General features: G+C 73.0%; 50 protein-coding genes (1 of these 50 only partly in view). 22 read left to right on the top strand and 28 right to left on the bottom strand.

The features are described 5' to 3' along the window. From GNZ18_RS39935 to GNZ18_RS39910, 6 genes are all read right to left on the bottom strand, one after another. Positions 1-45: the 5' portion of a sirohydrochlorin chelatase family protein gene (locus GNZ18_RS39935; RefSeq protein ID WP_156222669.1), read on the bottom strand. Its footprint begins 693 nt before the window's first position; only the first 45 of its 738 coding nucleotides appear in the window; it begins with the start codon at positions 43-45; its stop codon lies off the left edge, out of view. Next, a complete protein-coding gene (locus GNZ18_RS39930) occupies positions 42-353 on the bottom strand; it encodes an urease subunit gamma (protein WP_156222667.1) in 312 nt (103 codons plus the stop codon). Before GNZ18_RS39930 ends, GNZ18_RS39935 begins: the two co-directional genes overlap by 4 nt. A gap of 24 nt (positions 354-377) precedes the next feature. Then, positions 378-1,340 carry an urea transporter gene (locus GNZ18_RS39925; RefSeq protein WP_312875015.1) on the bottom strand — a complete coding sequence of 321 codons (963 nt, stop codon included), beginning with the start codon at positions 1,338-1,340 and terminating at the stop codon, positions 378-380. Positions 1,341-1,530: 190 nt separating this feature from the next. Further along, positions 1,531-3,411 (bottom strand): APC family permease, encoded by a 1,881-nt coding sequence (locus GNZ18_RS39920; RefSeq protein ID WP_312875014.1) that lies wholly within the window; start codon positions 3,409-3,411, stop codon positions 1,531-1,533. Positions 3,412-3,425: 14 nt separating this feature from the next. After that, positions 3,426-4,637 carry an ammonium transporter gene (locus GNZ18_RS39915; protein WP_156222665.1) on the bottom strand — a complete coding sequence of 404 codons (1,212 nt, stop codon included), beginning with the start codon at positions 4,635-4,637 and terminating at the stop codon, positions 3,426-3,428. Positions 4,638-4,817: 180 nt separating this feature from the next. After that, on the bottom strand, positions 4,818-6,857 hold the full coding sequence (locus tag GNZ18_RS39910) for a DNA/RNA non-specific endonuclease (RefSeq protein WP_156222663.1): 2,040 nt from the start codon (positions 6,855-6,857) through the stop codon (positions 4,818-4,820). 177 nt (positions 6,858-7,034) lie between these two features. On the opposite strand from GNZ18_RS39910, the gene GNZ18_RS39905 reads away from it, so the two are divergent. Continuing rightward, a complete protein-coding gene (locus GNZ18_RS39905) occupies positions 7,035-7,589 on the top strand; it encodes a GNAT family N-acetyltransferase (protein WP_173391032.1) in 555 nt (184 codons plus the stop codon). On the opposite strand, the gene GNZ18_RS39900 is transcribed toward GNZ18_RS39905, so the two are convergent. Further along, the gene (locus GNZ18_RS39900; protein WP_156222659.1) at positions 7,579-8,199 is read right to left on the bottom strand and encodes a dihydrofolate reductase family protein; all 621 of its coding nucleotides are present in this window, start codon (positions 8,197-8,199) and stop codon (positions 7,579-7,581) included. The two genes, GNZ18_RS39905 and GNZ18_RS39900, sit on opposite strands and share 11 nt — an antisense overlap. A 38-nt stretch (positions 8,200-8,237) precedes the next feature. Beyond that, positions 8,238-9,263: a LysR family transcriptional regulator gene (locus GNZ18_RS39895; protein ID WP_173391031.1), complete on the bottom strand. Its 1,026-nt coding sequence runs from the start codon at positions 9,261-9,263 to the stop codon at positions 8,238-8,240. Between the two features lie 207 nt (positions 9,264-9,470). Here GNZ18_RS39895 and GNZ18_RS39890 point away from each other — a divergent pair, with 207 nt between their 5' ends. Both GNZ18_RS39890 and GNZ18_RS39885 read left to right on the top strand, forming a co-directional pair. Then, positions 9,471-13,160, top strand: a complete 3,690-nt coding sequence (locus GNZ18_RS39890) for a M28 family peptidase (protein WP_173391030.1) — start codon at positions 9,471-9,473, stop codon at positions 13,158-13,160. Between the two features lie 181 nt (positions 13,161-13,341). After that, positions 13,342-14,073 carry a DUF7873 family protein gene (locus tag GNZ18_RS39885; protein WP_156222653.1) on the top strand — a complete coding sequence of 244 codons (732 nt, stop codon included), beginning with the start codon at positions 13,342-13,344 and terminating at the stop codon, positions 14,071-14,073. Positions 14,074-14,507: 434 nt separating this feature from the next. Here the strand turns inward: GNZ18_RS39885 and GNZ18_RS39880 are convergent, their stop codons facing one another. Together GNZ18_RS39880 and GNZ18_RS41045 are read right to left on the bottom strand one after the other, a co-directional pair. Continuing rightward, the gene (locus tag GNZ18_RS39880; RefSeq protein WP_156222651.1) at positions 14,508-15,572 is read right to left on the bottom strand and encodes an RNA ligase (ATP); all 1,065 of its coding nucleotides are present in this window, start codon (positions 15,570-15,572) and stop codon (positions 14,508-14,510) included. Between the two features lie 60 nt (positions 15,573-15,632). Then, positions 15,633-16,757 carry an SEL1-like repeat protein gene (locus tag GNZ18_RS41045; RefSeq protein WP_173391029.1) on the bottom strand — a complete coding sequence of 375 codons (1,125 nt, stop codon included), beginning with the start codon at positions 16,755-16,757 and terminating at the stop codon, positions 15,633-15,635. A 380-nt stretch (positions 16,758-17,137) separates the two neighbouring features. On the opposite strand from GNZ18_RS41045, the gene GNZ18_RS39870 reads away from it, so the two are divergent. The 3 genes from GNZ18_RS39870 to GNZ18_RS39860 all read left to right on the top strand — a co-directional run bounded on the left by GNZ18_RS39870 (position 17,138) and on the right by GNZ18_RS39860 (position 19,353). Continuing rightward, entirely contained in the window at positions 17,138-17,380 is a 243-nt protein-coding gene (locus GNZ18_RS39870) for a hypothetical protein (protein WP_156222649.1), read from the top strand. Further along, the gene (locus tag GNZ18_RS39865) at positions 17,377-18,036 is read left to right on the top strand and encodes a hypothetical protein (protein ID WP_156222647.1); all 660 of its coding nucleotides are present in this window, start codon (positions 17,377-17,379) and stop codon (positions 18,034-18,036) included. The genes GNZ18_RS39870 and GNZ18_RS39865 overlap by 4 nt, the downstream gene beginning before the upstream one ends. Positions 18,037-18,291: 255 nt before the next feature. Next, a complete protein-coding gene (locus tag GNZ18_RS39860; RefSeq protein WP_156222645.1) occupies positions 18,292-19,353 on the top strand; it encodes a S1 family peptidase in 1,062 nt (353 codons plus the stop codon). Positions 19,354-19,410: 57 nt separating this feature from the next. On the opposite strand, the gene GNZ18_RS39855 is transcribed toward GNZ18_RS39860, so the two are convergent. After that, positions 19,411-20,274 (bottom strand): polysaccharide deacetylase family protein, encoded by an 864-nt coding sequence (locus GNZ18_RS39855; protein ID WP_156222643.1) that lies wholly within the window; start codon positions 20,272-20,274, stop codon positions 19,411-19,413. A 66-nt stretch (positions 20,275-20,340) separates the two neighbouring features. Between GNZ18_RS39855 and GNZ18_RS39850 the strand changes: the two genes are divergently transcribed. Both GNZ18_RS39850 and GNZ18_RS39845 read left to right on the top strand, forming a co-directional pair. Beyond that, positions 20,341-20,709: a MerR family transcriptional regulator gene (locus GNZ18_RS39850; RefSeq protein WP_156222641.1), complete on the top strand. Its 369-nt coding sequence runs from the start codon at positions 20,341-20,343 to the stop codon at positions 20,707-20,709. 105 nt (positions 20,710-20,814) lie between these two features. Beyond that, on the top strand, positions 20,815-21,336 hold the full coding sequence (locus GNZ18_RS39845; protein ID WP_246251313.1) for a DUF4396 domain-containing protein: 522 nt from the start codon (positions 20,815-20,817) through the stop codon (positions 21,334-21,336). Positions 21,337-21,606: 270 nt separating this feature from the next. On the opposite strand, the gene GNZ18_RS39840 is transcribed toward GNZ18_RS39845, so the two are convergent. Beyond that, positions 21,607-22,074, bottom strand: a complete 468-nt coding sequence (locus GNZ18_RS39840) for a VOC family protein (protein ID WP_156222639.1) — start codon at positions 22,072-22,074, stop codon at positions 21,607-21,609. 639 nt (positions 22,075-22,713) lie between these two features. Here GNZ18_RS39840 and phnD point away from each other — a divergent pair. The 4 genes from phnD to GNZ18_RS39820 all read left to right on the top strand — a co-directional run bounded on the left by phnD (position 22,714) and on the right by GNZ18_RS39820 (position 25,827). Continuing rightward, complete coding sequence (gene phnD / locus GNZ18_RS39835; protein WP_156222637.1) at positions 22,714-23,631, top strand: phosphate/phosphite/phosphonate ABC transporter substrate-binding protein; 918 nt, start codon at positions 22,714-22,716, stop codon at positions 23,629-23,631. A 44-nt stretch (positions 23,632-23,675) separates the two neighbouring features. Beyond that, complete coding sequence (locus GNZ18_RS39830; protein ID WP_156222635.1) at positions 23,676-24,365, top strand: ATP-binding cassette domain-containing protein; 690 nt, start codon at positions 23,676-23,678, stop codon at positions 24,363-24,365. Then, positions 24,362-25,186 (top strand): PhnE/PtxC family ABC transporter permease, encoded by an 825-nt coding sequence (locus GNZ18_RS39825; protein ID WP_156222633.1) that lies wholly within the window; start codon positions 24,362-24,364, stop codon positions 25,184-25,186. Before GNZ18_RS39830 ends, GNZ18_RS39825 begins: the two co-directional genes overlap by 4 nt. A 158-nt stretch (positions 25,187-25,344) precedes the next feature. Beyond that, the gene (locus GNZ18_RS39820; RefSeq protein ID WP_156222631.1) at positions 25,345-25,827 is read left to right on the top strand and encodes an SRPBCC family protein; all 483 of its coding nucleotides are present in this window, start codon (positions 25,345-25,347) and stop codon (positions 25,825-25,827) included. 81 nt (positions 25,828-25,908) lie between these two features. Here the strand turns inward: GNZ18_RS39820 and GNZ18_RS39815 are convergent, their stop codons facing one another. The 6 genes from GNZ18_RS39815 to GNZ18_RS39790 form a co-directional block, all read right to left on the bottom strand. Next, positions 25,909-26,568, bottom strand: coding sequence for an ArsR/SmtB family transcription factor (locus GNZ18_RS39815; RefSeq protein WP_156222629.1), 660 nt, complete (start codon positions 26,566-26,568; stop codon positions 25,909-25,911). Between the two features lie 263 nt (positions 26,569-26,831). Further along, entirely contained in the window at positions 26,832-28,265 is a 1,434-nt protein-coding gene (locus tag GNZ18_RS39810; protein ID WP_156222627.1) for a DHA2 family efflux MFS transporter permease subunit, read from the bottom strand. A 270-nt stretch (positions 28,266-28,535) separates the two neighbouring features. Further along, the gene (locus GNZ18_RS39805; protein ID WP_156222625.1) at positions 28,536-29,270 is read right to left on the bottom strand and encodes a DUF6073 family protein; all 735 of its coding nucleotides are present in this window, start codon (positions 29,268-29,270) and stop codon (positions 28,536-28,538) included. 46 nt (positions 29,271-29,316) lie between these two features. Then, on the bottom strand, positions 29,317-29,757 hold the full coding sequence (locus GNZ18_RS39800) for a hypothetical protein (RefSeq protein WP_156222623.1): 441 nt from the start codon (positions 29,755-29,757) through the stop codon (positions 29,317-29,319). Between the two features lie 188 nt (positions 29,758-29,945). Beyond that, the gene (locus tag GNZ18_RS39795; RefSeq protein WP_156222621.1) at positions 29,946-30,434 is read right to left on the bottom strand and encodes an SRPBCC domain-containing protein; all 489 of its coding nucleotides are present in this window, start codon (positions 30,432-30,434) and stop codon (positions 29,946-29,948) included. 139 nt (positions 30,435-30,573) lie between these two features. Continuing rightward, the gene (locus GNZ18_RS39790; RefSeq protein ID WP_156222618.1) at positions 30,574-30,924 is read right to left on the bottom strand and encodes an ArsR/SmtB family transcription factor; all 351 of its coding nucleotides are present in this window, start codon (positions 30,922-30,924) and stop codon (positions 30,574-30,576) included. A 317-nt stretch (positions 30,925-31,241) separates the two neighbouring features. Between GNZ18_RS39790 and GNZ18_RS39785 the strand changes: the two genes are divergently transcribed. From GNZ18_RS39785 to GNZ18_RS39770, 4 genes are all read left to right on the top strand, one after another. Next, entirely contained in the window at positions 31,242-32,360 is a 1,119-nt protein-coding gene (locus GNZ18_RS39785) for an acyl-CoA dehydrogenase family protein (protein WP_156222616.1), read from the top strand. 23 nt (positions 32,361-32,383) lie between these two features. Then, positions 32,384-33,232, top strand: a complete 849-nt coding sequence (locus GNZ18_RS39780; protein ID WP_156222614.1) for a phosphate/phosphite/phosphonate ABC transporter substrate-binding protein — start codon at positions 32,384-32,386, stop codon at positions 33,230-33,232. Further along, a complete protein-coding gene (locus GNZ18_RS39775; protein WP_216651591.1) occupies positions 33,229-34,428 on the top strand; it encodes a hypothetical protein in 1,200 nt (399 codons plus the stop codon). Before GNZ18_RS39780 ends, GNZ18_RS39775 begins: the two co-directional genes overlap by 4 nt. An 89-nt stretch (positions 34,429-34,517) precedes the next feature. After that, on the top strand, positions 34,518-35,744 hold the full coding sequence (locus GNZ18_RS39770) for an acyl-CoA dehydrogenase family protein (RefSeq protein WP_156222612.1): 1,227 nt from the start codon (positions 34,518-34,520) through the stop codon (positions 35,742-35,744). Here GNZ18_RS39770 and senB read toward each other — a convergent pair. Continuing rightward, positions 35,735-36,703, bottom strand: a complete 969-nt coding sequence (gene senB / locus GNZ18_RS39765; RefSeq protein ID WP_156222610.1) for a selenoneine biosynthesis selenosugar synthase SenB — start codon at positions 36,701-36,703, stop codon at positions 35,735-35,737. The two genes, GNZ18_RS39770 and senB, sit on opposite strands and share 10 nt — an antisense overlap. A gap of 4 nt (positions 36,704-36,707) precedes the next feature. Continuing rightward, complete coding sequence (gene senA, locus GNZ18_RS39760; RefSeq protein ID WP_216651590.1) at positions 36,708-38,003, bottom strand: selenoneine synthase SenA; 1,296 nt, start codon at positions 38,001-38,003, stop codon at positions 36,708-36,710. Between the two features lie 164 nt (positions 38,004-38,167). On the opposite strand from senA, the gene selD reads away from it, so the two are divergent. From selD to GNZ18_RS39740, 4 genes are all read left to right on the top strand, one after another. Then, positions 38,168-39,202, top strand: coding sequence for a selenide, water dikinase SelD (gene selD, locus GNZ18_RS39755; RefSeq protein ID WP_156222608.1), 1,035 nt, complete (start codon positions 38,168-38,170; stop codon positions 39,200-39,202). Between the two features lie 85 nt (positions 39,203-39,287). After that, positions 39,288-39,941 (top strand): winged helix-turn-helix transcriptional regulator, encoded by a 654-nt coding sequence (locus tag GNZ18_RS39750; protein ID WP_214620025.1) that lies wholly within the window; start codon positions 39,288-39,290, stop codon positions 39,939-39,941. 212 nt (positions 39,942-40,153) lie between these two features. Further along, positions 40,154-41,635: a vanadium-dependent haloperoxidase gene (locus GNZ18_RS39745; RefSeq protein WP_156222606.1), complete on the top strand. Its 1,482-nt coding sequence runs from the start codon at positions 40,154-40,156 to the stop codon at positions 41,633-41,635. Positions 41,636-41,672: 37 nt separating this feature from the next. Then, positions 41,673-43,916: a CRTAC1 family protein gene (locus GNZ18_RS39740; RefSeq protein ID WP_173391028.1), complete on the top strand. Its 2,244-nt coding sequence runs from the start codon at positions 41,673-41,675 to the stop codon at positions 43,914-43,916. Positions 43,917-43,982: 66 nt separating this feature from the next. Here GNZ18_RS39740 and GNZ18_RS39735 read toward each other — a convergent pair whose 3' ends face one another. Next, positions 43,983-44,795, bottom strand: coding sequence for a class I SAM-dependent methyltransferase (locus GNZ18_RS39735; RefSeq protein WP_156222602.1), 813 nt, complete (start codon positions 44,793-44,795; stop codon positions 43,983-43,985). An 85-nt stretch (positions 44,796-44,880) separates the two neighbouring features. Between GNZ18_RS39735 and GNZ18_RS39730 the strand changes: the two genes are divergently transcribed. Further along, positions 44,881-45,249: a helix-turn-helix domain-containing protein gene (locus GNZ18_RS39730; protein ID WP_173391027.1), complete on the top strand. Its 369-nt coding sequence runs from the start codon at positions 44,881-44,883 to the stop codon at positions 45,247-45,249. 7 nt (positions 45,250-45,256) lie between these two features. Here GNZ18_RS39730 and GNZ18_RS39725 read toward each other — a convergent pair whose 3' ends face one another. The 7 genes from GNZ18_RS39725 to GNZ18_RS39695 all read right to left on the bottom strand — a co-directional run bounded on the left by GNZ18_RS39725 (position 45,257) and on the right by GNZ18_RS39695 (position 56,557). After that, positions 45,257-45,793, bottom strand: coding sequence for a flavin reductase family protein (locus GNZ18_RS39725; protein ID WP_156222598.1), 537 nt, complete (start codon positions 45,791-45,793; stop codon positions 45,257-45,259). Next, positions 45,790-46,248, bottom strand: coding sequence for an acyl-CoA thioesterase (locus tag GNZ18_RS39720; RefSeq protein ID WP_156222596.1), 459 nt, complete (start codon positions 46,246-46,248; stop codon positions 45,790-45,792). The genes GNZ18_RS39725 and GNZ18_RS39720 overlap by 4 nt, the downstream gene beginning before the upstream one ends. A 3-nt stretch (positions 46,249-46,251) precedes the next feature. Continuing rightward, on the bottom strand, positions 46,252-52,050 hold the full coding sequence (locus GNZ18_RS39715; RefSeq protein WP_156222594.1) for a type I polyketide synthase: 5,799 nt from the start codon (positions 52,048-52,050) through the stop codon (positions 46,252-46,254). Continuing rightward, a complete protein-coding gene (locus tag GNZ18_RS39710; RefSeq protein WP_216651589.1) occupies positions 52,047-53,030 on the bottom strand; it encodes an RnfABCDGE type electron transport complex subunit D in 984 nt (327 codons plus the stop codon). Before GNZ18_RS39710 ends, GNZ18_RS39715 begins: the two co-directional genes overlap by 4 nt. A 5-nt stretch (positions 53,031-53,035) precedes the next feature. Beyond that, positions 53,036-54,964 (bottom strand): ASPIC/UnbV domain-containing protein, encoded by a 1,929-nt coding sequence (locus tag GNZ18_RS39705; protein ID WP_156222592.1) that lies wholly within the window; start codon positions 54,962-54,964, stop codon positions 53,036-53,038. 3 nt (positions 54,965-54,967) lie between these two features. Next, on the bottom strand, positions 54,968-55,945 hold the full coding sequence (locus GNZ18_RS39700; RefSeq protein ID WP_156222590.1) for a DUF1702 family protein: 978 nt from the start codon (positions 55,943-55,945) through the stop codon (positions 54,968-54,970). Between the two features lie 201 nt (positions 55,946-56,146). After that, entirely contained in the window at positions 56,147-56,557 is a 411-nt protein-coding gene (locus GNZ18_RS39695; RefSeq protein ID WP_156222588.1) for a rhodanese-like domain-containing protein, read from the bottom strand. 170 nt (positions 56,558-56,727) lie between these two features. On the opposite strand from GNZ18_RS39695, the gene GNZ18_RS39690 reads away from it, so the two are divergent. Next, a complete protein-coding gene (locus GNZ18_RS39690; protein ID WP_156222586.1) occupies positions 56,728-57,279 on the top strand; it encodes a carboxymuconolactone decarboxylase family protein in 552 nt (183 codons plus the stop codon). The last annotated feature ends 73 nt before the right edge of the window (positions 57,280-57,352 follow it).

Raw genomic sequence — 57,352 nt, 5'->3', positions numbered from 1 at the left:
GTGCCCGCCCACCCGCAGGACCACGCGGCCGAGCGGTGCGGTCATTTGCCGCCGCCGACGGGATCGTGGCAGGACACCAGCTTGGTCCCGTCGTCGAAGGTGGCCTCGACCTGGATCAGCTTCAGCATCCCGCGCACGCCGGGCAGCACGTCGTCCGGTCCGACGACCTTCTTGCCCAGCTCCATGCAGTCCGCGACGGACTTGCCGTCGCGGGCGGCCTCCACGATGGCGTCGCTGATCAGCGCCACGGTCTCGCCGTAGTTGAGCTTCAGCCCGCGCTGGCGGCGCCGTTCGGCGAGCCGCGAGACGGTGAAGACGAGCAGCTTGTCGATCTCTCGCGGTGACAGGTTCATCGGGATCCTCTCTGCGGCCGGCCCTCAACCGGCGCGCGCAAGCCTGGACAGGTGCGGGACGGCCGCCGTGAACACCCACATGACCAGCACGAACGGCCAGGTCAGGGTGTGGCCGCCGACCACGGTGAACAGATTGGTGAGCCCGGCGGTCAGCGCGGCCGACGTCGCCGCCCCGATCACCGCGTAGAGCGCGCCGACCGGGCTCAGCGCGATGTAGGTGCCGGTCAGCGCGATCCCGGTCAGCACGGCGTTGTAGCCGTACAGGCCGGCGCCGATGTCGGCCGCCTGCGCGCCCAGCCACCAGCCGGTGAGCAGCCCGACCAGGCTCCCCGCCAGCGCCGTCGCGGCGACGAGGCGGCTCGCCACCGCCAACCCGGCGAGGAAGATCAGCCCGACGTACCACTCGTCCTGGAAGAACACCTGGCCGATCCCGCTGAACAGGCCGTGCCAGAAGTCGTGCCAGGTCATCGCCGTGCCCGGGTCGGACGCCGAGGGCGGCGCGCTGTTCGGGTGGTGCGCCCAGACACGGTCGAAGGAGGGCGCGCCCAGCACCATCACCAGCGTGACGACGCAGAACGGCGCGGTGGAGGCGGGCAGCCGGTAGGGCGCGAGGACGGTGACCATCGCGGCGGTGAGCACGCTCACCGCGACCGCGGAGCCGATGACCAGCGCCACCGTCATCCAGTGCACGCCCAGGTAGAGCACCAGGGCCACGCCGACGAGCGTCCCGCAGAACCCTTCGAGCCCGGCCGCCACGCGGTCCCGCGCGGCGCCGAGCAGGTACGCGGTCGCGGTCGCGGTGACGGTGCCGACAAGCCCGAAGACGCCGAACCGCCAGCCGCCGACGAAAAGCGCGGCCAGGAAAATGAGGCCGGTCCAGTGATTGGGCTGGAAATCGACCTGGGCGATGCCTCGGAGAATCGCCGTGACGGCGTCCTGCGGGCGGTCATGGGCCGCGGGACTCCGCGGGTCGGGTGCGTCAGCCACCGATGACGACACGGCCCACCCTCCTCGGTCGAAAGCCCATTCCGGCGCGAACGGTCAACATGAACGGCGGTCCGGCTGTGATCTCGGATTCCCTGGAATCCGCGTCACTAAGGCGATGCCCGGTCAACAGTTCACCGGGCACCGGGAAAACGTCGTTTGCCTGGCGGCGTGTCGTGGCGCGGGCAAGGCGTCAGGCCCTGATCCGGTACGGCAGGACGCACACCAGCGCGTCGGGGGCGTGCTCGCGCAGCGCCTCCGCCAGGAGCAGGCCCCACTGGTCGTAGAGGAAGCGGTAGCGCGGGCGGCTCGACTCGACCATGGGGATCAGCACGATGACCGACCGGCCGCCCCCGGCCAGGGAGCGCCTGGTGTACTCGACGATCGGGCCGATCCGCGCGTCCCGGGGGCTGTCGAGGACCTCCAGCCGCACGCCCGGGTCCCAGCGGTCCCACCGCTCCCTGAGGTCGCGGGCGCGGCCGTCGTCCCCCGCGACGGTCACGGCGACGACCTCCCCGTCCAGGCTCAGCGCGATGCCCAGCGCCCGGCCGACCATGGCCCCGACGTCCTCCATCGGCACGATCAGCAGGCGCGGTGCGCGGTCGGGCCGGGGACGCTCGGCGGGGACGGTGCCGAGCCGCAGTTCCCGCGCGACCCGGTCGTAGTAGCGCCGGACGCGTGTGAACAGCAGGATCAGCAGCGGGACCACGACGACGACCACCCAGGCGCCCTCGTCGAACTTGGTGATCAGGAGCACCAGCGTCGCGAGCGCGGTGAGCGCCGCCCCGGTGCCGTTGAGCAGCGCGGTACCGACCCAGCCCGGCGGCCGCTCCCGCGCCCAGTGCAGGACGAGCCCGGCCTGGCTGATCGTGAACCCGGTGAAGACGCCGACGGCGAACAGCGGGAGCAGGCGGTGCGTGCGCGCGTCCACCGCGACCAGCAGCAGCGCGGCGGCGGCCGCGACCGCGAGCACGCCGTACCGGTGGACGGGGCGCTCCCCGCGCAGCGCGAACAGGTGCGGCAGCCGGTGGTCCTTGGCGAGCAGGCTGAGCAGCACGGGCAGCCCGCCGAAGCTGGTGTTCGCGGCGAGCGCCAGCGCGAAGGCGACCACGATGCTCGCGGCCTTGAACGGCCATCCCGTGCCGTAGGCGCCCGCCGTCAGCTGGGCGAGGATCGTCACGCCCTCCTTCGGCACGACGGCGTCGCGCCGGATGAGCAGCGCCAGCCCGATCAGCATGACGGCGAGCAGCGCGCCCAGCATCAACTCGGTCCGCTGGGCCCGCGCGACGCGGGGCCTGCGGAACATGGGCACGCCGTTGGCGATGGCCTCCACCCCGGTCAGCGCGGCGCACCCGGCGGAGAACGCCTTGAGGATGAGCATCACGCCGAGGGCCTCGTGGGCGTGCGGGGCCACCACCGTCCCGACGGCGGCGGCGGGATGCGACCGCGCCAGCCCGGCGACGACGATGCCGAGGACCGTCGCCACGAACAGCAGCGTCGGCAGCATGAGCACGCGGGCGCTGTCGGCGATCCCGTACAGGTTCACGGCGGTCAGCACGGCCAGCACGACCAGCGACGTCTCCAGCAGGTACGGCAGCAGCGAGGGGAAGGCGGAGGCGAGGGTCGCGGCGCCCGCCGCGAGGCTGACCGCCACGGTGAGGACGTAGTCGACGACGAGCGCGGCGGCGGCCAGCGTGCTCGCGCGGGGCCCGATGTCGTCGCGCGCGACCGCGTAGGACCCGCCGCCGTCCGGGTGGACGGCGATGACCTGCCGGTAGGACACCACCAGCACGGCGAGCAGCCCGGCGATCGCGAGCGTGACCGGCAGCGTGAGCCGCACCCGGGACACCCCGGCGGTGACCAGGACCAGCGCGATCGCCTCGGGACCGTAGGCGACCGAGCTCAGCGCGTCCAGCGAGAGCGCGACCAGCCCCTGGAGGCTGGTCAGGCGGCTCCTGTCGCCCTCGCCGTGCCGCAGCGGAAGGCGCGGCCCGCGCCGCGCCCCCAGCAGGCCGCGCGAGGGGACGACACCGCGGCGCGGCGCCGCCGTCCCGTCCTCGCTCGGTTCGCGCACCGGGGTCCGCCCGGTCAGCCGTCGGCGAAGGCCGCGTCGGTGCCCCTGGCCTGTTCCTCGTCGGTCATGCGCATCCTGGTGAGGCGGTCGACGGCGGTGCCGACGAGGTAGGTGGCGGCGAACGCGTAGGCGCCGACGGCGAGCACCGCGACGACCTGCTTGCCGAGCACCGAGACCGACCCGCCGTAGAACAGCCCGGCCGAGCCCGCGTCCCAGCCGGTGGCCAGGAAGCCGAGGGACACGACCCCGACGATCCCGCCCGCGCCGTGGATGCCCGTCACGTCCAGGGTGTCGTCGTAGCCCGCGACCAGCTTCAACTCGACCGCGTAGGTGCACACCGCCGCCGCGACGGCACCGATCACGAAGGCGCCCTCGACTCCGACGTACGCGCAGGACGGGGTGATGGCCACAAGTCCGGCGAGCGCGCCGCTGGCCGAGCCCAGCCGCGTCAGGTGCCGGACGCGCAGCCACTCGATGAGCCGCCAGGTCAGCATCCCCGCGCAGCCCGCGATCATCGTGCTGACGAACGCGCGCGTGGCGAGCGCGCCGTCGCTCAGCGCCGAGCCCGCGTTGAACCCGAACCAGCCGAACCACAGCAGCCCGAGCCCCAGCAGGACGAACGGGACGTTGCCCGGACGCGGCCCCTCACCGCGCCGGAACGCGACGCCGCGCCCGAGCACCAGCGCGAGCGCGAGCCCGGAGACGCCCGAGTTCAACTCGACGACCAGGCCGCCGGCGAAGTCCATGACGCCCCACTTGTTGATCCACCCGGACGAGGCGAACACCCAGTGCGCGACCGGCAGGTAGACCAGCGTCACCCAGGCCACCACGAACAGCAGCCACGGCCCGAACCTCGCCCGGCCCGCGACCGACCCGCTGATCAGCGCGACCGTGATGATGGCGAAGGTGAGCTGGAAGCAGACGTAGATCTGCTCGGGGATCCTGCCCTGCAGCGCGTTCACCGAGACGTTCCCGAGCCGCCAGTCGCCCCAGCCGATCAGCCCGGCGCCGCCGGCGTCGTCGCCGAACGCGATCCCGTATCCGTAGAGGAACCAGAGGATCGTCACCAGGCCGATGCAGATGAAGCTCATGTAGAGCATCGTCAGCATGTTCTTCGAGCGGACCATTCCGCCGTAGAAGAACGCGAGGCCCGGCGTCATGAGCAGGACCATCGCGGTCGCCGTCATCAGCCATGCCGAGTCGCCGGTGTTCAGCCCCGCGGACATCGCAGCCCCGAATACATTTCAGACCTTCCGGCCGTCTCCCCCGCACCCCGCCGGTTTCCGTGCCGGTTTCCGCGCAGGCATTTCCCGGGCTATGTTCACTCCCCGGCGGGGCAGCAAACCCGGGGTGACGCATTCTTGGCCGACGCTTGGACGCGAGGCCGGGTCAATACCACGCGCCCTTCACAGGACCAGATCGTCCGGCCGCACGATCTCGCGGGGCACCGCTGTGGCCTCCGTCCGTTCGAGCGGGTCGGCCTTGACGAACGGGTCGAGGCCGAGCCCGGTGAGCTCGGCGATACGGCGGACGGGGAGCTGGAACGTCCGGTAGGCGCCGTAGGAGAACGCCTCCTCGGTGGGCAGGTCGGCGATGAGGGCGGCCTGGCTGAGCAGGTAGCCGGTCACCGACAGCGCGCCCGACTCCCCGACCATCGCGACGATCTTCCAGAACTGGCGCGGGAGCCGGACGCCCCGGTAGGCGTCGTCGTCGGCGGCGAGGACCGGCCCGGCGAACACGCTGACGGCGAGGTCGAGGTTGTCGGCGTTGTCGAGCACGTAGTCCTCCAGCCCGAGCCACAGCGTCCCGCCGGCGTTGAAGGCGTGGTGCTGCGGGGTGGAGTTCGTGAAGTGGAAGGTGTCGTCGACGGCCGCCTTGACCTCCGCCTCACCGGCGCCCCAGGCGGGGTCGAGCCGGCGCACGAGGTGCCCCCGGTCGAGGTCGTTGTCGGCGTAGACCCGCTCGCCGGTCTGCTCGTCCACCGGCAGCCGCGGGTCGAGGATCCACCGGTCGTCCCGCCGCTTCGGCCGCTGCGCCTGCTTGCCGTCGATGTTGCAGGCGGTGAACAGCGCGAGCCTGCGGCGCCGGTGCATGACGACGCTGAAGTGGTGGTAGCGCAGCTCGGCGGACGCGTCGGCCGCCAGTTCGGGCGGCAGGGCCGGCAGCGGGAGCGGCCGCGCGAGGAACGCGGGGTCGTACCCGCCGCGGCTCGCGTAGTCGGGGTCGATCGCGGTGGCCTCCCGCGACTCCGGGGGACCCCCGCCCGGCGGCCCGCCGTCCGGGGCGTGCCCGTCCGCGAGCCGGACTGTGACCTCCAGCGGCACCGAGACCGTGACCGCCCGGTCCAGCACCGACGCCGGGACCGCCGCGAACGACACCTCCGGCGCCGCCCTAACGGGAGCCGGGGCCTGGGCCGGGGCCGCGGACGCCGAGGCCGAGGAGGCTGCCGAGGCCGCGAGCAGCACCGGCGCGGGCGCGGCGGCGGCGGGTGCGAGGAGCGCCGGGGGCGCGTCCGGCGCGGCGGCGAAGAGCTGGTCGACGAGCGCGCGCTGCTCCTCGGGAAGTTCCGCCTCGCGCAGCGCGTGGCAGACGCGGCTGACGCGGACGCCCTCGTTGACGAACCCGCCGAGCTCGTCCTGCTCGGGCGCGGGCACGCCCGCGTGGTGCAGTGCGACGACCTCCCACTGGTCGTTGAACACCGGCGAGCCGGAGGATCCCGGCTCGGTGTCGGTGGCGTAGTGCAGGAACCGGTCGGCGACATCGACGATCCGGTTCTCGCGCAGCGCCACCTGCTTCCGGCCGCCGCGCGGGTGCTGGACGATCGTGACGAACTCCCCGATGATCGCCTTGCCCTCGGCCTCGATCAGCGGGTTGTGCCCGAACACCGCCAGCTCGGCGGGCGAGGCGCGGACGGCGACGAGCGCGAAGTCGAGTTCGGGGTCGGCGAGGAAGAACCGGTCCGGGTCCAGCCGGTGGACCACCGACGGCAGCGGGCGCCCGTCGATCCCGTCCTGGTAGTCGAACTCGGCGACGCTGGTGCGGGCCGTCCCGGCGTCCGGGAGGACGTGGTGGTTGGTCAGCAGCAGCGCCGGCGACACCAGCGAGCCGGTGCCGTAGCCGGCGGGCGTACCGCGTTCGTCCCGGATGTCGACCCGCGCGACGGCGCGGGCGGCGGCCACCCCGGCGTCCAGGTACCGGACGCCCAGGTAGTCGACCGTGTTGATGATCTTTTCCAGGTGCGCGGCGGGGTCGGGCGCGTCGCCCTCGCGGTAGAACCGGCCGAGCCGTCCCACCCGCTTCGCGATCCGCTCGGGGCTGTCGGCGGAGGCGATCCCGCCCGGCGACGCCAGCGCCGCCTCGTGCCCGCGCCGCGCGGGCGCCCGCTCGCTCACCCGCCGCGCCGCCGCGTCCCGCTGCTGCTCCCGCCCGCTCTCGTAGAACTTCATCATTCGTCCCGGTCACGCTGTCAGGCCACCGGATCCCCTTTGAAAAGGGCCGTACCCCACCCGGAGAACCGTCCCCGGCCCTTGACGAAGGCCATTTGAAACGAGGAGCGGATTTTACTTCCGGGACGAATGGAGTTGGCATGTCACCGGCGCCCTCAAGGACCTAGGATCGGCCGTATGGACGTGCTGACGACGGAACGGCTGCGCCTCGTCCGCTGGCGGGAGGAGTTCAGGGCGGACGTGGCGAGGCTCACCTCCGACCCCCGCGTGTACCGGACGCTCGGCCTCGGCACCCGGTGGACGCCCGAATACGTCGATGAAAGGCACCGCGCCTATCTGGAACATTGGCGGTCGCACGGTTTCGGATGGCGGGGCGTCCTCGCCGCCGACGGCGAGGAGTTCCTCGGGATCGCCGCCCTGAACTACGCCGGCACCCGCGTTCCCGGCGTCGAGGGTTCCGCCTTCGAGGTGGGCTGGTGGCTCGATCCCCGGTACCAGGGCCGCGGCATCGCGACCGAGGCGGCGCGAGCCACCCGCGACGACGCGTTCGGGCGGCTCGGCGCCCCCCGGCTCGCGGCCCGGGTGCGGATCGGGAACGACGCGTCCGCCCGCGTCGCGACCCGGCTCGGCATGCGCCTGCACGGCGAGGCCGTCGCCGCCCGGGGCGAGGCGGTCAAGGTCTTCACGCTGGACCGCCGCGCCTGGCCGGGCCCCGGGCGCGCTACCGCGTGACGCGGTAGGTCAGGTGCGCGACGGAGCCGATGCCCGCCACGCTCACCGGTTCGAGGGCGAGGTCGCCGACGCCCTCCAGCAGCCGCTCCCCCGCCCCGAGGACGACCGGCGCGACGTGCAGCCGCAACTCGTCGATCAGCCCGGCGGCCAGATACTGGTTCACCGTGTGCGCGCCGCCCGCGATCGCGACGTTCCGCCCGCCCGCCGCCGCGCGGGCCCGCACCAGCGCCTCCTCGATCCCCTCGGTGACGAACGTGAACGTGGTGCCGCCCCGCATCGTCACCGTCTCGCGCGGGTGGTGGGTGAGGACGAACACCGGCGCGTGGTAGGGCGGCTCGTCGCCCCACCAGCCGGTCCAGTCCAGGTCCCAGTCGCCGCGTCCCGGGCTGAACATGTTGCGGCCCATGATGAAGGCGCCCGCGTCCGTGATGCCCTCGATGACCTCGGCGTTGGCCTCGGCCTCCTCGATCATCCAGCGGGTCAGCCGGCCGTCCTCGCCCTCGCCGAACGGCTTGTCGAGGCTCTGGTTCGGCCCCGCGGTGTACCCGTCGAGGGAGACCGCCATGTCGCACGTGACCTTGCCCGTCGTCCGCCCCGTCGTCTGCCCCATCGTCCGCTCCTTCGATCACCGGCGCCCTGCGGCGCCTCTCACCTGGTGATCGGAGCCGCCGGATCGTCCTCGACATCCCCCGCGGAAGAATTTTCCAACGGCGCCCGGGCCAGCCGGGGACGGGCGTCGGGGTTGTCGGCGAGCCAGCGGAGTTCGGCGGTGTGGCGGCGCACCAGCGGCTCGTACAGCGCGGTGAAGCTGCGGTGCAGGATGTCGATCTCCTCGACGGTCATCCCCGAGTTGCGCCAGCGCAGGACGCGGTGCGCGTCGGTGGCGCGGCCGGCGAGCGCGACGACCGTGACGCCCTCGGACGGGCGCCAGGTGGGCGCGACGAGCGCGATCGCGAACCCGGCGGCGACGAAGCCCGCCATGCCGCTGAGGTCGACGTCGTGATAGCGGAAGCGGGGGGTGAACCCGGCGGCCTCGCACGCCGAGCGGAGCATCGCGGTGCCGCCGTCGTCGCCGCCCTGCGGCGGGATCCAGATCTCGTCCGCGAGGTCGGCGAGTTCGACGCGGCCGCGGGAGGCGAGCCGGTGCCCGGAGGGGAGCGCGACACCGCAGGGTTCGACGCAGACCACGCGCTCGCCCGTGCCGGGCGGGCAGGGCGGGGCGTGGTGGTCGGCGACCCGTCCCATGAACACGACGTCGACCTGGTCGTTGGCGAGGAGCTGGTTGAGGACGCCGCCGGAGTAGTCGAGGCTGGTGCTGACCGTCCGGCGCAGCGGACCGCCCTCCAGGCGCCGTAACCACTCCCCCAGCAGGATGCTCGGGTGCGTCCCGAGCCGGATGACGGAGCGCTCGCCGTTCTTGCGGGCGGTGGCGAGCAGGTCGTCGACGTCCGAGAGCACGCCCCGGGCGCGGGCGAGGACGTGGCGGCCGAGCGCGGTGGGCGTGATGCCGTCCGGGCTCCGGTCGAACAGCGGTCCGCCGAACGCCTGCTCGATACGGCGGAGCTGGGCGCTGAGCGTCGGCTGGGAGACGCCCAGGTCGGCGGCGGCGCGCGTGATACTGCCCGCCTCGGCGATTCGGCTGAGCACGCGCAGATGGCGCAGTTCAACCTGCATAGCCGCGAAGCTATGCCTAAATGCGAGGCCCCGCAAGCGTTGATCAGGTGTCAATCTCATCTTCGCAGGACACGACGGCCGCTCCCGCGCGAAACCCACCCCCATTCCCCGCTCGCTCGGCCAACGCCGGTGCCGCCGCCGTGTCGGCCGCCGCCCCGTTCCCCTGCGGGGCGGCCTCTCCCCCCGCACCAATGGAGGCATGCGGCTGTGAAACGCAAACCCCTTCTGGCGGCCCTGGCGGCCGTCGCGCTCCCGGTCACCGGCTTGGCGACAATCGCCATGTCGGCGCCGCCGAGCGGCCCGAGATCCAGCGCCGATCCGAAGGTCGCCGCAATGGCGTCCGCGGACCGGATCGTCACCGGACGCGTCGCCGAACTGCACGCGGGCAAGGACGAGAAATTCGTCCGCACGCAGGTCGTCGGCACGCCATGGAACCAGTACTACGTCGCCTATGAGCGCACGTACCGCGACCTTCCCGTGGTCGGCGGCGACTTCGTCGTCGCGACCGACGCGAAGGGCCATGTGCGCACGCTCTCGGTGGCGCAGAAGCAGCAGATCAAGGTGGCGACGGCCCCCGAGGTCGGCGCGGACGCCGCCGCGCGCGCCTCGCGCGCCGCTGTGTCGAAACCTGACAAGAGCCAGCTCAAGCCCCACCTGGTGGTGCACGCGCTGGGCAAGCCCCGCCTCGCCTGGGAGACGACCGTCTCAGGCCGCGACGGCAAGCAGCTGAGCCGCAAGAAGGTCTATGTCGACGCGCTGACCGGAAAGCGGTTCGACGCGAAGGAGACCGTTTACGCGGGCACGGGCACCGGAATCTGGGAAGGCCCGAACCTCAATATTGGAACGACCCAGTCGGGTGGTTCCTACACGATGCGTGACCCGAAGCGGCCAGGGCTCACGTGCGCCGACTACAGCGGCGGCATCTTCTCCGGGCCGGACGACGTCTGGGGCAGCACGTCCAAGACGAGCAAGGAAGCCGGCTGTGTCGACGTCATGTACGCCGCGGGCGGGTTCTGGGACCTGCTGAAGACGTACGGGCGCGACGGGCTGCGCAACGGCCAGTGGGCCCCCGCGCGGGTCGGCCTCAACGAGGTCAACGCCTACTGGAACGGCACCGACGCGCAGTTCGGCCACAACCAGTCCAACCAGTGGATCACCTCGACGGACGTGGTGGACCACGAATTCGGGCACGGGCTGGACAACTTCACCCCCGGTGGAATGTCCGGCGGCGGCACACAGGAATTCGTCGGTGACGTGTGGGGGGCCGCATCCGAGGCCTTCCTCAACAACCCGGAGGACACTCCCGACTACACCGTCGGCGAGGAGATCAACCTGGTCGGGCAGGGCCCGATCCGCAACATGTACAACCCGTCGCTCGTCAACGGCGACCCGAACTGCTACTCCAGTTCCGTTCCGAACATGGAGGTGCACAAGGCGGCGGGACCGGGCAACCACTGGTTCTACCTGCTCGCCGAGGGCTCCAACCCCGGCGGCGGCAAGCCGAACAGCCCGATCTGCTCGGGCGGGCCGTCCTCGGTGACGGGGATCGGCGTGCTGAACGCCGCGAAGATCTTCTACAACGCGATGATGCTGAAGACGTCCAGCACCAGCTACCCCCGGTACCGGACGCTGACGCTCACCGCCGCGAAGAACCTCGACCCCTCCTGCGCCTGGTACAACCGGGTCAAGGACGCCTGGAACGCCGTCCAGATGGGCGCGCAGTCCGGCGAGCCGAGCTGCGTCCCGAGCGGCAACGACTTCTCCCTGTCGGTGGCGCCGAACAGCGGGACGGTCAAGGCCGGCGAGTCCGTGCAGGCGACGGTCAACACCACCGTCACCAGCGGCTCCTCCCAGCCGGTGAACCTGTCGGCGACCGTGTCCCCCGCCAACCCCGGCCTGACCGCGACCTTCAACCCCGCCCAGGTCCAGTCCGGGAACACCGCCACGCTCACCCTCGCGGCGAGCGACACCGCCAAGACCGGCCCGTTCACGGTCACCGTGAACGGAACCGGGACGAGCGGCTCCCACACCGCCACCTACAGCGTCAACGTCAGCGGAGGGTCCGACACGGGCAACCCGCCTGACATCAGCGTCGAGAACGTCAAGGCACACCTCCAGCAGCTCCAGACCATCGCCACGCAGAACGGGGGCACCCGCCGTTCCACGGGCGCCGGGTACACCGCGTCGGTGTCCTACCTGGAGCAGGCGCTGAAGAACGCCGGGTTCACGACGTCCCGCCAGACGTGCACGTCCGGCTGCTCGGCCGGCGCCGGGCCCAACCTCATCGCGGACTGGCCGGGAGGGGACGAGAACAACATCTACATGTTCGGCGCCCACCTCGACAGCGTCGCGGCGGGTCCGGGCATCAACGACAACGGCTCCGGCTCGGCGGCGCTGCTGGAGGTCGCGCTGAAGCTGGCGCAGACCAAGCCGACGATGCTGAAGCACGTCCGGTTCGGCTGGTGGACGGACGAGGAGCAGGGCCTGCGCGGCTCGCAGAACTACGTCTCCCGCCTGTCGGCCACCGACCGCACGAAGATCAAGGGCTACTTCAACTTCGACATGGTCGGCTCGCCCAACCCCGGCTACTTCATCGACGGCGTCAACTCGGCGCTGTCGCAGTACCTGAAGGGATACTTCGACTCGATCAGGCTGGTGCCGGACGAGATGTCGGAGTGCTGCAGCGACGACGGGCCGTTCCGCGACGCCGGGATCCCGACGACGTTCCTGTCCACCGGCGCGTCCGCGACGAAGACCTCGGCGCAGGCGCAGAAGTGGGGCGGCACCGCCGGGCAGGCGTTCGACCGGTGCTACCACCAGTCCTGCGACAGCTACCCGGGCAACATCGACACGACCGGGCTGGACCGCAGCTCGGACGCGATCGCGTGGGCGCTGTGGAAGGTCGCGGTCGGCGACTCGACGCCCGCCAACGACTTCTCCATCAGCTCCGATCCCCCGACGGGGAGCGTCAAGCCCGGGGAGTCGGCCACCGCCACCGTCAGGACGGCGGTGACCAAGGGCAGCGCCCAGCAGGTCGACCTGACGGCGACCGTGTCGCCGGGCGGCCCGACCGTGACCCTCGATCCCACGTCGGTCACCGCGGGCGGGTCGTCCAAGCTGACGGTCGCGACCACGGCGCAGACCGCCGCGGGCAGCTACGCCGTCAAGGTCACCGGCACCGGCGCCGGTGGAGCGGTCAAGCACACCACCACCTTCACCCTCAACGTGGAGGGCGACGGCACCAACGACTTCTCGGTGTCGGTCGACCCGGCGACAGGGAGCGTGGACGCCGGCAAGTCGGCGACGGCCACCGTGAGGACGGCCGTGACCGCCGGTGTCGCGCAGGAGGTCAACCTGTCCGCGACGGTGTCCCCGGCGGGGCCGACGGCCACCGTCAGCCCGTCCACGGTGAAGACCGGGAGCACGGCGACGCTGACGGTGGCGACCACCGCCGACACGCAGCCGGGCGACTACACGGTGACGGTCAGCGGGCAGGGGTCGGTCGCGAGGACCGCCACCTACACGCTGACGGTCAAGAAGGCCGACAACCGGACCTCCACCAGCACGACCCGGTACCCGATCAACGACTACCAGCGGATCAGCAGTCCCCTCCAGGTCACCACGCAGGGGCAGGCGTCGAGCACGGTGACGCTCAGCGTCGACATCCAGCACACCTGCACGGAGGACATGGCCATCGGCCTGGTCTCCCCGTCCGGCCGGACCTACACGGTCAAGCCGATGGGGCAGGGCCAGTACGAGTGCACACCGTGGGACGGTCCGATGACCTTCACCGTCCCCGGCGTCAGCTCGCAGGCCGCCGGAAACTGGCAACTGACCGTCTACGACCAGGGCCCCGGTGACACCGGGACCCTCAACGGCTGGAGCATCACGCTCTAGCACGACCCGAGAACGTGCCCGGTCCGGCCGGCCTCCGCAGGGGTGGGAGGCCGGGCCGGGCACACCCTTGTCCGGCCACTGATATCCCCGTTCTCGGCAATTGTCAGGGTAAATCCGGGTGCACGAATGGCCTGGAATCAGTAGCGTTGCGCCGGTCACGTCACGGGGAGGGGTGCCGCACATGACGAAGCTGAACCAGATCATCGCGGTGGAGAAGGGCACGAAATCCCGCGCGCAGCGGGAGCTGACCGACATTCACCACCGCATCCAGAAGACGCCGCTGCTGTCCGGGATCTCGCGGACCTACCAGCCGCTGGACGACGAGGGCGAGCAGCTCCCGCCCGAGTCGACCCGGGTGCAGGTGAAGGCGGAGGAGGCGCTGGCGGACGCCGCCAGGGCGCTGACCCGCCTGTTCGACGTCACCGCCACCAAGGACTGGGCGAACTGCGAGGCGCGCGCCGACGTCGTCGTGGACGGGCGGACGATCGTCGCCGACGTCCCCGTGTCGCACCTGCTGTTCCTGGAGAAGCAGCTCACCGACCTGCACACCTTCGTCGACAAGCTGCCCGTCCTGGACGCGGCCGAGTCGTGGAGCTTCGACGAGTCCGCCGACGTGTGGCGCACCGAGCCGGTGAAGACGACGCGCACCAAGAAGATCCCGCGCGCCCACGTGCTGTACGAGGCCACCACCGAGCACCCCGCGCAGGTGGAGACCTACACCGAGGACGTGATCGTGGGCACCTGGACGAAGACGGCGTTCTCCGGGGCGCTGCCCGCCCGGCGCGTGAACGAGCTGCGCGAACGCGTGACCAAGCTCCAGGCGGCGGTCAAGTTCGCGCGCGAGGAGGCCAACGGCGCCGAGGTGACCGACCGGAAGGTCGGCGACGCGGTGTTCGGCTACCTGTTCGCCTGACCCGGCACGGAAACGGCACGGAAACGGCATGAACACAAAAGGCTCCCCCGCAGGAGCGCGGGGGCGGGACCGGACCAGGTCCCGAAGCTGAGGATGAGGCTCAGTCTGAACCACGGTGACAGTGGAGGTTCGACTCCTCCCCGGGGCACCCGAGTCCCGGTAGCCCAAGATGGTAGAGGCAGCCGTTCAATCTCAGGCTCTCGCTCCAGAATCAGCATTTTCCGCTCATCGCCGGATCGACCGGAGGCAGGCGTCAATCACCGAGATGCCAGTTCGAATCTGGCCCGCGCCTCTCGCGGCGCGGTAGTTCAATGGAAGAACGCGGTGACCTGAGAACTGACCTGCCCCCTTAAAAGCCGCCGGCGTGCCGTGCGAGCGGAATCACCAGGGCCCCGGAACATGGGCATGTTCCGGGGCCCGCCGCTGTTCGCGGCCTACTCGTATTCGGTGCCGCCCTTGCGGGTGAGATAGGCCGGGGAGACGAACTTGGCGATCGCGCGCCCGCCGGTGACCTCGCTGTAGCGTTCGACGGCCGGACGGACGACCAGGCCCTCGCGCAGGTGCGCGGCCTCGCCCGACACGGCCTCGCGCCCGCTCGCCGACTCCGTGAGCACGGCCTCGTCGTAGGGCCCCTCGTACAGGCGCGGGACGGAGGGGAGGCCCGTCTCGTCCAGGACCTCGGCCAGCGTGGCGGGGTCGAGCCAGCGCACCGGCCCCTCGCCCTCGGCGACCGCCACGTCGAAGACGGCGTAGCCGATCTCCTGGCGGCCGTAGTGCAGGTCCTGGACGCCGCGCCCGTAGACCTCGCCGAACACCCCGACGCGGTCGGCGCCGAACCGCGCCGCGATCGCGGCGGCGGCGGCCGGGACGCCGTGCGCCTCCACGGCGCGCCAGTAGAGGTTCTTGTCGTCGCGGACCAGAGCGAGCCGTTTGTGGCCGAAGCCCTTGGACGACACGAACGCCTCGTCCCCGACCAGGGAGAACAGGCACGCCGAGCCGTGGATCTTCTCGGTCGCCACGACCGCCTCGCCGGGCTCGAAGACCGCCGGATACCTCTTGACGTCCTCGATCTCGATCCACGGGAGCAGGTCGGGCGCGGGCACGACCTCGCCGTTCATGTGGACGGGCACGGGCGGCACCCACTTGGTGACGCCGAGCAGGCCGGCGAGGTCGCGGGACTCCGCGCGCGCCGCCGCGAGGTCGGTCCCGGCCAGGGCGCGGGGCAGGCAGACGATCCCCTGCGACAGCTCCCCGCGCAGCCGGACGGCCTTCACGCGGTTCTTCGCCGATCCGGCGAGTTTCCCCTCCAGCCCGAGTTCGCCGATCAGCTCGGCGGGCAGCAGCGCGCCCTCGGGAATGTAGACGGCGAGGTCCCCGGTCTGGAACCGCCCCTTCCCGACGACCGCGCGGTAAAGGCCGACCTGGGCCAGTTCGAGAGCGTCGGCGTTTCCGTGCGGATGGATCGTCAGCTCTTCGGCGGTCACACGCAGCGTCGACATGGGCATTCCCCCTCGGATGGGTTTTCCCAAGCGTGGCAATGGCCGCGGGCGGGGGGCAACTCAATAAGGTCCGTAGGGGCTGAGGCCCTCCTGCGATTCGCCGTGGTAGTGGGGCAGCAGGCCGTCCAGCTCGCGCTGCGCGGGCCGGTGCCCGGCCTCGGCGGCGCGGTTGAACAGCAGCATCGCCTCCCACGTCTGCCCGTACTGCATGCGGTGCAGGCCGGAGCGGTAGGCGGCCTCCTGGACGCCGTTGTCGGCGGCGCGCTCGAAGAAGACGGCGGCGGCGTGCGGGTACCCGTTGGCCTCGTAGTCCATCCCGACCTCGAAGGCGGCGTCGCCCCGCTTCCAGTAGTGCGGCGGCCACGGGTCGGTGTGCGGGTCCCACTCGACGGCGAGCCGGCGGGCGAGCCGGTGCCCGACGCGCGCCGCGCGCTGGAGCCAGTACAGCGCCTCGTGCGGACGGTTGTCGCAGGCCAGCAGCGTCGCCAGCCGGTAGGCGGGAACGCCGCGGTCCTGCCCGTCGTCGGCCTCGGCGTGGCGCAGCAGCCGCATGCCGGTGCGCCCGTAGGCGTCGGCGTAGCGGCGCATCATGGTCGTGTGCCCGGCCGGCGGCGTGAGGGACGGCGGCTCGGGCTCCTCCTCCGGAGGCTCCGGGGCGGCGGCCGTGGCGGTGGCATAGGCAGTGGGGCGCGCCTCGGCGAGCGGGACGAGGACGGGGACGGGCGCGGCCAGCGGGGGCCGCTGCGCGTCGAGGATGGCCGAGCGCGCCGCGAGGTAGCGGGCGTGCCAGTCGCGGGTGGAGCCGATCTCCTCGGGATCGAGCCCGTTCTCCCACGCGGCGATCCGGAGCACGTGCAGGAAGGACGACACCCACGGCCAGGGCGGGAGCCTGCCGCGCTTTCCCGCGAGGATGTCGTGGGTGGTCGAATGGGGCAGGACGCGGACCCGCTGACCGCCCGGGGCCCCCGTCTCGCGCGGGCCGCCGGGCCCACCGGGGCCGCCCGGCCCACCGGTGTCGCGCGGGCCGCCGGGCTCGCGCGGGCGCGCGGCCGGGCCCGGTTCGCGGCAGCGTTCGGACAGGGTCTCCAGGCGCGCGAAGGTGGGCGGCCCCGCGCGCTCGAACGCGGCGCGCAGGTCGCCGATGAAGGTGTGCAGCGCCGCGCCGGCGCGGGTGTCATCAGGCATCTGTGCGGACCGGCCACTTCCTGTGGATGACGATCAACCGGTAAGGGGCGACATGCTCCCACCGCGCGACACGCCGTTCTGTCAGGTTTGCCACATCTCGGAGTGCTTACGGCGGTCAGGAGCGCTTCGCCACTCCGAATTCCATCGCGACTCGCGGCCCGGAGCATGAATACTCGCCCGTACCCGCGAAAACCCGGACCGCGGTGGATCGGTCCGGACGTCGCCGGATCGATCCGGATGAATCCGGATGGGACGGGACGCCGCGTCCGGTTGCGCTGGAACATCCGCCGCCATCCGGATTCCTCCGGGGGTCTCCGCGCGGTTCCGGGTAGCCGGAAACCAGCGCCGCGGCGGGCGCCGGAGCGTCCATATTCGGCGCCATGGACACCTCGACCAGACCGCGACCGGGCCCCGCCGCCTCCGGCGCGCCGGCGGCGGGACACGGGCCCGGCGCGCACCGTCCCCGCTCCGACGACGAGCTCATCGCCCGCACGCTGATCACACTGTGGGCGCTCGCCACCGGCCGCGCCCTGCCGGACGGCGTGCCGCCGGCGCGGCTGGCCGAGCACGAGCTGATCGCCTTCTGGGCCGATCCCGTCTTCGAGGAGGCTCCCCGGCCATGACCGCGTCCCCGACCGGGCTGCGCGCCGCCGACCCGCCGCTCGCCGGACGTCCGCCGCACGCCGTGCACGTCGCGCACTCCGACCGCGAACTGCCGCTGCTGGCCGTGGACATCGCCGCGTTCGGCGACCCGCGCCGCGACGACGAGGTCCAACTGCACCTGCGAAGCGCGCTGTACGCGCGGCTGGAGGAGGCGTTCACCATGACCGGGCTGCCCTGGCCCGGCTGCTACCGCGAGGACCGCGGCGACGGCGCGCTGGTCGTCGTCCCGCCGCAGGTGGACCCCGGGAACCTGCTGGCACCGCTCGGCCACCACCTGAACGCCGTCCTGCGGCGCTCGAACAGAATGGCCAGCGAGGCCGCCCACCTGCGGGTGCGGGTGGCGGCGCACATCGGCCGCGTGCACGGCGACGACAACGGGGTGGCGGGGACGTCGCTGGTGCACCTGTTCCGGCTGCTGGAGGCGCCCGCGTTCAAGCGGGCGCTGGCCGCCTCGGGCGCCGACGTCGGCCTGCTCGCCTCCGACCACCTGCACGGGGTCGCGCGGGCGTGCGGCGGGTTCTTCGACCCCGCCGCCTACGAGCCGCTGGCGGTGCGCTGCAAGGAGACGCGCGCCCGCGCCTGGCTGTGGCTCCCCGGCCCGGGCGCCCGCCGGTAGCCGGCCCGTTACCGGAGCGGATCCATCGCCCGCGGCCCCGGGAGTGATGAATGTGAAGAGGAACGGAACGTACTGAAATTTCAATGACGTCCCGAAATCTGGTTGCGGACAGTTCCTCGCAGTACGTTGCTCCCACGCGACACCCGGTCACGAGACCCCCACCCCGGGTCGACGTGATCAGGTGTTCGTCCCCCGCCAACCCCCGGAAAAGCCGCCGCCACCCGACCGGTGACCGGCGGCGGAAGGTGGACGACAGTGAACCGTGGATCGCACCTCAAACGCGTGGTGCCCCCGCTGTTGAGCGCCGCGGCGCTGATCACGCTCCCGGCGTTCGGAACCGCTCCCGCGTCCGCGCAGACGCATTCCGCCGGGACCGTCAGGCTCGCCCATTTCCCCCAGCAGACCCTGGCCGACCAGATCACCCACCGGCTCGGCGCCCGGCACGCGGGCTCCTACCTCGACGGCGCCGGGAACCTCGTCGTCAACGTCACGGACCAGGCCGCCGCGCGCCAGGTCGAGGCGTCGGGCGCGAAGGCCCGCGTGGTCGAGCACGGCATCCGGCCGCTCGACGACGCCAAGGCCCGGCTCGACCGGCTCGCCGGCACGCGCGGCACCGTCGGGCTGTCGTGGGGCGTGGACGTGGTCTCCAACGCCGTCGTCGTCCGCGTGCCCCAGAACGCCAAGGACGCCGCGACCCGCGCGTTCCTCGCCCGCGCCCGCGCGCTCGGCGACACCGTCCAGATCAAGCGCGCCGGGGCGGCGGCCCGCGTGGTGCTCGCGCCGGGCGAGGCGATCCTGACCGGCGGCTCGCGCTGCTCGGTGTCGGCGATCGCCGTCGGCGGCGGCACCACCTACGTCGTCACCGCGGGCCACTGCACCAACGCCGGCGCCAGCTGGAAGACCTCCGGCGGGCAGACCGTCGGCACCCGGCAGGCCAGCAGCTTCCCCGGCAACGACTACGGCACGATCCGGGTGACCAACAGCTCGCTCCAGACCAGCAACGCCCAGCTCACCCAGGTCGGCCGCCCGCCGGTCGGCTCCCAGATCCAGAAGAAGGGCTCCACCACCGGCACGACGTCCGGGACCATCCGCGCCTACGACCAGACGGTCAACTACCCGCAGGGCGCGGTCACCGGCCTGGTCTCGACCAGCGCGTGCGCGCAGCCCGGCGACAGCGGCGGCTCCCTCCAGAGCGGCAGCACCGCCGTCGGCATCACGTCCGGCATCAGCAGCAACTCCTGCGGAGGCAGCGGCTTCGAGTCCTACTTCCAGCCCCTGGACGAGGCGCTCCAGTCCCAGAACCTCACCCTGAAGTAACCCGGTCGTGACGGGGTTCCCGCCCACCCCCGGGAGCCCCGTCACCGGCTCCGGTCCTCACAGGGACCGGTAGTGGGCGGCGATCTCGTCGCTGGTGGTCAGCCAGATGTCGGGCTGGGCCGCCAGGAATTCGAGCGCGAGGTCCAGGTACTTGGCGCGGAACGGCTGCCCGGTCACGAAGGGGTGCAGGGCCAGGGCCATGACGCGGCCGCCGTGCTCGGAGTCGGCGTGCAGCTGCTCGTACTGGTCCTTGACCATCCGCACGAACTCCGGGCCCGTGGTGCCGTTCGAGAAGAGCAGCAGGTCGTTGAGTTCGAGCGTGTAGGGGACGCTGAGCATCCCGGGGACGTTCAGCGGGAAGGGCTGGTCGTCGCTCGTCCAGTCCAGGACGTACTCCAGGCCGAGTTCGGCGAGCAGGGCCGGGGTGTTGTGCGTCTCCGTCAGCCCGGGGCCCATCCAGCCGCGCGGCCGCCGACCGGTGGCCCCGGCGATGGTGTCGACGATGTCGGCCAGAACGGCGCGCTCCTCGTCGACGCCCATGCCGGTGTGGAGGACGGAGTTGGTGCGCCCGTGCGCGAGCCACGCCCAGTCCCGCTCCATCCCCGCCTCGATGATCTGCGGATAGTGGCGGACCGCGTCGGAGTTCAGCAGCGCGCTCGCCCGGAAGCCGTGCCGGTCGAGGCTCGCGATCGTGCGCCAGATCCCGACGCGCGTCCCGTAGTCGCGCCAGCCGTGGTTGAGCGCGTCGGGGTCCAGGTGCGAGGTGCCGGACCAGATGCTCGTGGACGGCCGTCCGACCAGGAAATGCTCGATGTTGAGCCCCACGTAGGCGGCGACCCTGGCGCCGCCGGGCCAGTCGAGCGGCGGGCGCTCGGTGATCGGGCTGTAGTCGTAGAGCCGGTTCTCGCCTGTGTTCGTCATGACGACACGGTAGAAGTTAACATTGGTGTCAGATTCAACCGCACGCCGCGAACACGAGGGGGCCGGATGCGGATCGGTGAACTCGCCCGGCGCACCGGGGTGAGCGAGCGGTCGCTGCGCTACTACGAGCAGCGGGGCCTGCTGGCGTCCACGCGCACGCCCGGCGGGCATCGCGACTACCCCGAGCGGGCGGTCGACCGCGTCATCCGGATCCAGGAGATGTTCGCGGCGGGCCTGAGCAGCGCGAAGATCGCCCGGCTGCTCCCCTGCATGCGGGACGCCGACGGCGGCCCGTCGGAGATCGCGACCCCGCGCCTGGCCACCGAACTCGCCTCCGAGCGGGACCGCATCGACCGGATGATCACCGAGCTGGTCAACTCCCGCGACGTCCTCGACCAGGTCATCGACGCCGCCGCGCGGCACCACGACCGCTAGGGCGGGGCGCACTCGGGCATGGCCCGGTCCCCGTCCGGGAATAGGACTCCGCCCAGGCTGCTTGGTGACTCCTATGTCGCTGACCTGGGCCAAGGGAGGTCGCTCATGCCCGCTCACGACCATCCGCACATGGACCGGACCGTCCCGGCGCCCGATTCCGCCCCGGACGGTGGAGGCGGCCACGCCGGGCCGGTGACCTGGGCGGTCGCCGCGCAGGCGACCCTGCACTGCCTGACGGGCTGCGCCATCGGCGAGGTGCTGGGAATGGTGATCGGGACCGCGTTCGGATGGTCGAACCTGGCGACGATCGTCGCGGCGGTGGCGCTGGCGTTCGTGTTCGGCTACGCGCTGACGATGCGCGGCGTCCTGAAGGCCGGGCTCTCACTGCGCGCCGCGTTCGGCGTCGCCCTCGCCGCCGACACGGTGTCGATCGCGGTCATGGAGGTCCTGGACAACGCCACGATGCTGGTGATCCCGGGGGCGCTCCACGCGGGCCTGGACGACCTGCTGTTCTGGAGCACGCTCGCCCTGGCCCTGGTGGTCGCGTTCGTCCTCACCACCCCCATCAACCGCTGGATGATCGGACGCGGCAAGGGACACGCGGTGGTGCACCAGTACCACCACTGACGCCGTTCGCCCGCGCGGCCTCCCGAGGCGGCCACCGCGCGGGCGAAACGAAGGCTCCGCGGGCGTACCGGAGGAACCGGCACGCCCGATTTAGGCCCGCTACGTGTGCGGGCCCCGGAGATCCGGAGGGGCGGCGGTTCGCCACCAGGCCCGAAGCCGTGATCTCACGCGGCCTCAGCGCCCACGCGAACGCGTCGGCTGACCGGTGGGGCGACGCCGAGGCGGGCCTCACCGGGGAGATCGCGAGGCGATACCTCGCCGCGAATCCGTTCAGCCGCCCATCATCTGGGCCATCCGGCGGGTCATCTCCTCCTCGGACACGTCCTCGACGTGCGAGGCGATGGTCCAGCCGTGGCCGAAGGGGTCGATGATGTAGCCGTCGCGGTCGCCGTAGAACTGGTCGGTGGCGGGGCGCACGAGCTTGGCGCCGAGCTTCACCGCCTGCTCGATGACGGCGTCGACGTTCTCGACGTAGATGAACTGGAAGACCGGGGAGCCGTCGAGGCCCTCGGCCGGCGGGGCCTTGGTGCCCTGCTCGGGGAACTCGTCCTCGACGATGACGACCGCGTCGCCGATCTCGATCTCGGCGTGGACGATCGTGTCGCCGGGCCCGGGGAAGCGCAGGCGCTCGGTCGCCCCGAACACCTCGCCGTAGAACTCGATGGCCTTGGCGGCGCCGCGGACGACGAGGCTCGGTGTGACGCGGCGGTATGACTCGGGAATCGGTTTCGGTGCCATGGTCGATCCTCCGGTGAGGCTGCGGGTGCTGCGCGAGCGGGGGCAGAAGGTGCCCGATGATTGGAACGTTAGTGGACGCTTTCGCAAGCGTCAACCGACGCTTGCCCCCGCCGCACCACCCGGCGCGCGGAGCGTTCAAGTGGGGACTAAGGCGTGCTTGAACAGGGTTATGGTGTCGCCCACCGGCACGTCCCCTACCCCGCGTTCGAGCCCTTGACACGGTCGTCCGGCGGCACCCCTCGACGCCGCGGGGTAAGGGGAGTTGCGCCGCGTCCGAAATGCGGGCGGAGCGTCCTGAAAAGGACACTACGTTCGGGTTGGGTGGGCGGTAAGAAGAACCAAGCCGCTTGTCGCGCTCGCGCCCGCCACCGCGGGGCGGCGCCGTTCGTCCTTCCGGCTGCGGCCGGACACGTTGAGCGCCTGAGCTGCGATGAGGTTATCCCAGGGCACGGGATCAATGCCGCCCGGAACTGTGCGCCGCCATCCCGATGATCCTTTTCTCCCGGCCTCCGTCGCTGACCTGCTCCGCCTTTGAGAAAGAACATCCGGTCCGACAGGGCCATTTTTGGAGGTCTCCTTTGATTCCGGCCTGCGTAGTACGCTCGCCGGGTCCGGCGGGCGAGATCGCGGAGGTGTCCGGTGCGCATTTCACGAATACTTCTCGCCTTCGTTCTCGCCCTCGCCGCGCCGCTCACCGCGTGCGGGGGGAGCGACGGCGGGGCGGTCGCCGCGAACGGCGTTCCGAAGACCCTGCGGGTGGGCCTGATCCCCAACGTCGCGCCGGATCGGCAGAAGGCGCAGTACGGCCCGTTCGGCGACTATCTCGAACACGCCCTCGGCGTGCAGGTCGAGCTTTTCGTCGCGGCCGACTACGCGGGCGTCGTCACGGCCCTCGCGAGCGGGCGGATCGACCTCGCCTATCTCGGCGGCCTCACCTATGTCCAGGCCGAGCGGCAGGTCGGACTCACCCCTCTGGTCACCGAGATCGACCGGGAGACCGGCACCCCGCGCTACCTTTCCGCGATCGTCGTCCAGGCCGCCTCTCCGTACCGGAATCTGCGCTCCGATATCGTCGGGCCCGGTAGGACGTTCGCGTTCGGGGACGTGAGTTCCACGTCCGGAAGCCTTTATCCGAGAATCATGCTCGACGCCGCCGGAGTCCGTTGCTCCACCCGCCGCATGGACGAGTGCCCGCCATTGAAACGGGTGACGTTCACCGGCGGGCACGACGCGACCGCCGCGGCCGTCCTCGGCGGGCGGGCCGACGCGGGCGGAATCGAGCTGCGCATCCTGCACCGGCTCGAACGCGAGGGGAAGGTGCCCGCCGGGGCGCTGCGCGTCATCGAGACCCGCCAGGTGATGGGCTATCCCTGGGTGGCCAGGACGGCCCTCGGCGACCGCGCCGTCCAGGCGCTGGCCAGGGCGTTCACCACGATGCGGGATCCGCGCACGCTGGAGTTGATGCGCGCGCGCCGGTACACGCGGGTGGCCGCGCGCGACTATGACGAGGTGCGCCGCCAGGCCGGGCGGCTCGGGCTGGGAGGAGCGGTCCGATAGACGTCCGGACGAGGGGCCTCACGGTCGAGTTCGCCGGACGCGGCGTGCGGGCGGTCGACCATCTGACGGTGTCGGTGGAGGACGGCGAGCAGGTCGCGCTGCTCGGGCCGTCCGGCTCCGGGAAGACGACGCTGCTGCGCGCGGTCCTCGGCGCGGTCGCGGTGAGCGGGCGGCTCCGCGTCGGCGGGCACGACCCGCGCGACCGGCGGGTGCGGCGGGCGACGGGCTTCGTCCGGCAGGGGGACGACCTGGTCCTCGGCCTCTCGGCGCGGCTCAACGCGCTGACGGGCACGGCGGCCGGCTGGCGGGCCCGCGACTGGGCGGCGGCCTGCGCGGGCCGCGTGCCCGCCCCGCACGCCGAGCGCCTGGCCGAGTTGGCCGAGGCGCTCGGCGTCGCCGACTGCCTGCCCGCCCGCGCGGCCGACCTGTCCGGCGGCCAGCGCAAACGGATCTCGCTGATCAGGGCGCTGCTCCCGCGCCCGAGCCTGCTGCTGGCCGACGAACCCACCAACGGGCTGGATCCGGTCACGGCCGGGACCGCGATGGAGGCGCTGCGCTCCGCGGGCGCCACGCTGATCGTCTCGACCCACGACCTCGCGCTCGCGCGCCACTTCTCCCGCGTCATCGCGCTGCGCGGAGGGCGGCTCGTCCATGACGGCTCCTATATCGACGACCGGACCGCCGCCGCGATCTACGGGGGCGGTGTCCCCCGCATGACCCCGGGCGCGACATGACCCCCGACGAGCTGTCCTGGCGCGCGCAGGCCCCGCGGCCCGCGCCGCGCGCCCGTCCGCGCGGACGGTGGGCGGCGGCGCTGGTCGCGGCGGCGGCGCTCGGCTGGGCCGTCACCGGGGCGGGCGTGCGGCCCGGCGCGCTCATCGAGGGGCGGTCCGGCGGCCTGCGGCTGCTGCGCGCGTTCGCCCACCCGGACCTGACGCCGGGGTTCCTTCACCTGGTCGGCGGCGCCGTGGCGGAGACCGTCCAGATCTCGCTGACCGGGCTCCTGTTCGCGGTCCTGCTCGCCGTCCCGGCGGCGGTCCCCCTGGCGGGCAACGTCGGCGTCCCGTCCCTCGTCCGGTCGGCCGCCAGGATGTACGCGGCGGTGCTGCGCGGCGTCCCGGACCTGATGTGGGCGCTGCTGTTCGTCGCGACGATCGGCCCCGGGCCCGCCGCGGGCGCGCTCGCGATCGGCGTGCACGGCGGCGGGCTGCTCGCCAAGCTCGGGGCGGAGCAGTTGGAGGCCGTCGACCCCGCGCCGGTCGAGGCGATCCGGCTGACCGGCGCCGGGCGGTTCACGACGGCGGCGCTCGCGATCGTGCCGCAGGCCGCCGCCGGGCTGACCTCGCTGCTGCTCTACCAGTGGGAATGCAACATCCGCACCTCGACGGTCCTCGGCTTCGTCGGCGCGGGCGGCGTCGGCCAGGAACTCGCGATCTCGCTCAAGCTCTTCCGCTACGCGGAGCTGTCCACGCTCGTCATCGCGGTGCTGCTGCTGATGCTCGCGGTGGACGTGCTGTCCCGCGCGGCGCGCCGGTGGGCGGGCGCGGCCGCCTAGCCGCCGGCGCGTCCGGCCCACCACGGAGGCATGCTCCGGCTACCCTGGCCATGCTTGCGCTGTGCGACGGCAGGTCATAGCGTGACGTCAGTGATCCATCACACAGCGTAGGTCGCTCATACGGCGTTGGGCGACGCACCGAGCGGGAGGACACGGGGATGAGCCAGCCGGTCGACCTCAGGGACGTGGTGCGCCAGACGATCACGGTCGCCGCCGACCGGGACCTGGCGTTCCGCGTGTTCACCGAGCAGTTCGGCACGTGGTGGCCGAGGCAGTACAGCATCGGCGAGGCCGAGATGGCCGACTTCGTCCTCGAACCGAGGGCGGGCGGCCGCTGGTACGAGGTGGGCGTGGACGGCAGCGAGTGCGACATCGGCCGGGTCACCGCGTTCGAGTCCCCGGCGCGGGTCGTCCTGGCCTGGCATCTGGACGGGGATTGGCGGTTCGACCCGGACCCCGACCACGCCAGCGAGGTCGAGATCCGCTTCGTCGCCGAGGACGGGGACCGGACGCGGGTCGAGCTGGAGCACCGCTACTTCGAGCGCCACGGCGCCGGCGCGGCGGCCGTCCGGGGCGCGGTCGAGTCCCAGGGCGGCTGGACGTGGTGCCTGGCTGCCTACGTCGAACGCCTCCCCGCCTAGTCATCCCCGAGACGCCGTCATCCCGGGGCGCCGTCATTTCGTGACGCCGTCATCCCGAAGCGCCGTCATCCCGAGGCGCCGTCATCCCGAGGTGACCGGTCTTCCGGCGCGCCGCCATTCCGGCATCCCGCCCGCGAGCAGCCGCGCGCGGTATCCGTGCGAGCGCAGCAGCCGCACGGCCTTGGGCGCCAGGACGCAGTAGCGCCCGCGGCAGTAGGCGATGACGTCGGAGCCGTGCGGGAGTTCCGCCAGCCACGCCACCAGTTCGTCGTTGGGGACGTTGATCGCGCCCGCGATGTGCCCGGCCTCGTATTCGGCGGGCGGCCGCACGTCGACGACCACGACGTCCCCGGAGTCGATCCGCCGGGCGAGGTCCTCCTGCGCCACCGGCTCCAGCGCCGCGAGATCGCCCAGGTACTCGCGCGCCGTCCACTCGACCTCGGCCAGCCGGGCGGCGGCGAACTCCTGGACCTGGTCCACGAACGCGCCGACCTGCTCGTCGGCCAGCCGGTAGTAGACATGCACGCTCGACCGCCGCGTGGCCAGCAGCCCCGCCCCGGCCAGTATTTTGAGCTGCGCCGAAGTATTGCCGACCTTCATTCCCGCGGCGTCCGCCAAATCCTCCACGCTGCGTTCCCCCTGCGCGAGCAGATCCAGCAGGATCAGCCGGACCGGGTTCGCCAACGCCTTCCCGACCCTGGAGAACTGTTCATACAGCGCGATCTTGTGCGTATCGGCCATCACCATGCCCCATCCCGATCCGCACCCGACAATGGCTAAGAACGGGTGGCGCGGACAAATGCACGACCAATTAATAACGTCGAAAGCGGCTTGTCAACAGATCGAACGGGCGGGGCCGCACCCCTTCCGACACGACCACGGCGACCCCCGGAACACCGGCGGGGCCATACGAAAGTGGCCCATCACCGCGGCGCACGGGGGGAGGCGCGGCGGTGATGGGCGGTCTGGGAGGAGCGGGCCCGGTGGCGGGCCCCGGCCCCGGGTCAGGACGGGGCGTGCGTGGCGCCCGTGTCCGCCGGCGCCGGGGCGTGGCCGGTCAGCGGGCGGATGATCAGCGACGGCACGACGCCCACCAGCGTGATCACCGCGAGGACCGTCGCCGCCGGGCCGTAGCCGTCGACGAAGCGGTCGGGGGTGGTGAAGTCGCCGTAGCTGGAGAACACGGCCACCGCGACCGCGACGCCGAAGACGGCGCCGACCTGGCGGATCGTGATGCTCACGCCGGAGGCGATGGCGAACCGCGCGGGCTCGACCGAGCGCATCACCGCGGAGACCATGGTCACGTACGTCATCGGGACGCCGATCCCGGCCACCAGCAGCGGGACCACGAGGGCGCCGTAGGTGGAGCCCGACATCGTCAGCGGACCGATGACCAGGAACGGCGCGGCGAACAGCACGAAGCCGGTGGCGACCAGGGCGCGCTCGCCGATCCGGTCGGTGAGCCGGCCCACGACCGGCGCGATCGCTGGCGTGAGCGACACCCACGGCAGGAGCCGGAAGCCGACGCCGAGGGCGTCGTTGCCGAGGGCGAACTGGAGGTACTGCGAGAACAGGAACGCCTGCCCGTAGAGGCTGACGCCCATGACGAAGCTCGCGCCGCAGCCGCCGGTGAAGCTCAGGTTCCGGAAGATCGACAGTGGCATCATCGGTGCCGGGTTGCGGTTCTCCCAGAACAGGAAGGCGGCCAGGAACACCAGGCCGCCGATGATGGCGTACAGCACCGACGGCGTGGTCCACCCGGCGTCGCCGCCGCGCAGCAGCGCCTGGGCGAGCGCGACCACGCCGATCGTCGACAGGACGAGCCCGACCGGGTCGACCGGGGGCCGCTCGCCCTTGGACTCGGAGATCTGCCACCGCGTCATCGCGAACAGCGCGACGCCGATGGGCACGTTGAGCCAGAAGATCCACTCCCATGCCAGGAAGTGCACGATCACGCCGCCGACGAGCGGGCCGAGCGCGACCGCCATCCCGGTGACCGCGCCCCAGACGCCGAACGCGGCGCCGCGCCGCTCCGGCGGTGTCACGGCGCTGATCAGCGCGATCGACAGCGCGGTCGCCACGCCGCCGCCCAGGCCCTGGAACGCCCGCGCGAGGATCAGCATCTCGATCGTGGAGCTGAGCGCGCCCCACAGCGAGCCCAGCGTGAACACCGCCACGCCCGCGAGGAACAGCAGGCGGCGGCCGTACCGGTCGCCCAGGGAGGAGCCGGTGAGGATGAGCGCCGCGAAGCCGATCTCGTAGGCGTTGATCGTCCAGCCGAGCTCGGCGGCGTCGGCGCCGAGTTCGGTGCGCATCGTGGGCAGGGCGGTCATCAGGACGAGGACGTCGAGGCCGACCATGAACGACATGAACGACACGATCACGACCGTCCAGCGCTGCCGGTCCGGCGCGTAGGACCCTTGATCGGCGGAAACCATGGACGCTGCTCCGTCGGGCTCACTGGCTGTGACTGTGACCAGAAAAACGTTAGCGATTGCTTTCGAAAGCGTCAACCGACGCTCACGACCGGGAGCGGCCCGAAGCCGCCCGCTGCGGCCAGGCGCGGCTCGGCGCGGGCCCGGCGCGGGCCGGCGCGGGGCCGGCGCAGGCCGGCGCGGGCCCGGCGCGCCGAAGCGGGCCGGCCCGCACGGTGATCCGCGCGGACCGGCCCACCCCCAACGCATTCGTCGTCGACGGCGGCGTCCCGGTTAGGCGACGACCGCGGCCAGGGCCTCCGGCACGACGACGCTGGTGATCGGGACGTGGTGGAGCAGCGCGCCGATCTCGATGTCGGCGGCGATCAGCTCGCCGACCGGCCTGCCCGCCTCGTCGTACAGCGGGTACCTGCGCGAGGTGCGCGAGACGTCACCGACCGGCGGGACCATCGCGATGCGCGACTCCAGCCGCACGACCTCGTCCCCGGTGTCGATGGTCGTCCCGAGGTCCTCGATCTCGAACCGCGGGTAGAGCGAGGTGACGCAGTCCTTGATCGGCATGACGTGCCCGCCGCCCGGCGCGGGGCTCGGCTTCACCCGGGCGCCCTCGGCCTTGTGCGGCGAGTTGGACACCTTCACCTGGCCGAACACATCGCTGTGCCCGGTCACCTGAAGGGACAGGAACTGCGCGGTGACGATGGCGCCCGCCCAGTCGAGCTCGCGGCCCTCGGCCGCCTTCGGGTCGTGGCGCCGGTAGATGCCGAGGCCGTACAGGTCCACGACGTCCTCGCCGAGACCGTCGACGCTGACGTGGATCCGCTCGCGGACCGTGAAGCTCTCCAGCGCGGCCGGGGTCAGGGTGTAGGGACGGATCGGGTACAGGTTCCCGGCGCCGCCCCAGGCGGACTCGTGCCCCTTGACGACGTCGGCGGACGACAGCGTCGCGCCGTCGATGCCGGGCGCGAGACCGCGGTCCATCAGCTGTTGCAGGATGTTCTGCGTGTCCATGGCCACTCCTTTCCAAAGTTCGTTTCGGATTTCCGGGGGGATGACGTCATGACCGTTCGGCCAGCGACGTCATGAGCTCGTACAGCGCGTCGACGACGTGCGCGAAGTCAACGATCCGCTCCGGGATCCCGGTGGCCTCGACGGTCCCGTCGCCCAGCTCGACGGCGAGGACCTCGATCAGCCGGTCGAAGTTGTTGTGCGCGATGCTCACCGGGAAGTGCAGGAGGGGAAGCTCGTGGGCGGGGTCGGCCTGCGGCGGTCCGCTCTCCAGGCGGCCCTCGGAGCCCGCCACGCTCCGCCAGGCCCGCTCCACGCTGAGGTCGTACGGGTGGAAGACGTCGTAGTAGTAGGGCCGCCAGACCCGCCGCAGCTCGTTCGCGGAGATCTTCTTCTTCAGGAAGTCCCTGGCCGAGGGAAGGACCGTGGCGCGGAACTCGCTGACGAGACGGTCGATGTCGGGCGGGGCCGTCGCGTCCAGGGCTGTCATGTGCTCCTCCTGACCACTCACCGGTTCGCTGTCCCCTCCAGTACGACACTTTAAATTCATATAGTCAAGAGCCGGCCGAAGGTCATCTCGACCGGGCCGGGGACGCACGCCTTCCGAGCACGTAGGAGCAGCCCCGCCACCTGCGGCGCAGCGAAGCGGGGATCTCAGAAAACTTTAGAAAGAAGTACCTAGCGCGGTTCGTCGTCGGCGGCCTGCCGCCGGGGGCGCGGGTCGGTCTCGAACATCGCGGCGAACCTGCGCAGCGCGGCGAGCCAGCCGCCCGCGTGGCCGGTGTAGCGGTCGAGCAGCGCGGTGCTCAGGCACTCCCAGCCGCGGTGGACCATGACGACGCGGGTGAGCGCCGGGCCGAGCCGCTGGAACTGGAGGTGCACCTCGGTGATCTCGGCGCCGGGGGCGACCTCCCAGGTGAAGGCGAAGGAGCTGGGCGGGTTCCAGATGGTGACGTGGCCCCGCTCGCGCTCGGCGCCCGCGCGCCCGGCCTGGTAGACGCGGCCGCCGACCCACTCCTCGACCCGGACGTCCCCCGGCTTGCCGGTCGCCGCCGCGCGGCCCTCGATGGGCCACCAGGCGGACAGCCGCCTGACGAAGGTGTGGAACGTCCGCTCCTGGCTCGCCTCGATCATCAAGGCTTGGCGGATCGGCTCAACAGGCTTCACAGTGAGTGTTCCTACCCCGTGCGGTCAGCCCCAGCGGTGCCCAGTGTGCCAGATCCCACCGCTGCTCCCCCCGCTCCCACGCGCCACGGGTCCGAAGAGGAGGCGGCGGCCGGAACGGGCCAAAACGCGGGAGGGCCGGTCAGCCGGCGGCGGCGTCGCCGGCGTCCTGCGAGTCGGCCTCCAGGACGTCGCGGGCCATCTCGAAGCTCTGCCGCCACAGGCCCTCCAGGACGGCGCGCAGCTCGACCAGCGTGCCCTCGCTCGCCCGGTAGAGGCGGCGGGTGCCCTCGCGGCGCTCGGTGATGAGGCCCGCGTCCTTGAGCACCTGGAGATGCTGGGAGACGGCCGACCGGGTGACCTCGAAATGCTCGGCGATCTTGCCCGCGGGCAGCTCGACGGAGGCCACCAGGCTCAGGATGGCCCGCCGTCGCGGTTCCGCCAGAGCGCGGAAGACGACGTCCTCGTCCAGGCCGGATCGTTGGGGTGGCATCGGTCTCAGGCTAGCAGTCGGCTGGTCAGCGCCGCCAAGCGCCGGGGCGGGCGGAGAACCGGGCACGGGACGTGCCCCGGCGTGAGCCCGCGGACCCCTCGGATCGGACGGGCGGCGCCGCAGGATACTCCTCCCTGGCGGGCGTGTCGGCGTCTTCGAGCGTAGGCATGCTTCTCCGTTAGCGTCAACTTGCGAAAGGGATCACTTGCCCCCTTGTCGGGACGCCGCATCGGTGACATCGTCACAATCGCGAGCTGAGACCGTCCGACTGCGACCAGTGACCGCCCGCGAGAACGTGGTATGACCGAGGACGTGGTATGACGCATGCACACACGGCGTCGTTGAGCGCCGTCATCGACGAGACCGTCGCCCCCAACGCGGTGCGGATCGACCGTGAGGGCGCCTTCCCCCGCGAGAGCGTGGACGCGCTCTCCAAGGCCGGGCTCCTCGGCCTGATCAGCGCGGCGGAGGTCGGCGGCCAGGGCGCGGACCTCGCCGCCGCCTCCGATGTGATCGAGCGGCTGGCGGGCGCCTGCGGTTCGACCGCCATGATCGTGCTGATGCACTACGCGGCGACGGCCGTCCTGGAGGCGCACGGGTCCGAGGAGGCGCGCCGCGCGGTCGCCGGCGGCCACCTGACCACGCTCGCCTACTCCGAGGCGGGGTCGCGCAGCCACTTCTGGGCGCCGCTGAGCACCGCCACCGCCGAGGACGGGCAGGTCGTCCTCGACGCGCGCAAGAGCTGGGTCACCTCGGCCGGCGAGGCCGACAGCTACGTGTGGTCGAGCAGGCCGCTGGAGGCCGCCGGGCCGATGACGCTGTGGCACGTGCCGAGCGACTCCGCCGGGCTCGGCACGCGCGGGCCGTTCGACGGGCTCGGGCTGCGCGGCAACGCCTCCAACCCGGTGGACGCCGAGCGCGTGCGCGTCGGCCGGGACGCGATGCTCGGCGCCGACGGCGCCGGGCTCGACATCTCGATGCAGGTCGTCCTGCCGCACTTCCTGATCCTGAACGCCTCGTTCTCGCTCGGGCTGATGGAGGCGCTGGTGGCGCGCGCCGGGGCGCACCTCACCGGCACGCGGCTGGAGCACCTCGACCAGACGATCGCCGAGCAGCCGGAGGCGCGGGCGCGCTACGCGCGGCTGCGCACCCGCGTGGACGAGGTGCGCGCGTTCGTGGACGACACCCTCACCGCGGTCGGGACCGGCCGCGAGGACGCGGGGCTGCGCGTACTCCAGGTGAAGGTGGTGGCCGGGGAGGCCGCCACGGAGGTCGCCGACGGCGTGATGCGGCTGTGCGGCGGCTCGGCGTTCCGCAAGGAGTTCGGCGTCGAGCGGCTCTTCCGGGACTCCCTCGCCGCCCGCGTCATGGCGCCGACCACGGAGGCGCTCACCGATTTCGTCGGCCGCGCCGCCCTGGGCCTGCCGCTGCTGTAGTCACCATTCCACGGAGGCTGTTCATGACCCTGGTGATGGGTGCCGTCGCCTACGACCCGAAGGTCGTCACGATCTGGGGCGGTTTCCGGGCGTGGCTGCGCGCCCGCGACCTGGATTTCGACTTCGTCCTGTACTCGCAGTACGAGCGGCAGGTGGAGGATCTCGTCGCCGGACGGATCGCCGCCGCGTGGAACTCGCCGCTGGCCTGGGTCAGGGCCGAGCGGCTCGCGCGGGCGCGGGAGCGCGCGCTGACGCCGCTGGTGATGCGGGACACCGACCAGGACCTCACCTCCGTCGTCGTCGTGCGCGCCGACTCCCCCTACAAGGAGCCCGCCGACCTGAAGGGGGAGACGGTCGGCGTCGGCGCGGTCGACTCCCCGCAGGCCACGCTGATCCCGGGCGCGTACCTGCGGTCGGCGGGGCTGCGGCCGGGCGAGGACGTCCGGATCCGGCGGTTCGACGTCGGCGTCGGCCTGCACGGCGACCACGTCGGCGGGGAGCGGGACGCGGCGCGCGCGCTGATGGACGGCGAGGTCGCCGCGGCCTGCATGATCGACGGCAACCATCTGGCGTTCGGGCAGGAGGGGACGCTGCCGCCCGGCGGCACCCGGATCATCGGGCGCACCCCCGCCTACGACCACTGCAACATGACCGTGGGCGACGCCGGCGAGGACGAGCGGCGCCGCTTCGAGGAACTGCTGCTGTCGATGTCCTACGCCGATCCGGAGGTCAGACCCCTGCTCGACCTGGAGGGGCTGACGGCGTGGCGGCCGGGGCGCACCGAGGGGTACGCCCTGCTGGACGCGGCGGTCGACGAGGCCGGCTTCTACGATGCCGAGGGAGCGGTGACGGCCGCGGAGTACGCCCCGTGACGGCGTCGCCGGTGCTCGACCTCGGCTTCCTCGGTTTCGAGCAGGGCGCCCACCTGCTGGTGCAGCGGGCGCTGCGCGACCTGCCGCCGGGCGCGGAGCTGGGCGTGACCGGCCTGGACGCCGCGCTGCCCGTGCATCTGCGGGCCTGGGCCCGCAAGCAGGGCCACGGCGTCCGGGAGTCGACGGACGGCCTCGGTGTCCGCGCCTTCGTGATCCGGGGCCGCGCCGACCTGGACCGCTGGGCGGGCGCCGTGCGCGCGGGCGGCCCGCGTCCCGACGGGATCCTCGCCCGCGCCGACCCGAGCTGGGGCCTGGCGGCGCGCGGCGCGCTGGTCGAGCCCGGCGGGCCGGCCCCCCGCTTCGACCTGGTCGACCGCGACCTGGTGTGGGCCGACATCGCGCCGAGCCTGTACGCGAGCGCGGTCGCGGCGCAGTGGAAGCCGGACGAGGCGATCGCCTGGGACGTCGGTTTCGCGCTGCCCGAGGAGATCGAGCGGGCGGTCGTCCAGGTCATGACGTACCTGGTGGAGAACGAGCAGGCGGCGCTGGTCATCCCGGCGCGGCTGCTCGCCCGGATCCACCCGCACTTCCGCGAGGTGCAGCAGTTGCTGGCGGTGCAGGCCGCCGACGAGGCGCGGCACGTGGAGGTGTTCACGCGGCGGGCGCTGCTGCGCGGCGGCGAACTCGGCACGTCCTCGGTGAGCGGGCGCGAGTCGCTGGCCACGCTGCTCACCGAGCCCGACTTCTCGCTCGCCTCGTTCCTGCTGTCGGTGCTCGGCGAGGGCAGCTTCCTCAACCTGCTCAGCTTCCTGGACCGGCACGCCCCCGACCCGGTGACCCGGCAGGTCACCCGGATGGCGCGGCAGGACGAGGCGCGGCACGTCGCGTTCGGCGTCGCGCACCTCCAGCACCAGGCCGCCGTGGACCCCGCGCTGCGCGGCCGGCTGCGGGGCGCGGTCGAGCGCCGCCACGACGCCCTGGCCGACACCGCCGGGCTCAACCAGGACGTGTTCGACGCGCTGGTCGTCCTCGCGGCCGGGGAGTGGACGCCCGAGGCGATCCGGCGCGGCCACGAGGCGGTGCGGCTGCTCCAGCAGGAGATGCACGAGGGGCGGCAGCACCGGCTGATCCGCCTCGGCTTCCCCGCCGACGAGGCGGCCGAGCTGTCCTCGCTGCACACCCGCAACTTCATGTGAGGCGGCGGGGACGGCGCTTGACCGGCGCCCGCCGCCATGTCACGGTGAGCCCGTATCACTATATATTTTATTAGTGAGGTGGCCTCATCATGACGACCATGCGGCAGACCGCCGCCACGGAGTTCGCCGGCCGTCCGGGCACGGCGCGGGAGTGGCTCGACCGGGCGCGGCGGGTGGCGCGCCTCCTCGCCGCCGACGCGGCGGAGCGGGACCGCCACCCGCGTCCCCCGCACGCCGAGGTCCGGTTGCTGAAGGACGCGGGGCTCGTGACGCTGCTCGGCCCGAAGGCCCACGGCGGCGGCGGTGAGCGCTGGACCACCGCGTTGCGCGTGTGCCGCGAGGTGTCCAGGGCGGACGGCTCCATCGGCCAGTTGCTCGGCTACCACTACCTGTGGGCGTGGGCGGTCCGCTTCTTCGGGACGGAGGCGCAGATCGCCGAGCAGGAGGCGGCCTACACGCGGGGCGGCCTCTTCTACGGCGGCGCGATCAACCCGAGGGACGCGCACGTCGTCGCGGTCGACGAGGGCGACGCGCTGCGCCTGGACGGCCGCAAGTCCTTCGCGTCCGGCGGCGCCGTCTCCGACCTGACCTGCCTGCTGGCCGGCCTCGCCGACGGCCGCCCGGTGTTCGCGGCGGTCGCCTCCGACGCCCCCGGGCTGCGCTACAACCACGACTGGGACAACATGGGCCAGCGGCTGACCGAGTCGGGCAGCCTCTCGCTGTCGGGCGTCCGGGTGCCCTGGGACGCGGCGCTCGGCTACACGGGCAAGAGCGCCAGGCCGCTGCCCTACGGGAGCCTCTCGCTGCTCACCCTCCAGCTGATCATGACGAACCTGTACCAGGGGATCGCCGAGGGCGCGATGGAGGCCGCGGCCGAATACACGCGCACCACGACCCGTCCCTGGCCCTACGGCGGCGACGTCAAGGAATCGGCGACCGAAGAATGGTACATATTGGAGGCGTACGGGGATTTCCGCTCCAAACTCTGGGCGACGGAAGCGCTGATCGACCGGGTCGGCGAGGAGCTTTCGGAACTGCTCCACGCCCCCCGGGGAGCGGTCACGCCGCAACAGCGCGGCGAGGCGGCCGTCCGCATCGCGGCGGCGAAGCAGCGGATCATCAAGGAGGGCCTGGAGGTCTGCACGCGGATCTTCGACGTGATGGGGGCGCGCTCCACCGCGTCCAGGCACGGCTTCGACCGCTTCTGGCGGAACCTGCGCACGCACAGCCTGCACGACCCGGTGGCCTACAAGCAGCGCGAGGTCGGCCGGTACGCGCTGCTCGGCGAACCGCCCGAACCGACCTTCTACTCGTGAGCGGGCAGGTCGAGGGCGCGTAACATGCGGGCGAGGGCCCGCTTCTCGGCCTCGGGGTCGACGAGCGGGCGCAGCGCCTCGCACCGCGCCTTCAGCGCCCGGTAGAGGCCGCCGTGATCCTCCTCGGCGGCGTAGAGCAGGGTCGCGAGCGCGTCGGTGTCGCCGGGCGGGAAGTAGCCGGGGTAACCGGCGCCCAGCAGGCCCGTCGAACCGGAGATGGCGGAGGAGACGACCGGCACCCCGGCGGCCAGCGCCTCCGAGACCACGTTCGCGCCGCCCTCGTGCAGGGAGGTGAGCAGCAGCAGCCGGCTCCCGGCCAGGACGCGGAGCGCCTCGTCGCGCGGCACCGGGCCCCGCCACTCGTAGCGCGGGTTGTCGCGCGTCTCGGCGGCGGCCCGCGCGGCGAGGTCCGGATCGCGCCCCTCCCCGAGGTGGACGACGCGGATCCGGGACGCGGCGGGCAGCAGCCGCACCGCCGCCGCCGGGCGCAGCGGGTCCTTCACCGGGCGGATGTGGGCGAGGAAGGCGACCTCGAAGCGGTCCGCGCGCGGCGGGCGCGGCGCGATCTCCGGGACGGACTGCACGATCACGTCGGTGCGTCCGGCGAGCGCGGGGCCGAGCTGCGCCGTCCCCTCCCGCTGGAGCACGACCAGGCGGGAGGCGATCGCGAGCACCTCCGGGTCGACCTGCGCGGACACCAGGTCGGGGTACAGATCGGTGCCGGTCATCGCGATCACGACGGGCGCCTTGGGATGGTCGGTGTGGAAGGCGCGGACCGCGTCCGCGCTCTTGCGGGCGTGCAGCGCGATGAGCGCGTCGCGGGGGGCGCCGCCGCGCCGGTAGCCGTTGCGGACCTCGACCTCGTGGCCGAGCTCCCGGAGCAGCCCGGCCCAGCGGCGCGCGGTCACGCCGTTGCCGTGGGCGCCGTCCACCGGCGCGGGGGTGACGATCAGGATCACGTCATCACCGCGCGGGGGCGCACGTGCGGAAGCCCGCCAGGACGTCCCGCCGGTCGGGGGTGAAGTAGTTGCGCAGCGCCGACCGGACGTAGCGGCCGCGCGTGGCCCACGCCCCGCCGCGCAGCACCTTGCGGCCGCCGAAGAACTGCTCGGAGTTCTCGGCGTAGGCGTCGCGCTCGAAGTTCGGGTAGGCGGTGAAGTCGCTCGCCGTCCACTCCCAGACGTTGCCGACGAGCTGCCGGCAGCCGGCGGGCCCCTCCCCCGCCGCGCAGGCCCCGACGTCCACCGGGCCGGTCGAGCGCCAGTCGGTCGCGGCGGTCGCCGCGCCGGGCGGGTCGTCGCCCCACGGGTAGGCGGGCCGCGCGCGGGCGCCGCCGGTCGCCGCGAACTCCCACTCGGCCTCGGACGGCAGGCGCCGCCCGGCCCACCGGCAGTACGCCTCGGCCTCCCACCAGGACACATGGCACACCGGCAGGTGCGGCTCCAGGTCGACCCAGGTGTCGAAGCTCCGCCGCTGCCGGCCGCCGGGGCCGCCCCGCCAGTAGGCCGGCTGCGTCGCGCCGGTCGCGGCGAGCCAGGCGCCGCCGTCCGGCCAGAGCCGGGGGTCGGTGTAGCCGCCGTCGTCGGCGAACGCGGCGAACTCCGCCTGCGTGACCGGCGCCCGCGCCATCGCGAAGGGCGCGACCACGACCTCGTGCGCCCATTTCTCGTTGTCGTAGACGAACGGGTCGGACATGCGCGCGCCGAGCGGGAACGTGCCCCCGGCGAACCCGGCGTCGCCGGGAAGCGCGCCCGCGTCCCGTCCTTCGGGCGGGCCGGCATCGGTCAGGCCGGGCAATACGGGCGGCGGATATCCGAGGTTCTGGCGCGTGTAGGTAAGGGCCTCGGTGTGCGTGTCGTAATGGTGCACGGTGTACCTGGCGAAATGGTGGACGACGTCGACCGCGTCCGCGCGCTCCACCTGCTCGGCGACGCGTTCGGCGACCGTCCGCACGTAGGCGGCGGTCTCCTCGCGCGCCGGCAGCCGCAGCAGCCAGCGGGTGTCGTGCGGGACGGCGCCCGAGTCGTAGAGGGCGTCGGCGCCGGCGATCGCGGGCTCCAGGCCGCACACGTCCCGCAGGACGAACTTCTCCTGGAACCAGGCGAGATGCCCGATCTCCCACAGCAGCGGGTTGACGGTCGGCAGCAGCGGGCCGATCATCTGCTCGTCGTCCAGGTCCGCGACGAGGTCCAGCGCGCGCCCGGCCGCCTCGACGACCCACCCGGCCAGTTCCCCCGCCGCCGGAGCATTCGGACGCACGGCGCCCCCTTACTAATTGTCACGGCCATTTCCTCAGGTCGTTCGCAGGGTATTCTCATCGGTGAATCCCGGCCAGGCCCAAGATGCAGGTGACGGCGAAACTTTCGTGATCACCCGGGCAATTCCCGTTGACGCGGCGCGGTGGTGTGATTACGCTCGCCCCCATGGAGGCCAGACGCCGATTGAGCCAGTTCAGCCACGGCGCCGGTTGAGCCTGCAAGCTCGCGCCCAGCGAGCTGGCGCAGGTCCTGCGCTCGTTGACGCCCACCGGTCATCCCGACCTGCTCGTCGGCACGGAGACCGGCGACGACGCCGCCGTGTGGCGGATCGACGACGGCCGCGCGCTGGTCGCGACCGCCGACTTCATCACGCCGCTGGTGGACGACCCGCGCACCTGGGGGCGGATCGCCGCCGCGAACTCGGTCTCCGACGTCTATGCCATGGGCGGCCGTCCGCTGTTCGCGCTGAACCTGGTGGAGTGGAACAGCGGTGAGCTGACCGCCGAAGAGTTGGCGGAGGTGCTGGACGGCGCCGCCGAGGTCGCCGCCGAGTGCGGCTACGTCACGATCGGCGGGCACACGATCGACGACGACGTGCCGAAGTTCGGACTCGCGGTGATCGGCGAGGTCTCCCCCGACCGGATCCTGACGAACGCGGGCCTGCGTCCGGGTGACGTCCTCGTGCTCACCAAGCCGCTAGGGACGGGCGTCGTCGCCACCGCGATCAAGCACGGGATCGCCGAGCCCGAGGTGGCGGCCGCCGCGATCCACGCCATGACCACGATCAACGCGCGGGCCGCCGCCGCGGCGGTCGCCGCGGGCGCCACCGGCTGCACCGACGTCACCGGGTTCGGGCTGCTCGGGCATCTCGGCCGGATGGCCGAGGCGTCCGGCGTCGACGCGCGGCTGGACGCGGCGGCGGTGCCGTTGCTGCCGGGCGTCCGCGACCTGGTCGAACGCGAGATCGTCCCCGGCGGGACGCGCCGCAACCTCGACTGGGTGGGCGACCGCGCCGACCTCACCGCCGTCGACACGGGCACCGCGCTGCTGCTGGCCGACGCCCAGACCTCCGGCGGGCTGCTGTTCGGCGTCGAGCCGGGGCGGGTGGACGCGGCGCTCGCGGGCCTGGCGGGCGACGGCGTTCCGGCGGCGGCGATCGGCACGGTCGGCGCGGGCACCGGCCGCCTCATCGTCCGCTGACGGCCCGCGCGTCACACGACCCACCTGCCGATACCCCATCGCGATACACTTCTCAAGTGTTCAATCGTCATGGGAGCGTGCGAAGGTGAAGCATCAGCGTCGCAACTACGGGCAGTACTGCGGCCTGGCCGCCGCCCTCGACATCCTCGGTGAGCGCTGGACGCTGCTGATCGTCCGCGAGCTGCTCACCGGCCCGTGCCGCTACAACGAACTGCTGGCCAACCTCCCGGGGATCGGCACGAACCTGCTCGCCGACCGGCTGAAGCTGCTCACCGAGGAGGGCATCGTCCGGCAGCGCCCGCAGGCGGGCACCAAGACCCGCATGTACGAGCTGACCGAGCAGGGCGAGGCCCTGCGGGAGGCCGTGCTCTCCCTCGCGCGCTGGGGCCTCGGGACGCTCGGAGCGCCCGACGCGGAGGAGATCGTCCGCCCCCGCTGGGGGGTGCTCGCGGTCGAGGCGATGATCGACCCGAGGGAGGCGGGGCCGGACGAGCAGTACGAGTTCCGGCTCGACGACGAGGTCTTCCACGTCGCCGTCGCCGGCGGGCGGGTGCGGGTCGCCCACGGCCCGGCGCCGGACGGGCCGGCGCTCGTCGTCCACACCGACGCGGTCACCTTCGTCGAGATCGGGGCCGGGCGGCTCAACCCGCTGGAGGCGACGCTCACCCGCCGGGTCGTCATGGAGGGCGACGACGAGGCCGTGCTGCGCTGCTCGCGGCTCCTCGGCCTGATGGGCTGACCCCGGGACCGTCACCCCTAAAACTATATTTTTCTAAAGTCAACCATGGACGACAAGACTTAAGAAATTTATAGTAACTCCGAACCGCAGCCACCGTGGCGCCATGCCACCTGCAGGTTCGGCAAGGGGGTGACCCCGTGTCACCGACAGGAAGAGCGGGACCGGCTGCCCGCCCCCGGCGGCCCCACCGGACCGGGACGGCCGCGCTGGCCGTGACCACCACGCTGGGCCTCGCGCTCGGGCTCGCCGAGGCGCCCGCCCGCGCGGCCGGGCCCGGCGACAGGCCGCGGGGCGGGCGCGAGAACGTCGTGCTCCGCTGGAGCCAGGCCCAGCTTGAGGCCACCACGAGGACCCACCTCGGCCCGCCGATGGTGGCGCGTGCCCTCGCGGTCACGCACACCTGCATGTACGACGCGTGGGCCGCCTACGACCGGCGGGCCGCCGGAACCCGCTTCGGCACCCGGCTGCGCCGGCCCCGCGCGGAGCGCACCGCCCGCAACAAGGACCAGGCGATCAGCTACGCCGCCTACACCGCGGCCGTCGACCTGTGGCCGACCGAGCGGCCGAGGTTCGACGCGCTGATGGCCGCCCTCGGCTACCCGGTCTCGCCCGCGGGAAGGGCGGGCGAGATCGGCGTCCGCGCGTGCGAGGCGGTGCTGCGCAGCCGGCACGACGACGGCGCCAACCAACTCGGCGACCTCCAACCGGGCGCCTATTCGGACTACACCGGATACCGGCCCGTCAACGACCCGCTGATGGTCGGTCGGCCGATGGACAAAAGGACCCTCAGGGACCCGGGGCGGTGGCAGGCATTGGCGCTCATGGACGACGCCGGCGTACCGAGAACGCAGGAGTACATGGGCCCGCACATGGGCTACGTACAACCGTTCGCATTGCGTTCGTGGGACCAGTTCAAGATACCCGCCCCGGCCCGATACGGCAGCCGCGCGTACACCCGCCAAGCGCGCGACATCATGCGGACCACGGCCCATCTCACCGACCGGCAGAAAGTGATCAGCGAATACTGGGCGGACGAGGGCCCCGGCTTCGTCTCGCCGCCGGGAACGTGGGCGAACATCGCGCGGTTCGTCTCCCTGCGGGACCGGAACGGCGTCGACGACGACGTGAAGATGTTCTTCGCGATGACCAACGCCGTCTTTGATTCGAGCATCGCCGTCTGGGGCTACAAGAGACATCATGACTCCGTCCGGCCGATCAGCGCGATCCGCTACCTCTACGGCGGGAAGCGGATCCCGTCCTGGCCGGAGCACGGCCGGCGGCACCAGAAGGTGATCGACGGCGGAACGTGGTGGCCCTACCAACCCCCCTTCTTCGTCACCCCGGCGTTCGCCGAGTATCCGTCCGGCCATTCCGCTTTCGGCGCGGCAGGAGGCCAGGTGTTGAAGATGTTCACCGGAAGCGACAGGTACGGGGACTCCGTCACCGTCCGGGCGGGGTCGTCGCGGGTGGAACCGGGGCGCTCACCGCGGCGGAACGTGACGCTGCGCTGGCCGACATTCTCCTCGGCGATCGAGGAGAACGGTGTTTCGCGAGAATACGGAGGTATTCATTTCAAGGACGCGGTCGAATACGGCACCAGCATGGGGCGGAAGATCGGCGTGCAGGCGTACAACGAGGCACGCCTCCTTTTCGCCGGTTTCGCCAGGCCGGCCGCCGATGAGACCGGGTCCTGACCGCCTGTTTGAGAAGAACCAAGGGAACGGAGGCGTGATGATCTACAGAAGTCGCATTTTCAGCATCGGGCTCTCCGCCGTGTGCGTGTCGGCGATGGCGGGTTACACCGCCGTGGTGCCGCCCGCCTCGGCGGCGCCCGGCGGGGAGGCCGAGCGGCGCCCCGGGACGGGTTTCACCGAGATCGCCGTCCGGGGCAGCGGGCTCGCGGACTACCGCCGCGGGCCGTCGCCCGAGCACGCGATCCGGTTGGCGAACAAGAAGAAGTCCCAGATCACGTTCGGGGACTACGCGAACGAACCGGTGCACGACCACGGCATCGCGGGCGTCGTGACCTTCGACGCCGACGGTGACGGCGACCTCGACCTTTATGTGACCAACGGCCCGGGCCGTCCTAACAGCCTCTATCGCAACACGTTGGGCAGGCGCGGACGGGTCTCGTTCACCGATGTGGGGCGCTCCTCGGGCGCGGCGCTGACCAATGTGGACTCCAACGGGGCGTGCGCGGGCGACATCGACAACGACGGGCGCACCGACCTCTACGTCCTCGGGAGGAACGCCAACAACCATTTGCTGAGGAACCGAGGCAACGGCACTTTCCAGGACATCACCACCTCCAGCCGGGCGGGGGCCGGGACGTCCAGCCATGCGAGCTGCACGATGGGCGACTTCGACGGCGACGGGCTGCTCGACATCGCGATCGCCAACAGCTTCGACATGAAGAAGGCGGCGGCGATCTTCGCCGTCCCGTACGCGCTGAACCAGCAGAACCAGCTGCTGCGCAACGCGGGCGGACGGCGCTTCACCGACGCCGGCGAGAGCTCGGGCTTCGCGAAGATCGTGGTGACGAACCCGCCGCCCAAGGAGACCGGGCCGACCTCTCGTGGGGGGACGACCCCCCACACCCCCCGGAACGGCTCATACGCGGAGATCTCCTGGGCAATAGCGGCCGTCGACTACGACCAGGACGGCGACCTGGACATCATGGACGCCAACGACCAGGCCGCCTACCCGATGAAGAAGTACGGCGGGCTCGACCGGGGCCTGCTGCGGATCCACCGCAACGACGGCCACGGCAGGTTCACCGACGTCACGCACCAGGTCGGCACCGACCAGCCGGGCGCGTGGATGGGGCTCGCCTACGGCGACTTCAACTTCGACGGGAACCTGGACGTCTTCGACAGCAGCGGCGGCGACTACATGTTCCTGCCGCTGCCGGAGATGGGGATCAAGCAGGGCGACCTGAGCAGCCGGTGGATCCTGCAGAGGCCCGACCACACCTTCGCCGACCCGCGCGCGTCCGGCCTGCGGAACCCGACGAAGGACGGGGCGGACCCGACGCTCGGCGGGCTGAACGCCACGCCGTGGGGCTGGGGCGCCTCGACGCTCGACTACGACAACGACGGCGCGACCGACATCATCTACCACGGCGCCCTGGACGGGATGTTCTGGGTGACGTCCGACAACCCCGGCGCGCTGCTGCGCAACCAGGGCCCCGGGGCGCTGCGCAAGGGCTTCTACCCGTCCTTCCGGTACGACGACGCGGTCGCCCGCGCCACCGACCACCGGCGGCGGACGGTCACCGGCGTCTCCGTCGGCGACCTCAACCAGGACGGGTTCGACGACATCGTGAGCGTGGCCCAGTCACGCAAGGTCGGCAAGCTCACGCCGTACTCCGACGACGGCCCGTTCGACTTCGGCTCGCCGTTCGACGACGCGAACTACCTGCGGACCTACCAGCGGACCGGCGGCGGGCCCTCGGTCCCGTCGATCACGCTGCAGCCGACCCCGACGAGGACGGTGGACGGCGACCTGTCGGTGCAGCTCAACGACGGCAACCGGAACCGGTCGGCGTCGGTCCGCGCGTTCGGCAGCGTCGGGCTGACCCGTGGAGCGCGCGTCAACCGGGACGGCGTCGGCGCCGTCGTGAAGTTCACGCCGCGGCGCGGCCCGGCGGCGGTCCGGCCGGTGATCGCCGGGTCGAGCTTCGCCTCGCAGGACGCGCTGGAGGGCACGTTCGGCATGGGCCGGCAGCGCTCCGGGACCGTCGAGGTGCTGTGGCCGGGCGGGGTACGGAACAGGCTCTACGGTGTCCGGGCGGGCGAGCGGATCGCCTTCCCCGAGATCCCGTGCAGCTATACCGACCGCTCGGTGTCGTTCCGCCGCTACACCCGCTGCGTCCGCGGGGCGCTGGGTGACCTGGTCCAGGCGCGTCGCCTGTCGCGCGGGCAGGCCGCGCGGTTCTACAGCAGCGCGGTGAGGGCCTACAACGAGAAGCGGTAGTACCGCTGGAAACACATCGGCCGCAGCACTCGCGTGCTGCGGCCGATGTCTTTTGTTCAAGCGCTTCTAGGCGACGGTGGCGACGAGCTCCAGGTACTCGGCCTCGGCGACGAGCGTGCCGTCCTCGGCGCGGTTCTCCCCATCGATCTCGGCGGCGGCGGCCTCGCTCACCTTCCGCCTGGCCTCGGGGTCGAGGCGGCCGAACGCGGCGTGCCAGGGCGGAAGGTGCCGGACCAGGAACTCCACCTGCGCCACGGCCGACGGCGCGCACCACTCGTTGACCCGCACCCGCGAGCGCACGGAGGCGGCCCCGGCGCCGAAGAGCCCGCGGCAGTGGTCCTCGTCGCCCCACATCACCGGCGGCGGGCCGGACGCGGCGCGCGGCGCCGGGAGGAAGGCCGCCATCACCTTCTGGAGCCGGGCGGTCAGGCCGGTCGGCGTCCAGCTCACCAAGCCGACACGCCCGCCGGGCCGGCACACCCGCAGCAGCTCGGCGGCGGCGCGCGGCTGGTCGGGCGCGTACATGACGCCGAAGCTCGACAGCACCACGTCGAAGCTCCCGTCCGCGAACGGCAGCTCCTGCGCGTCGGCGACCTCGACGCCCAGTTCCAGGCCCTCGACGGCCGCCCGCCGGGACGCGGTCTCCAGCAGCCCCGGCACGACGTCGGCGGCGGTGACGCGGGCGCCCCGGCGCGCCGCGGCGAGCGCGGTGTTCCCGCTGCCGGCCGCGACGTCCAGCACCCGCTGCCCGCTCCGCACGTCGGCGGCCCGCGCGAGCAGCTCGCTCACCAGGACGTCCCGGGTGGCGATCGGCTGGTAGTCGGTCGCCTCCCACACTTTTCTGGCCCGGTCGGCCGGGGATTGCGGCGTGGTCGTCATTTCCCGCCTCCTCACAGTCTTCCGGCGCTTCGGCCGGTATTATCGAATGGCGATTCAAAGGTACCGGACCGACCAAGAGCTGGATATGCGGGAGAATTGCGCGGCCACCGCCGTGGACCAGGTCATCACCGTTATCAACGAGCGTTTCCGTGAGCGGTTGACGGTCGAGGAAATGGCGCGGTCGGTGCGCTACAGCCGGGGGCACCTCACCCGGGAGTTCCGGCGCGTCACGGGAATGACCCCGGCGCGCTTCCTCCAGGCGGTGCGCATACGGGAGGCCAGGAAACTGCTGCTGACCAGTTCGCTGGGCGTGCGGGAGGTCGCGGCGCGGGTCGGCTACTCCAGCGCGGGGACGTTCAGCGCCACATTCAAGGACACCGTCGGGCTGCCGCCCTCCCGCTACCGGGCGCTCGTGCTCGGTTCGGGCGTCTCGCCGCCCGCCGGGCGGCGGTGAGCCCCTCTCAGTTCTCCTCGCCCTCCGGCGCGAGGCGGCGGAAGCGGCCCCCGGCGAACAGCAGGCCGCCGCGGGCGGCGGCGTCCGAGGCGCGGTCCACCGACAGCAGGCGGCCGATGACGATCGTGTGGTCTCCCCCGTCGCAGGTGCGGAACAGCTCGCACTCGAAGCGCGCGGCGGCGCCGGTGATCAGCGGCGCGCCGGTGAGCCGGCCCGGCTCGCAGCCGACGCCCTCGAACATCGCCGCGCCGAGCGGGCGGCGCGCGTCGGCGAAGTGCCGGGCCACCCGCTCCTGCCCGGCCGCCAGCACCGAGACCCCGAAGAAGCCGAGGCAGATCCGCCGGTGCATGACCGCCGTGCGGTCGACGCAGACCAGCAGCAGCGGCGGGTCGAGCGAGACGGCGGTGAAGGAGTTCGCGGTCATGCCGTGCGGGGTCCGGCCGCCGACGGTCACGACGGTGACGCCGGTCGCGAACGTCCCGAACGCCCGGCGCAGCAGGCCGGGCTCGGCGACGTCGGTGGTGTCGGCGTACTCGACGGTCATGACGCCCTCCCGCCGGACGGTTCCGCCCCGGACGGGGCGAACGGCGCCAGCGCGCGGGTCAGCGCGCCGGGGACGCGGACCGGCGCGGTGCCGCCGCCCGCGCCGCGCACGCACGCGACCCGCTGGCGGCCCCGGGCGACGAGGGTCTCCCCGCCGCCGGAGTCGAGCCGCAGGTAGTCGAACCCGAATTCCAGCTGCGTCTGCGCGAGGTCGATCAGGCGCATCCGGACGCAGATCTCGTCGAACGCGGTGATCTCCGCGTAGAACTGGCAGTCGACGTTCAAGGTGAACAACCGGAGATCCTCGCGCAGTTCGGCGAGCAACTCGGGGGCGTGCCGTCTGAGGAACATCTCGCGGCACCGCCCCTGCCATCGGAGGTAATGGGTGTAGTAGACGTTTCCGACGAGGTTGGTGTCCTCGAAGCCGACGATGTGCCGGTATTCGAAATAGTTCATGGGTCATGCCCGCCCTTCGGCCAGAACCGCGAACGCCACCGGCGCGGGAACGTCGCGCAGCCGGGTCACGAGCGTCGCGATTTCGAGGGTTCCGGATGAGAGCACCAGCCACGGCCTCCGACCCGTCGTGGTCACGTTCAGCGGCGCGTCGGACGGCAGCCCCGCCTTCGCCAGGCATTCGAGGGCGGCCCATACCCGGGTGCCGGAGACCGCCGCCCCCTCGCCGGTCTCGGCGGCCGCGAGGCGGGCCACGGCGGAATGGCGGCCGAGCAGCCCGTCCCATTCCCCGGCGGGGCGCTCGGCCACGGTCTCGACGTCGCAGCCGACCGTCGCCCCGGCGACCGCGCAGAGGGTGACCCCGGCGCCGTGCGACGAGGAGAGGTGCCGGTCGGCGCCGATCTCCGGGCGTCCGTCCGGCCGGTACCCGACGGACACGCGCCGTCCGACCGTGCGGCTCGCGGCGAGCGCGGTGGCGGCGCGCCGCGCGGACCGCTTCGCGGGGTCCGGCTCGACCGTCACCGCGACCCGGGCGCCGAGCAGGTCCTCCACCGCGCGCTCGATGAACGGGCCGAGCAGCGGCGGCGCCCACGGTCCCGCGCCGTCGCCCCTGCGGACGGCGCGCAGCCGGAGCCCCTCCCAGCGCTCGACGACCCGGCCCGCCGCGTCCCGCACGGCGAGGTCGTAGACGTAGGTGTCGCCGTCGCGGCGGCGCTCGGACGCGGAGTAGCGCAGGGTTCCGGGCGCCGGGTCCGCGGCGGGGTGCAGCCGGTCGACGCCGAGGGGCAGCAGCGTCGCGTCCGGGACGCAGACCTGGTTGCCGTGCATGAGCGCGTCCCGCATGCCGGGGTCGCCGAGCAGGAGCCGCGCGGGCAGGAACGGCGCGAACCAGTCGGCGCGTTCGGCGGCCGCCACCTCGGCGTCGACGTGCCGGGCGGCGAGCCGGTGGTAGCCGCGCAGCCGCCGGAACCGGCCGCCCTGGAACAGCACGTCCCCGTACAGGTCGCGGGAGGGCTCCAGCTCGACCGGCGGCAGCTCGCCGCCGCCCGGTCCGGGCGGCCCCTGCGGCACGCCGCCGCCGGTGTAGCGCAGCCGCGCGCGGAAGTGCTCGGCGGCGAATCCGGTCTCGGCGCTGCGCACGGTCGTCTCGACGGTGTCGGCGCCGGTGACGGTGGCGGCGATGCGGATCGTCGTCGTGCCGCCGGGCGGGACGACGACGGGCCGCAGGAACTCGACGTCCTCCAGGACGGGCGCGGACGTCCGTCCCGTGGCGGCGGAGGCGACCTGCGCCATCGCCTCCATCCCGAGGACGGCGGGGAACAGCAGGTCCCCGTCGAGCCGGTGGTCGGCGAGGTAGGGGTCGCTCCCGGCGTTCAGGTCGACCTCGGTGACCAGCTCCGCGCCGTGGTAGCGGACGAGCGGCCGGTCGGCGAAGCGCAGCAGCGGCGGCTCGGGCGCCTCCCGGCGGACGGTGTCGATGTCGCCGGTGCGCCCGCTGACGACGACGTCCACGGGCGCGTCCGGGTCGGTCACCAGCCGCCGCAGCATCCGGACGCCCTGGTCGGGGGTGATCGGGGTGATGCCGTCGCGGGCCAGGGCCTCCGCCACGTCGAGCCGCTCGCCCATGCCGACGCCGGACCAGACCGACCACTGGAGGCACAGCGTCCGGCAGCGGGGATGGCGCGCGGCGACCTCGCGGGTGAGGTCGGCCAGCCACTCGTTCGCGGTGGCGTAGTGCGCCTCGCCGCGCAGCCCGGTCAGGCCGAGGATGCTGCCGAAGGCGACCAGGAGCTTGAGCCGGGCGGGGTCCACCGCGTCGAGGACGGCGCGCAGCCCGCCGATCTTGGGGGCGAGCGTCCGCCGGAACGCCTCCAGGTCCAGGCCGGTCAGCAGGCCGGGCTCGTTGCGTCCGGCGCCGTGCAGCACGGCGGTGACCGGGCCGAGCGCGTCCGAGAGCCGGCCGACGGCCGCGCGCACCCGCTCGGGGTCGGTGATGTCCACGGCCTCATAGCGGACGGTCGTGCCACCGCCGGCCATCCGCTCCAGGTTCGCGGCGAGTTCGGGGTCCTCGCCGGGCGCGGAGCGGCCGAGGAGGGCGAGCCGGGCGCCGCTTTCCCTCGCCAGCGCCAGCGCGGCCTCCGCGGTGATGCCCTTCCCGCCGCCGGTCACGAGCAGCACGTCCGCGGCGCCCAGCGGCTCGCTGGTCCGCGCCTGCCCGACGGGGAGTACGCGCAGTGTCGGCACGCGGCGCGTCCCGTCGGCGCCGTAGCGGACCTCGGCGCAGCCGCTGGTCGCGGCGACCTCGGCGACCGTCCGGGCGAGCGCCCACGGCTCGGGCGGGATGTCCACGACCGTGGTCGGCACGTGCGGGGCCTCCTGCCGCAGCGTCTTGGCGAGCCCGGCCGCGCCCCGCCCGTGCTGGACGAGGACGAACCGGGTGCCCGGCTCCCCGGCGGCGGCCTCCCTCGCGCCCTCCAGCGCGAACGCCAGGTCGTCCACCGCGCAGGCGGGAGGCAGGCAGACGAGCACGCCGGGGCCGAGGTCCGCGCGCTCCAGCTCCGCGCGCAGCGGTCCGGCGAGGGGATGGCCGTCCGGCGCGTGCACCCGCCACGTCCCCGGGACGGCGGGGGCCACGCGCTCGGGCACCGGCTCCTCGGCGAGGTCGACGCGGAAGGCGCGGACCCAGGACGCGGCGCCCGCGACGTCCGCCCCCGGCCGGGCGGGCGCGGGTCCGGCGGTGCCGGCGAGGCCGTCGATCGCCTCGGCCAGCTCCCGCAGCGTCGCGGTGGCGAGGTTGGTGGGCGCCCGCATCGCCGGATGCCCGAGCCGCCGCGCGACCTGGGCGACGATCTGGCCGACCGTGATCGAGCTGAGGTGGAGGCCGTCGAGCAGCCGGGTGCCGTCGGCGACCATGGAGACCGGCAGTTCGGCGCGCTCGGCGGCCAGGCGCCGCAGCAGCTCGATGCTCGGTTCGGTCGCGGGCTCCTCCGGGACGTCCGGCGGTTCGACGGCGACGCGCTCGGGCGGGTCGGGCTGGTCGGGCGGGGCCGGTGGCGGCGCGCCGGTCTCGCACGGGTTGGAGAGGAACCGCTGCGCCGCGCCGATCTCCAGGGGCTTGGCGGGCCGCCCGGCGAACAGCGCCCCATGCCGGACGGGTGCGCCGAGCACGAACGCGGCGCCCGCCACCTGGAGCAGCCCGCCCAGCCCCTCGTCGTCGGGGTCGAGGGCGAGGACGGGCACGTCGGTGACGGCGGCGGCGAGCCCGGTGAGCACTCGTCCCGGGCCCGCCTCGACGAGCAGGTCGCACTCCTTCGCCGCCAGCTCGACCGCCTGCGCGAACAGCACCGGCGCGGTGATCTGGCGGCGCAGCAGGTCGCGGACGTCGGTGCCGGGCGCGAGGGCGGCGCCGGTCACGGTGGAGACGACCCGCCGCCGGAGCGGGGCGAAGTCCCGGCCGGCCAGCCAGGCGCCGAAGACGCGCGCGGCCGGGGCGACCTGCGGCGAGTGGAAGGCGTGCGAGACGGGCAGCGGAGTCCAGCGCGTCCCGGCCTCCGCGGCGCGGCGGCCGAACTCCGCGACGGCGTCCGGCGGACCGGCGATGACGGTCTGGGACGGGCCGTTGTAGCCCGCGACCACCACCGGCAGGCCCGCGCCGAGCCGCGCGACGGCCTCCGGGGTCGCGGCGATCCCGGCCATGGTCCCGGCGGCGGAGTGCTCGGTCATGATCCGGCCGCGCGCGGCGGCCAGCTCCAGCAGCGCGGTCTCGTCCATCGCGCCCGCCCAGCGCAGCGCGGTGATCTCGCCGAGGCTGTGCCCGGCCGCCACCGACGCCTCGACGCCGAGCGCCTCCAGCGCGGCGAGCGCGGCGGCCGACCCGGTGACGACGCGCGGCTGCGCGACCGCCGTCGCGGCGCCGTCCCCGGTCGCGGTGGTCCGCGCGGCGCGGAGGTAGACCCGGTCGACCTCCGCGAGGCGGCGGCGCAGCGCTCCGCCGCGTCCGGCGCCGCCCGTGCCCTGGCCGGGGAACAGCAGGCCGATGCGGGCGCGCCCGGCGGGATGCCCGAGGAAGGCGTGCCCGCCGGTCTCGACCAGCGACCCCTCCCCCGCGTCCAGGACGGCGAGCACCCGGCGCAGCCGCCGCTCGGCGTCGTCGGGCGAGGACGCGACGACGGCCGCGCGGTAGGGCAGGTCGCGCAGCTCCCGGTGCAGGGTTCCGGCGAGGTCGCGGAGTTGCGCACGCGACAGCGCCGGGACGAAGTCGATCAGCCGTGTGAGCCGGTCGCGGAGCGCGTCCGCCGAGGCGCCGTCGAGCAGGAGCAGCTCCGCGTCCTGGGCGGACGAGGCCAGCGCGCGCGTGCGGGCGTCGAGCGCGCCTCGCCGGGGCGCCTCGCTCTCCAGGACGAGGTGGGTGTTGATGCCGCCGAAACCCATGGACGTGACGCCCGCGCGCAGGTCCGCGCCGTCCGGCCAGGGCTCGGCCGCGCGCGGCGCCCGCAGCGGGGCGGGGGCGTCCAGGAGTGGGTGCGGGTCGACGCAGCCGACCGCCGGCGGGATCACCTGCTCGTGCAGCGCCATCGCCGCCTTGATCAGGCCCGCGACCCCCGCGGCCGCCTTGGTGTGCCCGATGACCCCCTTGACGGAGCCGATCGCGGCGGGAGCGGGGCGCGGACCGTCCGCCGTCAGCGCGGCCGACAACGCGGCCGACAGGGCGGTCAGCTCGGTGGTGTCGCCGACCGGCGTGCCGGTGCCGTGCCCCTCGAACAGCGGCACGGTGCCGATGCCGAACCCGGCCCGCGCGTACGCGCGGTCGAGGGCCCGCCGGTATCCGGCGACCTCCGGGCGGGTGATGCCCCCGCCGCCGTCGGACGACATGCCCCACCCGGCGACGGTCGCGTAGACGCGGTGCCCGGCCGCGAGCGCGTCCCGCTCGCGCACCAGCACGACCATCCCGCAGCCCTCGCCGGGCCAGAAGCCGGTGGAGTTCCGGTCGTACACGCGCATCTCGCCGGTGGCGAGCGCGCCGGTCTTGGCGAACCCGACCAGCTCGAACGGGTCGAGGGACAGGTCGACGCCGCCGCCGATCGCGAGGTCGGCGTCGCCGTCCACCAGCGCCCGGCACGCCGTGGCCACCGACAGCAGCGAGGAGGAGCAGGCGCCGTCCACCGTGTAGCCCCCGCCGCCGAGGTCGAAGTAGTTGCAGACGCGGCCCGCGATGGTGTTGGACAGGCCGCCGGCGAGGGTGTCCTCGTCGACGCCGGGGAAGGGGCTCTTGTAGCGCCCCTCCAGGTCGTCGAGGAACGCGGCGGCGCGCGCGCCGTCCCAGCCCTGCTCCGCGAGCGCGGCGGCCACGGTGCGGCGCACGTACGGCCAGCGCAGCCGCATCGTGTTCGCGCGGGTGAACTCGCCGGTGAGCGTGTTGCCGACGATCACGCACGCGCGGTCGCGCGGCACGCCCCGCGCGCCGGGCAGGCCCGCGTCCGCGAGGGCGCGGGCGGCCGTGTCGAGCGCCAGCCAGTGGGTCGGGTCGGTCGACCGGTACGTGCTGCCCGCGATCTTGTAGCCGACGCGGTCGAACGCGTAGCCCTCGATGACAGCGGCGGTCCGCGCGTAGAACCGGTCCGGGGCCGCGGGGTCGCGGTCCCAGTAGTCGGACGGCGGGGTCCGCTCGGCGGGCATGCGGCGGAACGCGCGCCTGCCCGCGACCGTGTTCTCCCACAGCTCCCTCGGGGACGCGGCGTCCGGGTAGCGGCACGCCATGCCGATGATCGCGATCCTTGGGCCGGGCGCCGCCGGGTGGGTGCTCATGCGGGCACGACCTCCTTGCCGTCCGGGGGCTCGGTCGCCCGCGCGGGCGGCCCGGCGCCCGGCTCGCGCTCCCGGGCGGCCCGCTGGGCGATGTGCAGCGACCACAGGAACCCGCCGCGCACGAGGCAGGCCCCGGCGGTCGCGAAGAACAGCCCGTAGGCGACACCCGCGCCGGCGAGGTAGCCGTAGAGCGCGGCGACCCCGGCGCCGAAGGCGGCCTGCGAGGCGGGCCTGCTCGGGCTCGTCCCCGGATCGGTGATCATGTAGTTGGTGAACAGCACGAACGCGACCCCGGTCATCGTGCCGAGCGCCCCGAGGATCGCGGTGTCCAGGACCAGGCCGCGCACGACCGCCTGGACGGCGAACCCGGCGAGCCACGCGCCGACCAGCCACATCCGCCCGGTGAGCCTGGCGTTCAGCAGCGTGCCCGCGGCGAGGATCCCCGCCGGGACCAGCCAGTCGGCGGGCCCCGCGATGTTCTCGGTGAACTGGTAGGGCGGGACGATCGCCGCCCACGGGTACAGCAGCAGGATCACCGCGATCCCGAGGTTGGACGGATTCATGTAGTGCCGCATCCGGCCCCGCACCGGGGCCCGGAAGACCCACTTCCCGCCCACCGCGACCACGACCCCGAACACCATCACCCAGACCTGATCATTGACGTAGACCAGCATGTTCAGGGCGAGCGCGGTGATCGTCGCGGGGTAGAGGAACTCCAGCAGGCCGCGCGGGCCGCCGCCGCGGAAGCGGGGCCGCCGGCCCTCCAGGCGGGCGGCGAGCGCCTCCAGCACGGTCTCCGTCGTGTAGCCGGCGGCGAGCGCGATGAACGGCCACAGCCACGGCTGCTCGAAGCCGAGCAGCGTGTAGCCGAAGACGTTGAACACCGAGATCGACACGGTGAAGTTGCGCAGCGCCTTGACGACCTTCGGGTCGTGCCGGGGCGGCCTCGCGGCCCTGTCCGCCTCCGCCATCTCCGCCATCTCCGTCACCTCTCCGTCGCGCGGGTTCCGAGGCCGATCTCGTGCCGTCCGGGGGCCAGCCGGAGGTCCTGCGTGCGGACCCGGCCCGTCCGGTCGCGCCAGCGCAGCCGCACCCGCACCGGCCCGGCGGCCCGGCCGAGGCCCAGGTGGATCTCGCTGCTGCGCTTGCCGGAGTGGCCGCTGCCGCCGTCGACCCGGGCGAGCTGGACGCGGCCGTCCGACGCCGTCGCGGTGACCTGCGCCCCGGTGGCCGGCGAGCCGGGGGCGCCGGTCGCCGGGGACGCGGCGTCGCGGGTCAGCGCCAGCGTCAGCCAGGCGCCGCCGGACGGGCTCACGTTGCGGTAGTAGACCGGCTCGTCCCACTGGCGGGCGACGGCCATGTCGACGCGCCCGTCGCCGTCCGCGTCGCCGGTGGCGATGCCCCGCGTCGGGACGCGGACGGCGAGCCCGAGCGGCCCCGCGACGTCGGCGTAGCCGCCGCCCTCGCGCCTGGCGAAGAAGCGCAGCGGCTGGTTCCCGGCGATGTCGTCCCCGGCCCGGACGTGCGGCCACCACCGCTCGTGCTCCAGCAGCCCGTCGTTGGCCGTCGCCAGCTCCTGGAGCTGCGCCCAGCGGTTGACCTCGCCCTTCACGAACCCGGTCGCCTGGACGATCGCGGGATCGCCGCTGTTGTCGAAGTCGGCCATCTTCACGTCCCACCCCCAGCCGGCCCACGCGGTGCCCTCGCCGGTGCTGCGGTCCTTCCAGGGCGCGTCCCCGCGCCGCAGGCGCGCGCGCAGGTCGGCCTGGTCGCGGGCCGTCGCCATGAACTGGAGGTTGCTCTCCTGGAGGCCGAACGTCGTGGTGATGTTGCTGACGAACATGTCGTAGAGGCCGTTGTGGTCGAGGTCGGCGAAGTCGATGCCCATGCCCTTGAAGGAGTCCGTCCCGATCCGCTTGGACTTCGGGACCATCGGGCCGCGCGCGCCCGTCACCCGCGAGAACCGGATCGCCCCCGGGACGGACCTGTTGTAGAGGAGGGAGTCCCTGCCGTGGTCCTGGGCGAGGTACAGCTCGGGGAGCTGGTCGCCGTCGAGGTCGTTGGCGCCCGCCGCGAGCACCCATCCCCGGGAGACGTCGCGGGGCAGCACGCCGCCCTGCTCCTCGTACGTGACGCCCCGCGAGGCGCCCGTCCAGCGGAAGAAGTGGTCGTCGCCGCCGTTGGAGGCGTTGGACAGGGAGCGGTTCATCGCGACGCCCCCGCCGACCCGGTCGTCCAGCACGGGGCCGTCCGGGAAGTAGTCGCCGATGTAGATGTCGTCGTGGCCGTCGCCGTCGAAGTCGTCGACGGCGGCGGTCGTGCTGTTCCACTGCGGGCCGGTGTAGCGCGCGCCGCCCGCGTTCGGCACCAGCTCCACCGGCGTGTAGGCGGCGGCCGCCGGCGCCTTCGCGCCGGGCCGCGCCAGGTAGACGATGGGCGTCCGGCCCCACAGGTAGACGAGCAGGTCGATGCGCCCGTCCTCGTTGAAGTCGCCGGGGACGCAGCCCATCGGCGCCATCACCTCGTTCATCGGCAGCGGCGCGGGGTTCAGCGCGAACGCGGCGTACCGTCCCGCGCGGGCGCCCGGGACGGGCGTCACCACGACCTGGTCGATGCGGGGGTCGGTGACGCACAGGTCGTTGGGCAGCCCGTCGCCGTCCATGTCGTTCATCGCGATCGCCGCGCCGACCGAGGAGATCCACGCGTCGATGTCGGCGTAGTCGCGGTTCACCCGCCGGATCGCCTGCTGCCGGTACCCGCCGGGCAGCTCGATCGACATCGGCGTGAACGCGTACCGCCCGGCGATCGCGTCCCGTTCGGACGCGGGCACGGACGGCGGCCCGACCGCCGCGAACATCACCACGACGACGAGCACGACGACGAACCCCGGCACCCAGCCGCGTACAGCGGTCATCCGCTAGCACCTCCCCAGTGACACGAACTCCTCGGCGATGCGGCGGCGCCACACCTCGAAGGCGGGCACCCCGCCGGCGGGGCGCTCCTCCGCTCCCGGACGCGCCCCGACGGCGATCCGCGCCGCCTCGTCCGGGGGCATGCCGCAGAACACCCGCGTGGCGACGGCGGTGTGCGGAACGTCCAGTCCGGCGCGCCGGCGCGCCTCGGCCGCGAACGCACAGCCCTGCGCGACCTGCGGCCGGAACTCGCCGGCGCGGTCCCAGAACCTGCGCAGCTCGTCCTCACCGGCGCCGCCGGCGTAGGTCGCGGCCAGCCCCGCCCCGCCGAACAGGTCGGCGCGGCGGCGGGGCGGGAACCGGTCGACCAGGTCGGCGACCACGTCCGCGTCGGCGCCGCCGACGAACCACAGCGCCCGCCCGACGCCCTGGTCGACGACCCGGGCGGCGTACCGTCCCGGCCCGCCGGGCGGCCACGGGAACCGGTCGGGGCGGTACTGCTCGCGGACGTAGCGCCCGGTGCGGAAGTAGGCCTGGTGGAACCCGTAGCCGTCCAGCACCAGCCACCGCAGGACGGGGTCGAGCCCCGCCCCCGGCCAGCGGAACCTCGGCAGCCGCGCCATCGCCCAGCCGAGCCCGACGTGCGCCATGTAGACGTGGTCGCCGCCGGGGCCGTCCAGGTAGCTCCCGAACCGCCGCCCGCCGCGGGGCGAGAGCCCGTCGAGCACGGCGAACCCCATCGCGGCGCCCTCGTGGGCGAAACCGCGGAACCTCGGCGGAACCCCGCGCAGGGCCTCCGCCACCGCCTCCGGCGACCGCGCCCGAGCGGCCCGCGCGTAGCCCGCCAGGAAAGTGCGGCCGATCGTCTCCAGCAGCTCCCGTGCCGCCGGATCCTTCACATGGAACCCGCGCTTGTCCAGACCCACCTCCGAGGTGCTCGGCGTGAGAATGCGACTCCGCAGCGCGCGCCAGACACCGGTCAATGTTCACCGCCGAAAAGTAGAGCGATATCTCTTGCTCCGGTCGTGGCCCCGATTGTGCAGGAATCCAAAGAACAATGGGTCTTTCAACTTCTTCGTATGCGGCACCCGTGCGACAGGAGGGCGCATATGAAAAGACCGCGCGCCACGCGGACTCCACGAAGGGAGAGCGCGCGGCGCGCGGCCGGGGAAAGAGGTGGCGGGTCAGCGGCTCCTGGCGGGATCAAGCTCGCTTTCGCCCGTGCGCACGGGCAGGCCGGCGGCCTTCCACGCCTGGAAGCCGCCGACCAGGTCGGTGGCGTTGCGCAGGCCCAGGTCCTGCAGTGACGCGGCGGCGAGGGAGGAGGAGTAGCCCTCCTCGCAGACCACGATCCAGGCGATGTCGTGGTCGGTGGCCTCGGGGATCCGATGGGCGCTGGCCGGGTCCAGCCGCCATTCGAGATGGTTCCGCTCGATCAGCACGGCGCCGGGGATCACTCCCCCCGCCAGCCGCTGGAACGACGGACGGGTGTCAACGAACCGGGCGCCGCCCTCGACGGCGGCGGCCGCCTCGGACGGGCCGAGCCTGCGCAACCGGGCGCGGGCATGGGCGAGCACTTCCTCGATGGTCTTCAACCGGTGTGCCTTTCTCAGCGGGAAATGGACGGGATGACGTGCTCGCGGGCGCGCCGAACACGTTCATCTACGGGTTCCACCGCCCGAGTGTAATTCTTGACTATCGTTTTCTAAAGCAGTGTTCTGGTGGGACGTCCGAGCGTGCGGACGCCACCCGTAAGGAGACGCCAATGCCGCACATCACGATGCCCCCCGAGCTCATGCCCGGTACCCCCGGCCTCATGCGGTACCGCCCCGAGACCGGCCGACCGCTCAGCCAGCTCGCCGAGGTGCTGCTGCGCGGGGAGCACTCGCTCAGCCGCGCCGACCGCGAGCTGATCGCCGCGCACGTCTCGGCGCTGAACGACTGCCGGTTCTGCCTGCACACGCACGGCGAGGTGAGCGCGCAGCAGCACGCGGAGGGCCGGACGCTCGTGGACAAGGTGCTGGCCGACCCCGCGAGCGCGCCGATCTCCCCGAAGCTGAAGGCGCTGCTCGCGATCGCGGGGGCGGTCAGCAACAGCGGGCACGACGTGACCGAGGAGATGGTCGAGGCCGCGCGCGCCGCCGGGGCGACCGACACCGAACTGCACGACGCCGTCCTGATCGCCGCCGCCTTCTGCATGTACAACCGGTACTGCGACGGGCTGGCCGCGGTGGTCCCCGAGGACCCGGCGGCCTACGTCCCGATGGCGGCGATGATCATCCGTGAGGGGTACAGCACCTGCGCCACGGGCCACTAGGGCGGGGCGGAGCGCGAACGGTCGTGGGGGGGGCGCCCCCGCACAACCCCCGGGGCGCCGGGCCCCAGGAGGG

The sequence above is a fragment of the Actinomadura litoris genome, assembly GCF_009733595.1.
Classification (GTDB): Bacteria; Actinomycetota; Actinomycetes; order Streptosporangiales; family Streptosporangiaceae; genus Spirillospora; species Spirillospora litoris.
The sequence above is the reverse complement of the archived record's forward strand: the minus strand, read 5'-3'. Positions and strand labels throughout refer to the sequence as shown.

Coding starts and splice junctions, on each gene's coding strand:
- GNZ18_RS39800 (WP_156222623.1), bottom strand. CDS start 29,757: ATGACAGCCCTGGACGCGACGGCCCCGCCCGACATCGACCGTCTCGTC.
- GNZ18_RS39715 (WP_156222594.1), bottom strand. CDS start 52,050: ATGAGCACCCACCCGGCGGCGCCCGGCCCAAGGATCGCGATCATCGGC.
- GNZ18_RS39900 (WP_156222659.1), bottom strand. CDS start 8,199: ATGGGGCAGACGACGGGGCGGACGACGGGCAAGGTCACGTGCGACATG.
- GNZ18_RS39845 (WP_246251313.1), top strand. CDS start 20,815: ATGCCCGCTCACGACCATCCGCACATGGACCGGACCGTCCCGGCGCCC.
- GNZ18_RS39915 (WP_156222665.1), bottom strand. CDS start 4,637: ATGTCCGCGGGGCTGAACACCGGCGACTCGGCATGGCTGATGACGGCG.
- GNZ18_RS39810 (WP_156222627.1), bottom strand. CDS start 28,265: ATGGTTTCCGCCGATCAAGGGTCCTACGCGCCGGACCGGCAGCGCTGG.
- GNZ18_RS39870 (WP_156222649.1), top strand. CDS start 17,138: ATGGACACCTCGACCAGACCGCGACCGGGCCCCGCCGCCTCCGGCGCG.
- GNZ18_RS39710 (WP_216651589.1), bottom strand. CDS start 53,030: ATGGCGGAGATGGCGGAGGCGGACAGGGCCGCGAGGCCGCCCCGGCAC.
- GNZ18_RS39825 (WP_156222633.1), top strand. CDS start 24,362: ATGACCCCCGACGAGCTGTCCTGGCGCGCGCAGGCCCCGCGGCCCGCG.
- GNZ18_RS39905 (WP_173391032.1), top strand. CDS start 7,035: ATGGACGTGCTGACGACGGAACGGCTGCGCCTCGTCCGCTGGCGGGAG.
- GNZ18_RS39880 (WP_156222651.1), bottom strand. CDS start 15,572: ATGTCGACGCTGCGTGTGACCGCCGAAGAGCTGACGATCCATCCGCAC.
- GNZ18_RS39930 (WP_156222667.1), bottom strand. CDS start 353: ATGAACCTGTCACCGCGAGAGATCGACAAGCTGCTCGTCTTCACCGTC.
- GNZ18_RS41045 (WP_173391029.1), bottom strand. CDS start 16,757: ATGCCTGATGACACCCGCGCCGGCGCGGCGCTGCACACCTTCATCGGC.
- GNZ18_RS39815 (WP_156222629.1), bottom strand. CDS start 26,568: ATGGCCGATACGCACAAGATCGCGCTGTATGAACAGTTCTCCAGGGTC.
- GNZ18_RS39770 (WP_156222612.1), top strand. CDS start 34,518: ATGACGACCATGCGGCAGACCGCCGCCACGGAGTTCGCCGGCCGTCCG.
- GNZ18_RS39865 (WP_156222647.1), top strand. CDS start 17,377: ATGACCGCGTCCCCGACCGGGCTGCGCGCCGCCGACCCGCCGCTCGCC.
- GNZ18_RS39850 (WP_156222641.1), top strand. CDS start 20,341: ATGCGGATCGGTGAACTCGCCCGGCGCACCGGGGTGAGCGAGCGGTCG.
- GNZ18_RS39740 (WP_173391028.1), top strand. CDS start 41,673: ATGATCTACAGAAGTCGCATTTTCAGCATCGGGCTCTCCGCCGTGTGC.
- GNZ18_RS39725 (WP_156222598.1), bottom strand. CDS start 45,793: ATGACCGTCGAGTACGCCGACACCACCGACGTCGCCGAGCCCGGCCTG.
- GNZ18_RS39910 (WP_156222663.1), bottom strand. CDS start 6,857: ATGAAGTTCTACGAGAGCGGGCGGGAGCAGCAGCGGGACGCGGCGGCG.
- GNZ18_RS39790 (WP_156222618.1), bottom strand. CDS start 30,924: ATGCCACCCCAACGATCCGGCCTGGACGAGGACGTCGTCTTCCGCGCT.
- GNZ18_RS39785 (WP_156222616.1), top strand. CDS start 31,242: ATGACGCATGCACACACGGCGTCGTTGAGCGCCGTCATCGACGAGACC.
- GNZ18_RS39730 (WP_173391027.1), top strand. CDS start 44,881: ATGCGGGAGAATTGCGCGGCCACCGCCGTGGACCAGGTCATCACCGTT.
- GNZ18_RS39820 (WP_156222631.1), top strand. CDS start 25,345: ATGAGCCAGCCGGTCGACCTCAGGGACGTGGTGCGCCAGACGATCACG.
- GNZ18_RS39780 (WP_156222614.1), top strand. CDS start 32,384: ATGACCCTGGTGATGGGTGCCGTCGCCTACGACCCGAAGGTCGTCACG.
- GNZ18_RS39720 (WP_156222596.1), bottom strand. CDS start 46,248: ATGAACTATTTCGAATACCGGCACATCGTCGGCTTCGAGGACACCAAC.
- GNZ18_RS39690 (WP_156222586.1), top strand. CDS start 56,728: ATGCCGCACATCACGATGCCCCCCGAGCTCATGCCCGGTACCCCCGGC.
- GNZ18_RS39735 (WP_156222602.1), bottom strand. CDS start 44,795: ATGACGACCACGCCGCAATCCCCGGCCGACCGGGCCAGAAAAGTGTGG.
- GNZ18_RS39895 (WP_173391031.1), bottom strand. CDS start 9,263: ATGCAGGTTGAACTGCGCCATCTGCGCGTGCTCAGCCGAATCGCCGAG.
- GNZ18_RS39840 (WP_156222639.1), bottom strand. CDS start 22,074: ATGGCACCGAAACCGATTCCCGAGTCATACCGCCGCGTCACACCGAGC.
- GNZ18_RS39855 (WP_156222643.1), bottom strand. CDS start 20,274: ATGACGAACACAGGCGAGAACCGGCTCTACGACTACAGCCCGATCACC.
- GNZ18_RS39805 (WP_156222625.1), bottom strand. CDS start 29,270: ATGGACACGCAGAACATCCTGCAACAGCTGATGGACCGCGGTCTCGCG.
- GNZ18_RS39705 (WP_156222592.1), bottom strand. CDS start 54,964: ATGACCGCTGTACGCGGCTGGGTGCCGGGGTTCGTCGTCGTGCTCGTC.
- GNZ18_RS39885 (WP_156222653.1), top strand. CDS start 13,342: ATGACGAAGCTGAACCAGATCATCGCGGTGGAGAAGGGCACGAAATCC.